Annotated in this window: 63 protein-coding genes and 1 pseudogene (1 of these 64 only partly in view); 39 read left to right on the top strand and 25 right to left on the bottom strand. The window is 40.7% G+C overall.

From position 1 onward, the window contains the following. The 5 genes from G7B20_RS15420 to G7B20_RS15400 all read left to right on the top strand — a co-directional run. Positions 1-842, top strand: partial view of an AcvB/VirJ family lysyl-phosphatidylglycerol hydrolase gene (locus tag G7B20_RS15420; RefSeq protein WP_164112319.1) — the 3' portion only. 580 nt of this gene lie to the left of the window's left edge; the window shows 842 of its 1,422 coding nt (coding positions 581-1,422); its start codon lies off the left edge, out of view; its stop codon occupies positions 840-842. 5 nt (positions 843-847) lie between these two features. After that, on the top strand, positions 848-3,418 hold the full coding sequence (locus G7B20_RS15415; protein WP_164112318.1) for a phosphatidylglycerol lysyltransferase domain-containing protein: 2,571 nt from the start codon (positions 848-850) through the stop codon (positions 3,416-3,418). Between the two features lie 321 nt (positions 3,419-3,739). Beyond that, entirely contained in the window at positions 3,740-4,423 is a 684-nt protein-coding gene (locus G7B20_RS15410) for a DUF421 domain-containing protein (RefSeq protein WP_164112317.1), read from the top strand. Between the two features lie 134 nt (positions 4,424-4,557). Beyond that, complete coding sequence (locus tag G7B20_RS15405) at positions 4,558-5,190, top strand: ferritin-like domain-containing protein (RefSeq protein ID WP_164112316.1); 633 nt, start codon at positions 4,558-4,560, stop codon at positions 5,188-5,190. A 111-nt stretch (positions 5,191-5,301) separates the two neighbouring features. After that, positions 5,302-5,556, top strand: coding sequence for a hypothetical protein (locus G7B20_RS15400; protein ID WP_164112315.1), 255 nt, complete (start codon positions 5,302-5,304; stop codon positions 5,554-5,556). 1 nt (position 5,557) lies between these two features. Here G7B20_RS15400 and G7B20_RS15395 read toward each other — a convergent pair whose 3' ends face one another. Beyond that, entirely contained in the window at positions 5,558-6,694 is a 1,137-nt protein-coding gene (locus G7B20_RS15395) for a sensor histidine kinase (RefSeq protein ID WP_164112314.1), read from the bottom strand. Between the two features lie 136 nt (positions 6,695-6,830). Next, positions 6,831-7,280: a hypothetical protein gene (locus G7B20_RS15390; protein ID WP_164112313.1), complete on the bottom strand. Its 450-nt coding sequence runs from the start codon at positions 7,278-7,280 to the stop codon at positions 6,831-6,833. Positions 7,281-7,411: 131 nt separating this feature from the next. Here G7B20_RS15390 and G7B20_RS15385 point away from each other — a divergent pair, with 131 nt between their 5' ends. The 8 genes from G7B20_RS15385 (at position 7,412) to G7B20_RS15350 (ending at position 17,052) form a co-directional block, all read left to right on the top strand. Then, complete coding sequence (locus G7B20_RS15385) at positions 7,412-8,410, top strand: ligase-associated DNA damage response exonuclease (protein WP_164112312.1); 999 nt, start codon at positions 7,412-7,414, stop codon at positions 8,408-8,410. After that, positions 8,407-10,008: an ATP-dependent DNA ligase gene (locus G7B20_RS15380; protein WP_164112311.1), complete on the top strand. Its 1,602-nt coding sequence runs from the start codon at positions 8,407-8,409 to the stop codon at positions 10,006-10,008. The genes G7B20_RS15385 and G7B20_RS15380 overlap by 4 nt, the downstream gene beginning before the upstream one ends. Next, a complete protein-coding gene (locus G7B20_RS15375; RefSeq protein ID WP_164112310.1) occupies positions 9,992-12,439 on the top strand; it encodes a ligase-associated DNA damage response DEXH box helicase in 2,448 nt (815 codons plus the stop codon). The genes G7B20_RS15380 and G7B20_RS15375 overlap by 17 nt, the downstream gene beginning before the upstream one ends. Beyond that, positions 12,439-13,086 (top strand): ligase-associated DNA damage response endonuclease PdeM, encoded by a 648-nt coding sequence (gene pdeM / locus G7B20_RS15370; RefSeq protein WP_164112309.1) that lies wholly within the window; start codon positions 12,439-12,441, stop codon positions 13,084-13,086. The genes G7B20_RS15375 and pdeM overlap by 1 nt, the downstream gene beginning before the upstream one ends. Positions 13,087-13,130: 44 nt before the next feature. Beyond that, entirely contained in the window at positions 13,131-13,430 is a 300-nt protein-coding gene (locus G7B20_RS15365; RefSeq protein ID WP_164112308.1) for a hypothetical protein, read from the top strand. A gap of 11 nt (positions 13,431-13,441) precedes the next feature. Next, positions 13,442-13,987, top strand: coding sequence for a PRC-barrel domain-containing protein (locus tag G7B20_RS15360; RefSeq protein ID WP_164112307.1), 546 nt, complete (start codon positions 13,442-13,444; stop codon positions 13,985-13,987). A gap of 228 nt (positions 13,988-14,215) precedes the next feature. After that, a complete protein-coding gene (locus tag G7B20_RS15355; RefSeq protein ID WP_164112306.1) occupies positions 14,216-14,875 on the top strand; it encodes an SRPBCC family protein in 660 nt (219 codons plus the stop codon). Between the two features lie 11 nt (positions 14,876-14,886). Continuing rightward, positions 14,887-17,052, top strand: coding sequence for a mechanosensitive ion channel family protein (locus tag G7B20_RS15350; protein WP_164112305.1), 2,166 nt, complete (start codon positions 14,887-14,889; stop codon positions 17,050-17,052). 187 nt (positions 17,053-17,239) lie between these two features. On the opposite strand, the gene G7B20_RS15345 is transcribed toward G7B20_RS15350, so the two are convergent. The 4 genes from G7B20_RS15345 to G7B20_RS15330 form a co-directional block, all read right to left on the bottom strand. Next, positions 17,240-19,372 (bottom strand): ATP-binding protein, encoded by a 2,133-nt coding sequence (locus G7B20_RS15345; RefSeq protein ID WP_164112304.1) that lies wholly within the window; start codon positions 19,370-19,372, stop codon positions 17,240-17,242. A gap of 164 nt (positions 19,373-19,536) precedes the next feature. Beyond that, entirely contained in the window at positions 19,537-19,917 is a 381-nt protein-coding gene (locus G7B20_RS15340) for a hypothetical protein (RefSeq protein WP_164112303.1), read from the bottom strand. A gap of 224 nt (positions 19,918-20,141) precedes the next feature. Then, positions 20,142-20,303 (bottom strand): hypothetical protein, encoded by a 162-nt coding sequence (locus G7B20_RS15335; protein ID WP_164112302.1) that lies wholly within the window; start codon positions 20,301-20,303, stop codon positions 20,142-20,144. A 21-nt stretch (positions 20,304-20,324) separates the two neighbouring features. Continuing rightward, positions 20,325-20,924, bottom strand: a complete 600-nt coding sequence (locus G7B20_RS15330; protein WP_164112301.1) for a hypothetical protein — start codon at positions 20,922-20,924, stop codon at positions 20,325-20,327. A 186-nt stretch (positions 20,925-21,110) separates the two neighbouring features. On the opposite strand from G7B20_RS15330, the gene ligD reads away from it, so the two are divergent. Beyond that, complete coding sequence (gene ligD / locus G7B20_RS15325; protein WP_164112300.1) at positions 21,111-23,537, top strand: DNA ligase D; 2,427 nt, start codon at positions 21,111-21,113, stop codon at positions 23,535-23,537. Here the strand turns inward: ligD and G7B20_RS15320 are convergent. Beyond that, the gene (locus tag G7B20_RS15320; RefSeq protein WP_164112299.1) at positions 23,529-24,284 is read right to left on the bottom strand and encodes a Ku protein; all 756 of its coding nucleotides are present in this window, start codon (positions 24,282-24,284) and stop codon (positions 23,529-23,531) included. The genes ligD and G7B20_RS15320 overlap by 9 nt on opposite strands. Before the next feature lie 91 nt (positions 24,285-24,375). Continuing rightward, positions 24,376-24,882 carry an RNA polymerase sigma factor gene (locus G7B20_RS15315; protein WP_164112298.1) on the bottom strand — a complete coding sequence of 169 codons (507 nt, stop codon included), beginning with the start codon at positions 24,880-24,882 and terminating at the stop codon, positions 24,376-24,378. A 276-nt stretch (positions 24,883-25,158) separates the two neighbouring features. Here G7B20_RS15315 and G7B20_RS15310 point away from each other — a divergent pair, with 276 nt between their 5' ends. The 10 genes from G7B20_RS15310 (at position 25,159) to G7B20_RS15265 (ending at position 31,308) form a co-directional block, all read left to right on the top strand. Beyond that, complete coding sequence (locus G7B20_RS15310) at positions 25,159-25,656, top strand: hypothetical protein (RefSeq protein ID WP_164112297.1); 498 nt, start codon at positions 25,159-25,161, stop codon at positions 25,654-25,656. A 37-nt stretch (positions 25,657-25,693) separates the two neighbouring features. Next, positions 25,694-26,431, top strand: coding sequence for a DUF72 domain-containing protein (locus G7B20_RS15305; protein ID WP_240466023.1), 738 nt, complete (start codon positions 25,694-25,696; stop codon positions 26,429-26,431). Positions 26,432-26,477: 46 nt separating this feature from the next. Next, positions 26,478-26,840 carry a YidH family protein gene (locus tag G7B20_RS15300; protein ID WP_164112296.1) on the top strand — a complete coding sequence of 121 codons (363 nt, stop codon included), beginning with the start codon at positions 26,478-26,480 and terminating at the stop codon, positions 26,838-26,840. 179 nt (positions 26,841-27,019) lie between these two features. Beyond that, positions 27,020-29,161 (top strand): catalase, encoded by a 2,142-nt coding sequence (locus G7B20_RS15295; protein WP_164112295.1) that lies wholly within the window; start codon positions 27,020-27,022, stop codon positions 29,159-29,161. 58 nt (positions 29,162-29,219) lie between these two features. Next, positions 29,220-29,459 carry a hypothetical protein gene (locus tag G7B20_RS15290; RefSeq protein WP_164112294.1) on the top strand — a complete coding sequence of 80 codons (240 nt, stop codon included), beginning with the start codon at positions 29,220-29,222 and terminating at the stop codon, positions 29,457-29,459. A 115-nt stretch (positions 29,460-29,574) separates the two neighbouring features. Continuing rightward, positions 29,575-29,766, top strand: a complete 192-nt coding sequence (locus tag G7B20_RS15285) for a hypothetical protein (protein ID WP_164112293.1) — start codon at positions 29,575-29,577, stop codon at positions 29,764-29,766. Between the two features lie 14 nt (positions 29,767-29,780). Beyond that, positions 29,781-30,110 carry a hypothetical protein gene (locus G7B20_RS15280; protein ID WP_164112292.1) on the top strand — a complete coding sequence of 110 codons (330 nt, stop codon included), beginning with the start codon at positions 29,781-29,783 and terminating at the stop codon, positions 30,108-30,110. Between the two features lie 97 nt (positions 30,111-30,207). Continuing rightward, positions 30,208-30,393 (top strand): CsbD family protein, encoded by a 186-nt coding sequence (locus G7B20_RS15275; RefSeq protein WP_079640579.1) that lies wholly within the window; start codon positions 30,208-30,210, stop codon positions 30,391-30,393. A 155-nt stretch (positions 30,394-30,548) separates the two neighbouring features. Further along, positions 30,549-30,812, top strand: a complete 264-nt coding sequence (locus tag G7B20_RS15270; protein ID WP_164112291.1) for a hypothetical protein — start codon at positions 30,549-30,551, stop codon at positions 30,810-30,812. Positions 30,813-30,939: 127 nt separating this feature from the next. Beyond that, the gene (locus G7B20_RS15265) at positions 30,940-31,308 is read left to right on the top strand and encodes an SPW repeat protein (RefSeq protein ID WP_164112290.1); all 369 of its coding nucleotides are present in this window, start codon (positions 30,940-30,942) and stop codon (positions 31,306-31,308) included. Positions 31,309-31,343: 35 nt separating this feature from the next. Here G7B20_RS15265 and G7B20_RS15260 read toward each other — a convergent pair whose 3' ends face one another. Next, positions 31,344-32,255, bottom strand: a complete 912-nt coding sequence (locus G7B20_RS15260) for a diacylglycerol/lipid kinase family protein (protein WP_164112289.1) — start codon at positions 32,253-32,255, stop codon at positions 31,344-31,346. A gap of 113 nt (positions 32,256-32,368) precedes the next feature. Here G7B20_RS15260 and surE point away from each other — a divergent pair, with 113 nt between their 5' ends. Beyond that, on the top strand, positions 32,369-33,097 hold the full coding sequence (gene surE / locus G7B20_RS15255) for a 5'/3'-nucleotidase SurE (protein ID WP_164112288.1): 729 nt from the start codon (positions 32,369-32,371) through the stop codon (positions 33,095-33,097). On the opposite strand, the gene G7B20_RS15250 is transcribed toward surE, so the two are convergent. Next, positions 33,098-33,448, bottom strand: coding sequence for a bleomycin resistance protein (locus G7B20_RS15250; RefSeq protein WP_164112287.1), 351 nt, complete (start codon positions 33,446-33,448; stop codon positions 33,098-33,100). 286 nt (positions 33,449-33,734) lie between these two features. Here G7B20_RS15250 and G7B20_RS15245 point away from each other — a divergent pair, with 286 nt between their 5' ends. Beyond that, positions 33,735-34,451 (top strand): ferritin-like domain-containing protein, encoded by a 717-nt coding sequence (locus G7B20_RS15245; RefSeq protein WP_164112286.1) that lies wholly within the window; start codon positions 33,735-33,737, stop codon positions 34,449-34,451. Between the two features lie 21 nt (positions 34,452-34,472). After that, a complete protein-coding gene (locus G7B20_RS15240; protein ID WP_164112285.1) occupies positions 34,473-35,303 on the top strand; it encodes a ferritin-like domain-containing protein in 831 nt (276 codons plus the stop codon). Positions 35,304-35,364: 61 nt separating this feature from the next. On the opposite strand, the gene G7B20_RS15235 is transcribed toward G7B20_RS15240, so the two are convergent. After that, positions 35,365-36,180, bottom strand: coding sequence for an anti-sigma factor domain-containing protein (locus G7B20_RS15235; protein ID WP_240466022.1), 816 nt, complete (start codon positions 36,178-36,180; stop codon positions 35,365-35,367). Between the two features lie 2 nt (positions 36,181-36,182). Beyond that, positions 36,183-36,749, bottom strand: a complete 567-nt coding sequence (locus G7B20_RS15230) for an RNA polymerase sigma factor (RefSeq protein ID WP_164112284.1) — start codon at positions 36,747-36,749, stop codon at positions 36,183-36,185. Positions 36,750-36,871: 122 nt separating this feature from the next. Between G7B20_RS15230 and G7B20_RS15225 the strand changes: the two genes are divergently transcribed. The 7 genes from G7B20_RS15225 to idi all read left to right on the top strand — a co-directional run bounded on the left by G7B20_RS15225 (position 36,872) and on the right by idi (position 42,163). Further along, entirely contained in the window at positions 36,872-37,336 is a 465-nt protein-coding gene (locus tag G7B20_RS15225; protein ID WP_164112283.1) for an SRPBCC family protein, read from the top strand. A gap of 10 nt (positions 37,337-37,346) precedes the next feature. Further along, positions 37,347-38,024 carry a MarR family winged helix-turn-helix transcriptional regulator gene (locus G7B20_RS15220; protein WP_164112282.1) on the top strand — a complete coding sequence of 226 codons (678 nt, stop codon included), beginning with the start codon at positions 37,347-37,349 and terminating at the stop codon, positions 38,022-38,024. 123 nt (positions 38,025-38,147) lie between these two features. Beyond that, positions 38,148-39,638, top strand: a complete 1,491-nt coding sequence (locus G7B20_RS15215; RefSeq protein ID WP_164112281.1) for a phytoene desaturase family protein — start codon at positions 38,148-38,150, stop codon at positions 39,636-39,638. A 3-nt stretch (positions 39,639-39,641) separates the two neighbouring features. Next, the gene (locus G7B20_RS15210; protein WP_164112280.1) at positions 39,642-40,478 is read left to right on the top strand and encodes a phytoene/squalene synthase family protein; all 837 of its coding nucleotides are present in this window, start codon (positions 39,642-39,644) and stop codon (positions 40,476-40,478) included. Further along, complete coding sequence (locus tag G7B20_RS15205) at positions 40,475-40,927, top strand: sterol desaturase family protein (RefSeq protein ID WP_240466021.1); 453 nt, start codon at positions 40,475-40,477, stop codon at positions 40,925-40,927. Before G7B20_RS15210 ends, G7B20_RS15205 begins: the two co-directional genes overlap by 4 nt. 4 nt (positions 40,928-40,931) lie before the next feature. Beyond that, positions 40,932-41,630 (top strand): lycopene cyclase domain-containing protein, encoded by a 699-nt coding sequence (locus G7B20_RS15200; protein WP_164112279.1) that lies wholly within the window; start codon positions 40,932-40,934, stop codon positions 41,628-41,630. Positions 41,631-41,638: 8 nt separating this feature from the next. Then, positions 41,639-42,163, top strand: a complete 525-nt coding sequence (idi, locus tag G7B20_RS15195; protein ID WP_164112278.1) for an isopentenyl-diphosphate Delta-isomerase — start codon at positions 41,639-41,641, stop codon at positions 42,161-42,163. On the opposite strand, the gene G7B20_RS15190 is transcribed toward idi, so the two are convergent. Further along, on the bottom strand, positions 42,164-42,487 hold the full coding sequence (locus G7B20_RS15190) for a hypothetical protein (protein ID WP_164112277.1): 324 nt from the start codon (positions 42,485-42,487) through the stop codon (positions 42,164-42,166). A 143-nt stretch (positions 42,488-42,630) separates the two neighbouring features. Here G7B20_RS15190 and G7B20_RS15185 point away from each other — a divergent pair, with 143 nt between their 5' ends. Both G7B20_RS15185 and G7B20_RS15180 read left to right on the top strand, forming a co-directional pair. After that, positions 42,631-42,879 (top strand): hypothetical protein, encoded by a 249-nt coding sequence (locus tag G7B20_RS15185; protein ID WP_164112276.1) that lies wholly within the window; start codon positions 42,631-42,633, stop codon positions 42,877-42,879. A 106-nt stretch (positions 42,880-42,985) separates the two neighbouring features. Further along, entirely contained in the window at positions 42,986-43,348 is a 363-nt protein-coding gene (locus G7B20_RS15180) for a response regulator (RefSeq protein ID WP_164112275.1), read from the top strand. Between the two features lie 17 nt (positions 43,349-43,365). On the opposite strand, the gene G7B20_RS15175 is transcribed toward G7B20_RS15180, so the two are convergent. The 6 genes from G7B20_RS15175 to G7B20_RS15150 all read right to left on the bottom strand — a co-directional run bounded on the left by G7B20_RS15175 (position 43,366) and on the right by G7B20_RS15150 (position 50,170). After that, the gene (locus G7B20_RS15175) at positions 43,366-45,237 is read right to left on the bottom strand and encodes a PAS domain S-box protein (protein WP_164112274.1); all 1,872 of its coding nucleotides are present in this window, start codon (positions 45,235-45,237) and stop codon (positions 43,366-43,368) included. 281 nt (positions 45,238-45,518) lie between these two features. Next, positions 45,519-46,529 (bottom strand): ABC transporter permease subunit, encoded by a 1,011-nt coding sequence (locus G7B20_RS15170; RefSeq protein ID WP_164112273.1) that lies wholly within the window; start codon positions 46,527-46,529, stop codon positions 45,519-45,521. Next, complete coding sequence (locus G7B20_RS15165; RefSeq protein ID WP_164112272.1) at positions 46,474-47,490, bottom strand: ABC transporter ATP-binding protein; 1,017 nt, start codon at positions 47,488-47,490, stop codon at positions 46,474-46,476. The genes G7B20_RS15170 and G7B20_RS15165 overlap by 56 nt, the downstream gene beginning before the upstream one ends. Positions 47,491-47,522: 32 nt before the next feature. Continuing rightward, positions 47,523-48,386, bottom strand: a complete 864-nt coding sequence (locus tag G7B20_RS15160) for an NEW3 domain-containing protein (protein ID WP_164112271.1) — start codon at positions 48,384-48,386, stop codon at positions 47,523-47,525. A 342-nt stretch (positions 48,387-48,728) separates the two neighbouring features. After that, positions 48,729-49,535: a DNA alkylation repair protein gene (locus G7B20_RS15155; protein ID WP_164112270.1), complete on the bottom strand. Its 807-nt coding sequence runs from the start codon at positions 49,533-49,535 to the stop codon at positions 48,729-48,731. Then, positions 49,532-50,170 (bottom strand): peroxiredoxin-like family protein, encoded by a 639-nt coding sequence (locus G7B20_RS15150; protein ID WP_164112269.1) that lies wholly within the window; start codon positions 50,168-50,170, stop codon positions 49,532-49,534. Before G7B20_RS15150 ends, G7B20_RS15155 begins: the two co-directional genes overlap by 4 nt. Positions 50,171-50,325: 155 nt before the next feature. Here G7B20_RS15150 and G7B20_RS15145 point away from each other — a divergent pair, with 155 nt between their 5' ends. After that, positions 50,326-50,667: a winged helix-turn-helix transcriptional regulator gene (locus G7B20_RS15145; protein ID WP_164112268.1), complete on the top strand. Its 342-nt coding sequence runs from the start codon at positions 50,326-50,328 to the stop codon at positions 50,665-50,667. Between the two features lie 196 nt (positions 50,668-50,863). Here G7B20_RS15145 and G7B20_RS15140 read toward each other — a convergent pair whose 3' ends face one another. Next, complete coding sequence (locus G7B20_RS15140) at positions 50,864-51,091, bottom strand: hypothetical protein (RefSeq protein ID WP_164112267.1); 228 nt, start codon at positions 51,089-51,091, stop codon at positions 50,864-50,866. Positions 51,092-51,409: 318 nt separating this feature from the next. Here G7B20_RS15140 and G7B20_RS15135 point away from each other — a divergent pair, with 318 nt between their 5' ends. After that, entirely contained in the window at positions 51,410-52,471 is a 1,062-nt protein-coding gene (locus G7B20_RS15135; protein ID WP_164112266.1) for a sensor histidine kinase, read from the top strand. Positions 52,472-52,594: 123 nt separating this feature from the next. Here G7B20_RS15135 and G7B20_RS15130 read toward each other — a convergent pair whose 3' ends face one another. Beyond that, on the bottom strand, positions 52,595-53,185 hold the full coding sequence (locus G7B20_RS15130; RefSeq protein WP_164112265.1) for a L,D-transpeptidase: 591 nt from the start codon (positions 53,183-53,185) through the stop codon (positions 52,595-52,597). Between the two features lie 133 nt (positions 53,186-53,318). On the opposite strand from G7B20_RS15130, the gene G7B20_RS15125 reads away from it, so the two are divergent. Further along, positions 53,319-53,600: a hypothetical protein gene (locus G7B20_RS15125; protein WP_164112264.1), complete on the top strand. Its 282-nt coding sequence runs from the start codon at positions 53,319-53,321 to the stop codon at positions 53,598-53,600. A gap of 12 nt (positions 53,601-53,612) precedes the next feature. Here G7B20_RS15125 and G7B20_RS19525 read toward each other — a convergent pair whose 3' ends face one another. The 4 genes and pseudogenes from G7B20_RS19525 to G7B20_RS15110 form a co-directional block, all read right to left on the bottom strand. Continuing rightward, on the bottom strand, positions 53,613-54,461 hold the full coding sequence (locus tag G7B20_RS19525; RefSeq protein ID WP_240466027.1) for a nucleotide excision repair endonuclease: 849 nt from the start codon (positions 54,459-54,461) through the stop codon (positions 53,613-53,615). 87 nt (positions 54,462-54,548) lie between these two features. Continuing rightward, positions 54,549-54,920: pseudogene (locus G7B20_RS19520) on the bottom strand (PolC-type DNA polymerase III); the annotation flags it as partial. Positions 54,921-54,988: 68 nt separating this feature from the next. Continuing rightward, complete coding sequence (locus G7B20_RS15115) at positions 54,989-55,813, bottom strand: hypothetical protein (protein ID WP_164112262.1); 825 nt, start codon at positions 55,811-55,813, stop codon at positions 54,989-54,991. Positions 55,814-55,829: 16 nt separating this feature from the next. Beyond that, a complete protein-coding gene (locus tag G7B20_RS15110) occupies positions 55,830-55,979 on the bottom strand; it encodes a hypothetical protein (RefSeq protein WP_164112261.1) in 150 nt (49 codons plus the stop codon). Positions 55,980-56,028 lie beyond the last annotated feature (49 nt).

Raw genomic sequence — 56,028 nt, 5'->3', positions numbered from 1 at the left:
GTCCGTTTATCGTTTTGAATGGATTAAAGGATGAAACCTGTAACTACCAGTCTACTGCAGAGTTTCTCAAAGGTATCGGAAATACCAAGTTAGTAAGTTTGCCAAAGGTAGGTCATGGATTTTCTATAGCTGACCATTGGCTTCCTGATTATATAGTCGCCTATCAGGAGATTTTAAGAACTCAGCAAGCACTACCTAAAACGACATTAGCTTGGACAGGCGAATTAAAGACGCAAATGCCTATTCGAATAGTGAAAGCGGGAAATAGTTCCTGGAAGCAACTATTGTTTCTGATCTCAGGAGATGGTGGCTGGACAAGTTTCGATCAGGGGTTAGCGGATAGTTTTGCATCTAAAAATGTTAATGTTATCGGTCTGGATGCTCAAAAATATTTTTGGAATAAAAAGACGCCTGAAGAGACTGCAAAAGAAATAGATCATGTTTTGATACATTACCTGCAGCAATACCCGGATCTACGGATCACGCTGATGGGATATTCTTTTGGGGCCTGCGTTATCCCTTTCGTGGCGAAACGGCTGAGTCCTCTTGCTTTCAAGTCAGTTAACAATCTAGTTCTTTTAGCCCCCGACCAATATGGGGATTTTGAGATACATGTTGCCGATATGTTGAATTTAAATAAAGCGAAATCCGCTTACAATGTAGTTAGCGAAGTGAAAAGTCTAAAACACCTATTTAAGCTATTCATATTTGGCAGTGATGACGACCCCGGTCTGGTTCAGGTCTTTTCTCATGAGGGAGCGACAACCAAAATACTGCCAGGCGGACATCATTTCAATAATGACTTTAATGCTATTGTTAATCTCGCAACGCGTATAGACTAATGCTTATGTTCTCATATTTAAAAGCAAAGAAATACTACTTTAAGGAAATATTAGCATTCTTATTTTTGCTTTTGGGATACTATTTTCTTCGTCAGGAACGTGATGAAATTCAAAAATTACCTAGCATAATTGCAAATGCCAAAGGATTTTACTTGATTTTAGGCATAATAGTAACTTTTGTCTACATTTTGCTACAGGCTTTAATGTATATCAGTTCGTTTAAGGCAGTGCATCGCCATATCACAATCGGACAGGCATTACGGCTTTTTTTGAAGCGAAATCTGTTAAGTGTTTTTCTTCCAGGGGGAGGCGTTACGTCATTAATGTTCTTTAATGATGAACTTGTCCACAAAGGAGTGAGCAAAAGTAGGATCGGTTTTGCTTCGTATATCTATGCCATTGTGGGGTTTATATCTTTAGCCATTGTTGCCGTTCCGGTGATCGTTTATCTTGCTGTGGCGAGGGGTGGGATGGAAAACAGCTGGACAGCATTATCAGTCATTGCTGGTTGTCTACTATTGGTCTTTCTTATTAGTTACTCCTTTATCAAGCGCGGGCGGGTGTTTCGTGTTTTGTATAAACGGAGTCCGCAGATAGAAACATTATATCACGAGATAAGCTCGGGGGGATATTCTTTAAAAAGTATGTACTGGACTCTCTTCTGGTCTATTTGTATTGAGGTTACAGGGATACTTCATTTATACATAGCAATCTGTGCGCTCGGATTGGCCCCTTCATTAGAATTGTGTGTGGCCGGTTATACGATAGCGACGCTATTTTTTTCAGTTTCCCCATTCCTACGTGGCCTGGGCGCTGTTGAGGTCTCACTTATTTACGTATTACAACGGTACGGAGTGAGCGGGGCAGAAGCAATTTCGATCACGCTACTGTATCGTATCTTCGAATTTTGGATGCCATTACTCCTTGGGATCGGTGCCTTCTTTTTTGTCCAAGGCAATATCTTTATGCGCTTCTTACCCGGTTTACTTTTTTCTTTCTTAGGAATTGTAAATATGCTATCCGTAATGACACCGCCTTTGCAAGAGCGCTTACATCTTTTACGCGAATTTTTACCTTTAAATGTTATCCATTTTTCAAATATAGCAGTAATGATTACCGGAGCTTTGATTTTATGTTGTGCCGCATTTCTGTTTCGAGGTTTTAAAAATGCCTGGTGGATGGCTGTATTTCTCACCGTAATCTCGCTTTGCGGTAATATAGCAAAGGGTGTAGATTACGAAGAGGCATCTTTAGCCTTTTTTACATTAATAGTATTGTTGGCCACACACAAAAATTATTATATAAAAGGCGATGCAAGACTCCAAAACTTTGGGCTGTTGACGGCGGGCGTTATTTTCACTTCAGTTTTGATATATGGAGTTATAGGCTTTTATTTTTTGGATCGGAAAGAATTTGGGGTAGACTTTGATTTGAAATCTGCTACGGTTAGTACCCTGCGTAGTTTCCTATTGTTGGATCCTGTTCCCGAACCTATCACTAGGTTTGCAACCGGATTTATATATTCGATCAACTTGTTGGGCACTACATCTCTTGTGCTTCTCGTTTATGTTTTCATTAAGCCATATGTCTTTAAAAGTCATTCTGAAAAAGAGGAGCGACAAAAAGCTTACGATTTAGTACAGAAATATGGACGTAGTGCCGATGATTATTTTAAAAGTTACAATGATAAATTGTTCTTTTTCCCGGCCTCCGTTCCGGGTTTTGTCGCTTATAAATTTGCCGATGGCTATGCCGTGGCACTTGGTGAACCCGTTTGCCAAAATGATGATGCCACAGTGACTACCATAGTAAAGGAATTTGAAAAGTTTTGCTTTTCCAATGGCTTAAAGACTGCATACTATAAAATAGCAGCTGAAAGAATAGCTATCTTTCAAAGATTAGGAAAAAAGGCCTTGCCGATTGGCTTAGAAGCGATAGTGGATACGACGCAATTTACCCTGGAAGGAAAAGACCGTAAATCGCTGCGTAACACGATGAACACGTTAACCAAAAAGGGGTTTAAAGCCTGTGTGCATCAGCCTCCCATAAAAGATGGAATACTACAAAAGCTACAGTTTGTTTCGGATGATTGGCTATCAGTAACAGGACGTCACGAGCTTTTGTTCTCTTCTGGAGCATTCGATTGGGAAGAGTTAAAAAAACAACAGATAATCACCATCGAAAATGAAGATGAGATGATCGTCGGTTTCCTTAATATTATCCCCGATTATGTTCACGGAGAGGCTACTTACGACCTTATTCGACGAATAGAAGATGCCCCCTCCGGAGTGATGGATGCATTGATTATCGCCTTAATTCAAGAGGTGAAAAAGCAGAACTTGAGCTATCTTAACATGGGGATGGCTGCTATGTCCGGTATCGAAGATCCGAAGGGGTTTTCAGAGTGGGCGATAAAATTTGCTTATGAGAAGTTACCTCAGTTCAAGCATTATCAAGGGCTTTACGAGTTTAAAGACAAGTTTTCGCCAAAATGGAGTCCTAAATATATGATATATGAAAATCATTACGATCTAGCATCATTACCATTGGTGATCAATAAGATTACCAAACGGTAGTTTTATACGGGGGATAAGACAGCTCGACATTTTTCGCGTATTATTCGGTTGGTGGGATCACTGGCTCGTTACCATGGGGGTATATATTTCGTTTGTGAAGGGTTTTATAACAGGGGAGATGTAAGCTGCTGAAAAAACAAACGAATTGAAAAACGATTGTGAGGTAGAGTTGTTCTATGTCCGAAACAACACTTAAAAATCGACATTAGTTAGTGCGTTGAAATCTAACTAACAGGTTAGGTTAATAAGGAATTTAGTGTGTGTGAATGAAGGTGGTGTTTCAGTAATGAAACATCGCCTTCTCTTGTTTAATCAACTCGTATGATAAATTTAGAGGATATTATCGGCCGCGATTCAGAAGTGTTTTTTCTCATAGAAATCGCTATACGCACAGTGATCATGTTTGTGCTTATTCTTACCATACTTCGTTTGTCTGGCCGGCGCGGTGTTCGACAGTTAACTGTTTTTGAAGTTGCCATCATCATTAGTCTAGGCTCGGCAGCAGGTGATCCTATGTTTCAGGGTGATATCCCCATCGTACATGCTGTCATTGTCTTTATATGTGTGATCCTGGTATATAAATCGGTAACCTGGCTTGCGGTTCGATCTCAAAAAGTAACCTATCTGCTGGAGGGCAAGGTGTTGCCGGTGGTGAAAGACGGTGTGTTTGATACGAAGCATGAGAATGATAACGACTTTTCAAAAATGGAGTTTTTCTCTGAACTCCGAAATCTGAACGTCGAGCATCTTGGACAAGTGCGCGAAGGAGTGCTGGAGGTAGACGGTACACTGAGCATACTTTTTTATGCCGATGAAGAAGTGCGGTATGGATTACCGTTGTTCCCCTCGAGCTACAAGAAAGTTGATGTAACTCAAAATGAGGGGCCTTTTGCTTGTATGTATTGTGGCCTTGTAGTGCCTGCATTAAATAGTGCATTGCCAAAGTGCAGAAGTTGTGGAAAGGATGATTGGACCATAGCCATTAATACAAAGAGACACAGTTAATAGGGGAGACGACACGTGTTTGTACGTGATCTCAGGCAAATAATACGCTTTTTGATTGGACTTATCAACCGACACCAGACAACGTTGTTCAAGTATCGATCACCGGCTAATAAAGCCTTAAATTTTATCATATTATGGCAACAACAATGAAAACTTCAACAAAAACTTCCACCACAGGCGCTAAAGCAGAGGCAGGAGTAAAGGTGTCGTCTACCTCTAATAACCCGAAGAAAGAAACTGACAAGGGCGCTACAACCGCAAAGGTGAAAGCGAAGGCTGATGCAGCAAAGGATCTGCAAGATCTGTTTGAGGATGGTCTTAAGGATATTTTATGGGCTGAAAAGGCACTATTGAAAGCTCTTCCTAAGATGGAGAAAAATGCTACTTCAGCAAAATTGAAAAGGGCTATAACCCAGCATATCCAAGAGACCGAAGTACATGTGCAACGTCTTGAAGCGTGTTTTGAAAGTATCGGTAAGAAGGCGAAGACAGAGAAATGCGACGCCATGGAAGGTCTGATCGAGGAAGGGGAAAGCATTATGGGGGAGACCCAGTCTGGACCAGTACGTGACGCTGGAATTATCTCGGCCGCGCAAAAGGTAGAACATTACGAAATCGCTACATATGGTACGCTCGCCGCTTTTGCCAAAGTCTTAGAACATGAAGAGGCGCTCAAATTATTATTGCAAACCTTGAAAGAAGAGAAGAAATGTGACGAGCTATTGACGAGTATAGCGGATACTAACCTCAATTCGAAAGCAGAGTAGAGGCTAGCAGTGACAGGCTGCCCAACACGGAATAATATGTTCTTCTATATTTTATATACGGTAAATAATAGGCTCGATTCTAGGGCAGCCTATTTTAAATTTTGTGCAGCTATGGAACAGGCTGTTATCAATAGAAATATCAAAATAATTAAAAGCGTGGAGGCGCCCAATAAACTAACACATACGGAAGTGGTATTCGGCGAGTATAGCGATGATGAAGAGGTTTTGAAGGCCTTAAAGGAGTTGGAGTACAGGTATTCGGAGAGTCCCATCTATGAGAGGTTGCATGGACTCGAAGATCATCTTTCGATAAGTTTTAGACATAGGTATTCGCAGGAGGTCGTCAGGTACGCGACCGAAGATTGATTTACAATACCTTAGTTTTCACCTTATCCGGGAAGAAGAGACGAACCAGTGTGCCTTTTGCTTCTGTACTGGACACATTAATATTACCTCCGTAGCGTTCGATAATGCGTTTTGCCAGGCACAGGCCGATACCTGTACCTTGATGTTCTGTGGTGTTGCTGGCTCTACTAAAAATGCGGAATATTTTTGTCAATTCGGATTCTGGAATACCGATTCCATTGTCTTTTATGAAGTATGCCACGCCTTTGTCCGTTTGTTCGCTATAGATATCGATTTGAGCCTGATCAACATGAGACGTATATTTGACCGCATTGCCGATAATGTTTATAAAGATCTGATAAATGGCGCCGATATTGCCATAGATAGGCAAGAGATGACCTAGTCGGACGTTGCCTTGAAAAGAAGGATGCAATATCTTGATTTCTTGGCACCATGTTGGTATTTTGGCCGTCACACAATGTACTTCCTGAACGTTTGCAATAGAACGGGCTGCACTAAGTTGTACTGTTTGGTTGATGATATTTTCGACATTGTCGATCGCCTGTGAAATTACTTCAAACCATTGCAGATTATCCGGAGCTTGCTGATCCTTTCGGCGTCTGAGGTAACCTATGCCCATTTTTGCAATGGACAAAGGATTTTTTACATCATGCGAAAGAGTATATGTTAACGTTTCTAAATCACTATTGAATGATAATTGTTCTTTTTGGATCTGGAGTTGACTATTTGTCTCGACGCGTGTAGTCACATCTGTAGCTGTATGTAGTATAGCATAGGTATCTCCCGATTCATCCAGCAGTGCCTTATATTCGAAGTCGAAATAACGGAGGTGTTTGTCTGCCCCGTCGACAATAACTGCCGGAGTATCTGTAGCACGGTAGGTGATACCACTATGCCATACTTTTTCGAGTATGCTCTCAAAACCTTCTACGCGGAAGCTAGGAAACACTTCCCCAAATCTCTTGCCCAGAATATTTTTTGGGACACACCACATAGCCAGCATTGCTTCATTAACGAATACTATACGCAAGTCTGGATTGTCATAGATAGCACAGGCTAAAGGTGAGTGTTCTAGAACCTGTAGCAAATCCAGATCATATTGTAGCATAGTACGAAGATAAAGTGATAAGATGACCATATTTTACATAAATCATGCCACAATACATAAACTTTTAATTAATATTAGTATTAAAACATATTATAAATGAGTGTTATAACGCTTTGTTTTGCTATTCAGTTCGTTGACTGCAACATAGGCTTTTCGGCTCCGGCATTCAGCTACTTTTGCTGCGGATTACCTTTAGCGCCATGGCAGTTGCCATTCCGCCTAATACATACCAAGTTACCGTTAAGCATTCGGTCAGGAATGTTTTGGTCACAGGCCTTTCGTCCAGATTTAGCTTTTTACTAAGCGATAGGGTGCCTAGCCCTACTGTCAGTCCATGCAAAGCACCCGCTAGTAGTAGATTTTTCGATTTATATTCGCCGATCATCCGGTAGGACAATGTATTTGTGACCAGGTTGAATGTTGTTGTTGTATTTTCGATCACTTGTTCAGATGGCAACGTCAGACCTACAGACCTTATGGCTTTGGTGACACCTTCTTTACCGACCTCATCTATTTTTGGGGCGTTTTTTATTGTTTTCTTTGCCAGGCCGTGTATTGCATTTAACACGATGGCTCCGATGGCTCCCGCAATTAAGTTTTGTGTATTTGCATTCATGTCGTTATAATTTTTGATACATTTTTAAAACAGTTTTTTCGAACGAAAGTTCATTGTCTAATATTAGTTTTAAACAATAAGTCGGGTCGCTTGTTAGCATTAGGTATAGTTTAATAAATACCCGATAAAATATGTCCTTATTGACGGTCAACGAAAATGGCTTATATTGTAAACGAGGTGATTTTTATATCGACCCTTGGAGACCTGTAAAAACAGCATTGATCACGCATGGTCACAGTGATCATATGCGGTGGGGGATGCAGCATTATATCTGTCACCATGATACAGTACCGATTTTAAAGCTCAGGCTAGGTGGAGAACAATCGGTGCAAGGGGTAGATTATCAAGAGTGCTTCGAACTCAACGGAGTGACCGTATCTTTTCATCCGGCGGGTCATATCATAGGCTCGGCACAGATCCGATTGTTGTATGCAGATGAAGTGTGGGTGTTTACTGGCGATTACAAGCTTGAACACGATGGGGTTAGTGTACCCTTTGAACAGCTTGCTTGTGATCATTTTATTTCAGAATGTACATTTGGATTACCTATTTATCAGTTTCCCAACTCGCAAAAAGTGTACGCTGATATTAATTCATGGTGGAAATTAAATAGTGAAACTGGTTACAATACAGTGTTATATGGGTATTCACTGGGTAAAGCACAGAATATACTCGCACACCTGGATCAATCTTTGGGAGATATCTACTTGCATGGAGCAGTAGCAAATGTTAATGATGCCCTTTCGGATATCGGCTACAACTTCCCGGGGACGCGGCTGTCGTCCGCCATTGATCGGAGCAAGATGGAAGGAGCTTTAATTATAGCCCCGCCATCCGCTAATGGTAGTCCTTGGACAAGGAAGTTGAAGCCCTATCGTCAAGCCATGTGTAGTGGCTGGATGCAGTTACGTGGGTCTCGAAGACGCAGATCGATGGACAAAGGTTTCCCGCTATCTGATCATTGCGACTGGAATCAACTCAATCAAGCGGTAAAAAATACCGGAGCTTCTCATATTTATCTGACGCATGGTTACGAAGCCAGCTTTGCGCGTTGGGCGACTGAACATTATGGGATGCGTTCTTCGGTATTGCAGACTCTTTATAGTGATGACATGGAGGGAGAGGAATGAATTTTGTAACCCTATTCGAACGGATCGATTCTACGACGAAAACTTCTGAAAAGGTACTGGCTATCGTTGAATATCTGCAATCCGCAGCGGAGGCTGAAAAGCTTCTTGCCGTATCGGTGCTTATGGGGTATAAGCCTAAGCGGCCTGTAAAAACCACAGATCTGAGATTATGGATTGCCGAATCGACGAGCATCCCCTTATGGTTGTTGGAAGAATCGTACTATGTCGTGGGGGATCTTGCAGAAACCTTGGCCTTGGTATTACCTCAGGATAGACATACCATAGAATTTAAATTATTTTCCATCTTGCAAGATATTATCGCTATGGATGGGTATTTACCAGCTCAGCAACGTGCTATTTTAGAAAAATACTGGTCTGGCTTGACCGGAACAAGCCTGTTTTTGTTCAATAAATTGCTCACCGGTAATTTCCGTGTGGGGGTGTCCAGAAAGCTGGTTATCAGAGCGCTGTCTAATTATCTAGCTATGGAGGAAGCTGTTGTTGAGCATCGGATGATGGGCCGTTGGGATCCTTTTCAGGAGAGTTTTACCACCTTATTCCATCAGGAAATTTTAAAAGATAAACATTTTTTGCCTTACCCGTTTTTTTTGGCTTATCCTGTAGAACTTTCATTTTTCGATAGTGCCGTTATCAGCGACTGGATCATCGAACCCAAGCTGGATGGTATCCGTGGACAGATAATCATTCGTCAGGACGAGGTTTTTATTTGGAGTCGCGGGGAAGATTTAATGACTGACAAGTTTGTTGAATTTCAGGAACTCCAGTGCATTCTGCCTAATGGTACTGTACTCGACGGTGAAATAATCCCTTGGAAGGATGGCCGACCATTGGATTTTCAGAGGATGCAGACGCGTATAGGTCGGAAGAATATTACTAAACGTAGCCTCGATGAAGTACCGTTAGTAATGGTCTGTTACGATATTTTGGAATGGAAGGGAAAGGATCTCCGTGGTAAGCCTCTTATGGTAAGACGAAAACTGTTAGCGGAAATCCTTTCTAGATATCCTGTATATAATATATTAAGACTGTCTGAGATCAAGCACTTTACTAGCTGGGACGAAGCTGCGTCTTTTCGAGCGGATGCCCGGCAGCACAACGCGGAAGGGCTGATGCTTAAACATAAAGAAAGTGTTTATGAGGTGGGCCGCAAACGGGGTAATTGGTGGAAATGGAAGACAGACCCTATGTCGGTTGATGGTGTGTTGATCTATGCCCAATCCGGGCACGGCAGAAGAGCCAATCTGTATACCGACTATACATTTGCTGTTTGGGATGAAGGTACATTGGTTCCTTTTGCAAAGGCATATTCAGGATTAACGGATAAAGAGTTGCTTCAGATCGATTATTGGATAAAGCGTAATACCATCGAAAAATTTGGACCTGTACGTCGTGTCAAACCGGAATTGGTATTCGAATTAGCCTTTGAGGGAATAAACTTGAGCACCCGTCACAAGTCTGGTATTGCCCTCCGTTTTCCACGTATTTTAAGGTGGAGGCAGGATAAAACTGCCCAAGAGGCAAATACCAAGCAAGATCTATTAACTTTGATACAGTCTTTACATGAATCCACTAGCTGAAGTATGGTTTTTTAATCAAGGCTGGCAACCTCATGGTTTTCAAAAAGAGACCTGGGCTGCCGTTGCCCGTGGCAAATCGGGATTATTGAATGCGCCAACCGGATTTGGGAAGACCTTTGCATTATGGTTTGGTATATTGCAGCACTATTATGGAGATGATCGGTTCCTGAAGAAGAAGGCGAAATTTAAAACCAATAAATTACATGCGCTATGGATCACCCCGTTACGCGCACTATCAAAAGAAATCTATAAGGCAACATCGGCGGTGAGCGCCGATCTTGATCTGGATTACAAAGTTGAACTGCGTACCGGCGATACCTCAACTTTGAATCGTCAGAAACAGCGTAAATCCCCACCTCATGCGTTAATCACGACTCCCGAAAGTGTACATCTCATTTTAGCTTCCAAAGGAGCGGCAGACTATTTCAAACATGTCGAGTTTATTGTGGTGGACGAATGGCACGAACTATTGGGGAGTAAGCGGGGGGTACTCGTAGAATTAGCTTTGAGCCGTCTCAAAGCTATCAATCCCCGACTCAAGATCTGGGGGGTATCGGCTACTATAGGAAATCTCCAAGAAGCACAGGAAATACTTTTGGGAAAGCAGCATAAGGGAGTGATGGTGCGTGCTGCTATAAAAAAGAATATTTCCATTGAAACAGTCTTGCCCGACAGTTTGGAAAAATTCCCTTGGGCAGGTCATCTTGGTATAAAGCTTTTGGACAAAGTCGTCAATATTGTCAATCGGTATGGTACCACCTTGATATTTACCAATACCCGCTCACAGTCTGAGATCTGGTACCAGCATATTATCACACACTATCCTGAATTTGCAGGTGTGTTGGCTATCCACCACGGCTCACTGAGTGATGAGATTAGACAATGGGTCGAACAAGCATTACATGAAGGAAGATTGAAAGCGGTAGTTTGTACCAGTAGTCTGGATCTAGGTGTTGATTTTCGACCCGTCGATTGCGTTATACAGATCGGCTCGCCCAAAGGAATAGCCCGTTTTTTGCAACGTGCTGGACGGTCAGGGCATCGACCTTTTGAGACTTCGTACATTTACTATGTGCCGACCAATTCTTTAGAGATTATAGAAGGCGATTCTTTAAAGTATGCAGTAGCAAACCATATTGTAGAGCAGCGTATTCCTTACGTTCGCAGTTTTGATGTACTGCTACAATACCTCACTACTTTGGCTGTAGGCGACGGCTTTGATGCAGAGATGATTTATAACGAACTGAAGCTTACACACTGTTACGCGGAAATCAGTAAGGAAGAGTTTGGCCAGTGTATGGCTATGCTTATTCATGGCGGTAGGTCCTTGTCGGCCTATCCCGATTTTCATCGACTCGTATTGGATGCTGGGCTGTATAAGGTCGAAAGCCGTAAATTAGCGATGCGACACCGGTTAAGTGTGGGGGCTATTGTTTCCGATCTGATGCTACGTGTGAAGTTTATGTCAGGTAAGTATCTTGGTAGTATTGAAGAGTCCTTTATCTCCAGATTGAAGCCAGGTGATGTATTTTGGTTTTCCGGTCGTCAGTTGGAGCTTATCCACGTTCGTAATATAGAAGCAATCGTAAAGCCGAGCACCCGCAAGACCGGAGTAGTACCTTCTTGGATGGGAGGGCGTTTTTCGATATCAGCGAATTTGGGGATTGCGATTCGACACAGCTTTAGCCATATTCACAAAAAATCCGGAAAGAGTTCGGAGATTAAATTTTTAACTCCCTTATTTAAGGAACAGGAGCAACGTTCCGGCCTACCACAGGAAGACGAACTTTTGATAGAATACATCCATACCAAATACGGCTATCATCTTTTTGTATATCCATTTGATGGCAAACTGGTTCACGAAGGACTCGCACAGGTATTGGCTTATCGACTGGGAAAGATACAGCCGACGACCTTTAGTATCGCTAGCAATGAGTACGGCTTTGAATTATTGTCGGCTACACCATTTTCTATAGATCTCGACTTGATGACCCAATTGTTGTCGCCGAAAGACCTTCACCAGGATATTACATCGGGCATCAATGTACAAGAGATGGCTCGTCGACGTTTTAGGGACATCGCAGGAATTGCTGGATTGGTATTTCAAGGGTATCCGGGCAAGCAGATGAAAAGTAAACACTTACAGGCAAACGCAGGCCTGTTTTTTTCGGTATTTGAGGACTACGATCCACACAATTTACTATTACGTCAAGCCTATGACGAGGTCTTTGATTTTCAGCTAGAAGAAGGAAGGATGCAGCGTGCTTTTGAGCGTATAAGCACCCACAAGATTATTTTAACCTTTCCGGATAAGTTAACTCCCTTTGCATTCCCTATATTTTCAGAATCCTTTCGCGAGCGATATAGCAATGAAGACTGGCAAAGTCGGTTGGATCGTTTGAAATTGCAATTGACAGGGAGGTTAGAGTAATGACAAAACAAATAGATTGGCAGGGCATCAATATGCTTTTATTCGCGCAGAAAGTCCTATACATACCCGAGCACCAGACACTTGTACTTTCGGACTGGCATCTGGGCAAGCTAGGACATTTCAGGCAGGAAGGTTTTTTTGTTCCCCCTATGCAGTTGCAAGAGGAATTCGATCGTCTCACGCGTATACTAGAGCATCTTACAGTGCAGCGCGTTGTTTTCTTAGGAGATCTCTTTCATTCTACCTGGAATAGAGAGTGGGACGAATTCGTGGTCTATTTACAACAATTTAAGGAGATAGCTTTTGTTCTTACCAAGGGCAATCACGATATTCTTCCCGAAGCACTATTACATCAGCTTCCCCTTCAAGTGGTAGATTACCTCCGGCTTGGGGATCACTTTATTCTATCGCACGAACCCTTGACCGACATTCCTATAAAGACATTGAATATCGTGGGCCATCTTCATCCGGGTATACAGATACAGGGTCGAGGGAGACAGTTATTTCGTTTGCCCTGTTTCGCTCTGCAGGATAATGTATTTATACTTCCCGCATTTGGTCGTTGGACCGGGTTATACATCCTAAAAGACACCGCTTACAGTCGATTATTTGCTGTTGTCGGTAATGGCGTTATAGAGATCTTTTGAACTTTTATCAATGGTACGTGTTCATTCAACAAAAAAAGATTGATATGGCACATTTAGAAGTAAAAAGAAAAAAGCCTACGTCTTGGTGGATATGGTTATTGCTAATACTGGTCCTGCTGGTTTTATTAATTATGTGGATAAGGGGAGATAATCCCTATCCGTCTACGGATAAAATGTCTATAGACACCAGCGCTAATCTAGCCTCTGATCAAACGGAAGCTATAACTACTACTGAACCAGACTGGGACAGAATAGACTTTAATGCTCCGGAGATTAAAGCCCCTGAGGTTAATGTACAGATTGTGGTATTTCAGGGCGCACACCGATATAATAAGGTAATTTAATATATATGATTATGGCACGAGAGGAAAATAAATATAATCGCCTTACGGAATTGACTGGTAGTGATTACGAAGTTGTGGATGGTGAACCTGATATTAGAGGTTGGGATGTTCAAGATACACAAGGCAGAAAGATCGGCGAGGTCATTGAATTGCTTTTTGATCCCTCATCATGCCGCGTTCATTACATCGTAATAGATGTAGACTATGAAAATTTTGCTGCGGGACTTGAAAAACAGATCCTGATACCGATAAGGATTACAGAGTTTCGTGAGGAGAGCAATACGGCATCGGACAATATTTCGGCAAGCATAATGGATGACTCGGATCATCCTGAAAATATTCCACTACACGATGGGACTAAATCATTCTGTGAGCAAGGCATCGTAATAATTCCTATTACTTTAAGGCAAATCATGGATCTACCATCGTATGATTCGGATCGGATAAATTCGAGTATGGAGTTGGCCGTACATAAAGTTTTAGAAAGTTCATTTAAAGAGTATACCGAAGGCGATGAATGGCAAAGAGGCGGGCGTGTGGGGCCTAGACACGATTAATAAAGTTTTATGCCACATTCTAATATTAGACGAAATAATAGTTCAGGATGGTATCTATGGTCAATCCTTTCCATTGTTGCACTATTGGTCCTAGTTATGTGGGTCAGAGGATGCCGCAGCACTTCCAAAGAAAGAACTGATATTGTAGAGATTAAAGCTGATTATCCAGTAATGAGGGACGGATAATTGGGGGATGAAATAACCTTTAAGAATTAAATCCGGTTTGTTATGGAAATTAGAAGTTTAGTCAAATCAAGAAATGAAAGTTTACAGGATGAGTTATTCCGACTATTGGCATTATATGCTGGCCAGCGATTGTTGCGGGGTAGTAATAAGCGTGCGCCATCCCTTTGGCGATTAGCATCTGGAGGCCTATTGCTTTATATCGCAGCCACAGGTAAAGTGCCTTTTTTGTCGACTCTACGTCGATTAAATACGAATCATGGGCAGGTTAACTTTAAAGAACAGCTCATCATCCAACGCACCCCTGAGCAGGTCTTTTCATTTTTTCACGATCTCAGGAATCTAAAGCAATTGTTGCCTTGGCTGAAAGGCGCCAAGGCGCTCGATATAGAAAAGACACATTGGGAGATACTCGGAAAATCTTTTATAAGCGAACTGTTTGTCGTTAAGGAAAAGGAAAATGAGTTCTTAGGATGGTCAGCTCGTCAAGATGCATTTATATACCACACTGCGCGTATTGAGCTGCGTGAGGGCGTGGCGCCGCAGGTCACAGTAATGGATTTTGTGTTTAGTTATACTCCTCCTGGAGGAAAACTGGGAGATTTGGCTTTTAGCGGGATGCGGCGTATGGTTGGGGGAGAGGTGAATCGTTTTTTAAGGGATGTTAGCAATTTGCTTAATTCAGGTATGGACTTTAATGTATAAATGTATATCGAATGAAGAAGTTTCTGGTTTGTTTCGTTCTGAATCTGTTTATGGTGTATTGTGGAGCACAGATTATTGATTCCACTATAGATAGCTCAAATTTTGTAAAAGAAGAATTGTCCGGAACGGAGGTCCAGCAATGGCAAGGACTGCTAAATCAATGGTCTGGAGAAGTGGACAGCGTGAAGCGTAGACTATCCTGGACAAAGAACCTATCGGATACTTTATTTATAGACAGTGCACTGCACTTTCTATCTGACATGCAGAGACCCCTAAAAGATTTAGGGCAGATGCTGCACGAAGCTCGTTTGAAGGAGGAAATCATACGGAAGAAGCAGAATTCCAATGATACGATAGGATTGGTTGAATTAGCAATCAGTGATTCTCTTAAAGTACAGATCCCCAATTTGTCCGATTCACTTCTCCGTATGGAGACACGATTGGAACGACTGCATCAAGAGGTGGAATATCTTCAAGAATCTACCCTCAGACGGAGAGAGGAGCTGCTAGCGATGCAAGTAGTAAATAAAAGTCGTTCCTCCGGACAGCACATTTTGAAGACGATGGAAAAAAATTGGATTAAGGACGGGGCTTCATTAACCTATTTTGATATGCCTTCCTGGAGTAACCGCCTATTTGTCCTATTAATAAGCTTCTTTTACTTTTACTGGATATTTAAAATAGGAAGAAGAGCCCCTGAGAATCCAGAAGAATTGCCCATCCATAAGAATGATCCCATATGGATACCCATCCTAAAATCGTTGATTTTATTTTTGATATTACTACCCTTTACGAACTTGATGCTGCCAGTTGTTGTATTGGAAGTTAGTTATCTCCTTATATTTATCTTTCTATGTCTGATTCTTTACCAGGAGCTCTCCGTTTTAAAGAAGAGAATCTTACTCTTTACGTTTGTGTATTACGCTGCAATAGTGTTTAGCAATCTAATGTTGTCCGAATCCGATTGGACCAAAGTAAGTGCCGGTATTGCAAATTTAGCTGGAATTTATTTATTGTGGAGTTTTGGGAAACGTACAGATCTGGATAATCCTATCGGCTATCTGCACAAATACGCACGCATTGCGATCGCTTTAGGTCATTTTCTAGCCATCATATTACTCTTGGCGGGTTATTTAAATATAGCTCGCATGTGGAGTTTGGTAGCAGGTATTGGATTGTTACAAGGACTATCATTGCAGGCTTTTAGAGACATGTTGCTCCATGATCTGCAAAAGCAGTACGACTTATCAGGTAGGGAATCCTGGTTTAGACGATTTGACGCACGTCAAATGCGTGCTACAGCTGATCGCATCATTCGCTTCTGCTGTGCACTCTTAGTCGTATTGGTCTTGCTCAATGGGTTACATCTCACCCGCGAAGCATCAGTTATATTTGATAAGCTTTTTAACAGTGCACATAAATTGGGGAATATTACTTTTTCCTATGGTAATTTATTGCTGGCTGTTGTAGTCATCGTAGTAGCTAATTGGCTGCAAAAGACGCTTAAGAAGATAGTTGATATCCCGAATGGAAAAGAGCAGCACAGCAAAAAGATGGCTCTTTTTCCAATTTTTAGGCTGTTGATCGTGGTGGTTGGCTTTTTAATCGGAATAAGCATTCTAGGACTGGGCATTGATAAGTTGACTGTCATTATTGGCGCGCTGAGTGTAGGGATAGGATTGGGACTTCAAAATATCATCAACAACTTTGTATCGGGTATTATACTTGTGTTTGAAAAGCCTTTCAAAATTGGAGATTATGTAGAGCTGGCGGATAAAAAAGGTCAGGTCTTGGAAATAGGTATTCGTTCGAGTACGCTTTTGACGGATCAAGGAGCTCGTGTCATTATCCCAAATGGGGATTTACTTTCCGGCAGGTTGGTCAATTGGACATTTTCCGACTCCGATATACGTGTGAATATGCAGTTATCCGTAGAAAAAGGGATCGAATTGGAAGAATGGAAAAGATGGCTGAGAGAAGTTATAACTTCTTTTGACGAAGTGGATAAAAATATACCGATCAAAATTTGGACGCAATCGATGACCGCGGATAATTATCAGCTGTCGTTACAGGTCGGTGTAAGCAATGTTGGATTAATTGACCAGTTCAAAAGTCAATTTCTGGAATCTATCCAAAAAGAGATGGACGCCCGAGGTGTCAAAATAGCCTCTTCATAATCTATTTCTCTTTTTGTTATGAAGCTCGCCTCTATTTTTGAAACGCATAATGAAATAAAAAACTGCAATTATAAATACAATGCCAAGTAAAATGGATAAAAACATAACTTTTCTGATTTAACGATGTATCCATTGAACATGCGAGATCGAGAATAGTTGAGCGTCGTGTGTATGTATATCCTATTTCTTACTTAATAGGGAAGTTTATGGTCACCGAGGTCCCTTCATTCAAAGCACTCTCTATCACTAGCGAACCACCCAGCATCTTTACCAATTGGTTCACCAATGTAAGCCCTATACCCGCGCCGGCGTATGCTGATGCATTCTTACCTTTATAAAACGCATTTTTTACCATACTTAATTCATCGGATGGTATACCTATACCATTATCAATTATTCGATATACTACTGTTTCGTCTTGTTGGTCGCTCGATATTCTAATTACAGGAGCTTCGCCTCCGCTAAATTTAACAGAGTTATCTATAATATTGGAAAAAATCTGTTTTAACGTACTTTTTTCACCATAGATAGGGGTTAACTCACTGACTTCTAGCTTACAATTTAGATTGTTATTGATCCTTTTGCTGTCCTCGAACAATTTAATTATCATCGGATGTATAGCGATCTGTTCTTTTTTGATGGAAGTATGTTTGGATCGCATAAAAGCGACCGTTTTATTGATTAGACTTTCCATGCTTTCCAAGCCTGCTTGTATATTTGAAATGCATTCATTTTGAACTTCTCTCGATATATCAGGTTTTCTTAGCAATAATTGCGTACTTAGTTTGGCAACCGATAAAGGGTTTTTAAGATCGTGAGAGAGGGTGTATGTGATCATTTCCAGTTCATTATTCGTAGTGATCAACATCTGGTTGATTAGTGCTTCTTCCTTGGCTGCTAAGAGCACCGTTTTCGTAATCATTTTGTCAAGACTCCGGATAAAAGAGAGATCTCCTTCATCCCAAAATGGTGCGGTATCCACTATTTCTGTTTCTTTTAGGTGAAAGCCCCATTTACTTTTCACCTGGTTATCGCCATCCAGAGGTTCGCATATTTCCATCAGCGCAGTTTTGCTTTCATTTCTAAACCATAGTATGACGTGCTCTTGGTCATTGGCAACCTTTAGGGCAGCAACTCCGGCGATAGGTAGTGGCGCAGTAAAAAGATGTTTTCGTTTAAGTCTGAAATTGTTGTCTTTAAAAATCTTTTTATCGAGTTGTTTTATCAGATCGATAGTTTGATTGATTTGTATGTTAGAAGGGGTGCTACCGTATTTACGGATCACGCCATAATGATAAATAGCTACACCATCTGCTTTTGCTAGTTTTGATATACGCTCGATATGTTGTACTAAACAATAATTCAGCGATCGGCCATCCGTAACATGATCATCAAATTCCTTTTTTGTCTCCTTAATAATCTTATCAAATTCAATTCCTTTCTTCTGCAAAATCTCGTCGTGTCGTATCGAGGCATTTTGTACCAATAGTTGACAAAGCATCCTCTTTTGATAATCTATTTGCTTAGGACTTCGATGGAGACACACTACGATTCCCCATAGGCTTTTGTTTATTATTATAGGGATGGTGAAAGTCGATTTTGCAGCAGTTAAATTAGAGAATCTAGGTTGTTGGGGTAGCGGCAAGTATTCAAGGGGAATAGTCTGCACAGCCTCCTGACAAAAGATTATTTGCTGACGTCTCTGCATGTTAGGGATATACATCAGTTCGTTCTTTAAAAAGAACTCATATAGTTCCTGTGAGATAAAGCTCTTCGCAAATAGTTTCTCTAGGTATGCAAACTCTTTATCTGTCGTCGCTATTATCCGGCTTGTACGATCTTCAAAAATCTGCGCCACGAGTACGTTATCGGATTCTGTTATATGTTGTATATTTTCCAATAGTTGACACCATATGGAGGACTGTGTGTCCGTATCAACCGTTGTGAAGTCATTCATTTCAGAAGAAAATATAATTTCGGATACCTTTTCTTCTATCCAGATGAATAACTGTTCCGCTGTTTTATGCACATGCAGATAGTAAGCCGTTATATCATCTTTTATAACAAAAGTTCTTCCACTAGGGCTGATTTTGGAAGGGTCACTTAATAGCGAAGACAGCTCGTGTAAAGACGAAAATCGGTGTTGAAGAAAAGCTTCGAGTTCACTACCTATCACATGATTTACATCTATTCCAATAGGCAATAAGTTTTCACTAACAGCTATTATTTTTTTTGTAATATCAGCTATTATAAACTGCCCATGCGCTTTCACCGCAATTGGATGTAAAGAATTTGAACTCATCGAGTTTTTTTCAGTCATGTGATAGATGTGTAGTTTGGATGTAAGGTAGACCTATTTTATGGCAATACCAAATAGATCTCCCTTGTCATTTTTTTTGTAGGGCGCTAGTTCAACCTCGAATCAAAGCGAAAAAAATAATCTAAGAATTAGGAAGGTTAGAAATGATGAGCCCTATTCAGCGATTATTGATTGGTGTCCAAGGAGTCACCATCCTCTTTGAGCGTGTGTAAGCTGGCATCCTTTTGGTCGCCTTCATAAGGCGTTGCGATGTCCTCATCTTCTATTTCTTTATTATCTGCATCATTTTCTGGAGGCACACCTCGTTCTTCCTGCAGTGGATCAGCATCGACAAGATCCGAATCACGTAAACTTTTAGATGGATTATCCCGATATACATCATCGGCACCACCTATAACCGGATCCTTATTAGTATCTTGACTATCGTCCACATATTCCTCGTCGTCATTCGCAGATGGATAGTCCTCATCGCGCTTTACGGGTATTACACTGAATACGATGAGCCCTAGGCTATATCTCGTAATTGATGTATCTATATTTCTCATCGTTTATGGTTTTAATCCTGTCAATATTCCCACTAACGCTCAAGAGGGATAAAGGTTGTGTTTTTAAATGAAAATTGTTTTAAACGTTTTCTGGTTGTTACTGTTCTATGAGCAAACAATCTATTTGAAGCCATGGTATTATAGCATTGGCTACTATCGTTGTTCTTGTTATCCATAGCTGGATTAATAGTAGGTGGTGTTTCTTTAAAGAAACACCACTTTTTTTAATCTTCATGATTATCAACTTTGTTGGGATTGGGGGGCAGGGGATTGGTATCTTTCTCAGGACGCTTACCGGTATCGCTTTCTACTTCCGTTTTGGTGTTACGATCTTTGTACTCCTTTTCCTTCTCCTGCTGTACTTTGGTGGTTTTTTGCTTTTTCATATTGAAATTGTTTAATATATATTAATGGGTATTTCCTAAACCTTCAATCAAGGCCTTCCATTGGGGAAACGAAGCCCCCATCTTGGCACCTAGGCCTACCATAAAATTCCTGAAATTGTCCATCAATGAACTGTTGTCTGTATTGATCACTTCATTCCGCCCTGCGTAGTGCAAAAAGATGTGTTTGTTCTTTTGTTCAATCAGAATCGAAGAGGTAGCCAAGCGCTTAAAGAAATGTGCTGTGTCGGTATTTTCACTGGTAGGATCGTGGCTAGGCCTCAATGTAATACAGATCTTACGGTTATTAGGAGTAGATTCTTCATGGATGGACTCTACGCGTACCCAGTCATATCCCTCGGAAGACGGGAGCCCTGGTCCGGGTATATCTATTTGTATGTAATCGCCTTGTTGTACCAGACGATCGAGTTCCAGTCCGTATTCATCTTTTATTTTAAAGGTGGCAGATGGTGTTCCTGTGGTATCGTCCCAATGGTTGACATCCAATAGCCTGATCTTTGCCTTTTCAAAAAGCTGATTGGCTTCGGTGGCAGTGGAAAAATCTACGCTTTTAAAATAATCAAAGGCCTTGCCTTCGATCTGTTCTGGAATTTGTTCAGCCATAATTGTTTTGATTTTGTGTACGTAAGGGTTTAACAGTTCGATCTGCATCCGGTTGTGGTATAAAATACCCGATTTGGATATAAAGTACCCACTACACTAGGGATAAATACCTGTCTGTAGTCTACCCCTCAAGGGTATTAAAAACCTTCCGGACGGTCGATTGTTCAGCTGCTATACAATATGGATATGGCCAAGCTAACGACATACAACAAGAAGCGTGACTTCGACAATACCGATGAACCCAAGGGAACATCTTCGTCAAAAAAAAGTAGCAATGCGCGTAAACTGCGATTTGTGGTCCAGCGGCACCACGCATCACGGCTACACTACGATTTTCGACTTGAACTCGATGGCGTATTAAAGAGCTGGGCAGTACCCAAAGGCCCGTCCTTGTATCCCAAAGACAAACGATTGGCCATGCAGGTCGAAGACCATCCTATAGATTATGCTTCATTTGAAGGGAGCATACCCAAAGGGAATTACGGAGCAGGTACAGTTCATATTTTTGATTCGGGTTATTACGAGTTTTTGGAGGCGAGGGATGAAGGTGATTTTTTGAAGAATTGGCACAAGGGATCGTTGAAATTCAAACTGTTTGGACATATTTTACGAGGAGAATTTGCATTGGTACAGATGAAAGGCGATGAAGGGAAGGCTTGGCTGCTGATCAAGCATCAGGATCGATATGCAACAGATAGTCCGTACAACAGTGAGGACCAGATAGCAGATAGCGTCAAAGAGGCCGGTATCGCTTTCAAGGAACAGCCTCCTCCAAAACCGATGCTTACTAAGCTCGTCGATAAGCTCCCTGCCGGAGATGATTGGGTGTATGAAAAGAAATATGACGGTTTCCGGATAATAGCCGTGCGATCTCCAAACGGAGTATATCTTTATTCGCGTAGCGAAAAAAACATGAATCATTTATTTCCTTCTATCGTTCAGGAGCTAGCAGCGTTGGATAAGGAAGTATGCCTAGATGGCGAACTAGTGATAGAAGACAAGCAGGGACATCCTTATTTTCAACTTATCGCTAGTGGTGAACCCATTCCGAGCGCGTTGCAGCTCCGCTATTATGTATTTGATCTCCTGAGTTTGGAAAAAGAAGTGCTTACCGAATACACCTTGGCGCAACGTAAAGAACTACTGCTACTATTGTTTAAGCGCTTGAAGGGCCGCAAGCTGATTCAGCCTGTTGAGGAATTGAAAGGCGATACAGATACCTTACGGCAAAAAGCGGAACAGCAAAACTGGGAAGGGATTATTGCCAAAGAAAAAGAAAGCCGCTATCTCGAGGGGGTACGTAGCGGGCAGTGGGTAAAGTACAAATTAAGATATAGTCAAGAGGCCATTATCTGTGGCTATACCGAACCACAAGGTAGTAGATCGCATTTTGGAGCACTGGTGTTAGGTATGTATAAAGATAATGTGTTGACGTATATCGGCAATTGTGGGACGGGGTTTGATGACGCGTCATTGGAGAATATCTACAAGCGGATGAAGGATATAACAACCGATAAAAAGCCTTTTGCAAAAGGGGTAAAGGTGGCAAAAGAGAAGGAAGTGACCTGGTTGAAACCCGAGCTTATCGGCGAGATCTATTATTCCGAATGGACAGCAGATAGGCATTTACGGCATCCTGTTTTTAAGATGTTACGCACCGATAAGAAACCTCAGGAAATCGAATCCGAAGAATTATTACATATGGAAAATAAAGACGAAAGTATTACAATTGGCAGCAAAACAGTACAGCTTACCAATCTGGATAAGGTATACTGGCCACAGGACAATTATATTAAAGGACAGATGATCGCTTATTACGAAGAGATGGCAGACTATATATTACCGTATCTGAAGGATAAACCGATTTCTTTACATCGCTTTCCCAACGGTATCGATGCCGACAGTTTTTTTCAAAAAGATGTCGACCCGGATAAAATACCGGATTGGATAAACACAGTACCTATCCATGCCGAGAGTACAGGAAAGGAGATTGATTATATCGTCTGCAATGACAAGGCGACCTTATTGTACATAGCCAATCTAGGTTCTATTGAAATAAACCCGTGGCTCGCTACTTACAAGAAGCCAGAAAACCCAGATTTCGCAGTACTGGATTTAGATCCCAATGGCGCCGATTTTGAAGAGGTAATCCGCGTAGCACTGCTGGCGAAGGAGTATTTGGACAAGATGGGGGCGTCATCCTTTATAAAGACATCGGGATCCACAGGTTTACACATTTATCTAAATGTTGCTAAAAAGTATGATTACGATATTGTACGCGATTTTATTCAGCTATTGGCCGAGATGCTGCACGAGCGATGCGCGGATACAACCAGTATTGTACGCGATCCTAAAAAACGAAAAGGAATGATCTATCTTGACTTTCTGCAGAATAGAAGAGGGCAGACCATTGCTGCTCCGTATTCTTTAAGACCCAAGGAAGGAGCCACTGTCAGTGCACCACTCACTTGGGATGAAGTGCGACCAGGCCTAGATATCAAAACTTTTAATATCAAGAGCATGTTAAAGCGCGTGAAGGAAGTCAAGGATCCTTGGGCAGACATCTGGACCAAGCCCGTTGACATTAAAAAATCCTTGAAACGATTAAGCTAGACTGGCTTTAAGTTTTTCCAATAAGTCGGTTGACTTGGTGTGTTCGACATTGATTTTACGGATAGACGTATGCTTGCCTTTGGCCTTCTGTTTGATGATTTTAAGCAGCTCTGCGGTGTATTCATTTTTATAAGAAGAGATATCAAAGGCCTGCGAGTGTTGCTTTATCAATTGTAGGGCCATATCCATTTCTTCCTTTTTCATTTTTGTATCGGCGGGGAGCCGTAGTTCGTCAGGACTACGGATCTCTTCTTCAAAACGCAACTTGTTCAGCAATAATAGATTGCCGTGAGGCCTGACCAGAGCCAGATTTTCAACACTACGCATCACAAAAGAGCCCAATCCCGCTGTTTTACTTTTCTCGAGTGCTTTAAGCAGCAGCTGATAGGCTTTTTCGCCACCCTTTGCCGGCTCTAAATAATAGGGGGTTTCGAAATATATACTATCTATTTCTTCTATTTTGACAAAGGAATGCAAGTTTATCATTTTATTCTTCTCAGGACTGGCTTCCTCAAAGTCATTATCTTCCAACACGATATATTTGTCTTTTAGTAGATATCCTTTGACGATATTGTCCCAACTCACTTCCTTACCGGTATTTTCATTGACCCGTTTGTACTTGATATTGGATTGATCCTTGCGATCTAGCATATCCAGGTCTAGACTGCTGCTCTGCGTGGCGCTGTAGATCTTTATAGGGATATTGACCAAGCCAAAGCCGATCGCTCCTGTCCATATTGCTCTCATAATAAATCTCCTTCTTATTCTTCCTCATTAAACAAGTAAAAGGCGGATTAGTTTACCCTATCCGCCTCATCTCCTAAATCTTAATGCACCACTACATGTAGTGCGAAAACTGTTTTTGTAGACTTTTCCGTATCAAGAAGATGCGGGACTTGATCGTGCCTTCCGGCAGACCGTATAGTTCCGACAGTTCTTTGTATTTATACCCCTGCACGTGATATTCAAACATTTCTTTATGTTCTGTGGGTAGTTGTTTCAGTGCCTGTTCTACATCCTTTAGTACTAAGCTCTTTTCTACCGTATTCTCGGTAAATGGTTCATGGCAGCCTAGATCCTGTAGTTGCGACACCTTTTGATGTTCATAAAGGTGCCTATGTTTGCGATTCCGATAATGATTGATGTAGATGTTTTTCATAATAACAAACAACCAGGATATCACCCGTGGATTATGAAAAAACTGATCTACGTATTTTAATGCACGCATTAGTGTCTCCTGTACTAAGTCTTGAATGTCCTCAGGATCATTGGTAAACTTGTAGGCGAGACTTTTTAATACCGAACGGTATTCAACAAGCTGTAGGTTCAAATCTTTGTTTTCCATGTTGAAGTTATTTTAGATGTACCAAGCCTGTTACAAAAAATATGCGAGAAGCTTTAATTTTCACCAATTCAGGTATTCGTCGCCCGAGAAAGGATATATATACGTAAATCTGGTAAAAAATACGTTGGCCATTTAACTTATTTGGGCGTATAGCAGGTGTTTAACAGTGCAAATGCTGTTGTAAGTACGGTTTGTCCTCGAATGACAAGATAATGTTGAACAAATCACTTCGATAATTGTTACTTGTGAAAGTATATTAATGTAAATGAGTTGGTTATGAATATCGAGGTTTGGGCATTGTTGTTTTTATTTATTATTCCGATGCCGCGTTCAGAGGCGCAAAGTGATCCACGGGAATATGATGTACTCCGTACGATTGTATTTATGCGCACGGAGGGGTTGGGCATGATTGATCTTCTGCATTCCCACAGTCATAATAAAGAAATAAAAGCGCTATGTCTCCGCATGAAATCGTACTATACAGAGACCCAAGCGGGAGCTGTGGAATTGTGTAAGGGTAAAGATTTGCAGCTTTCCGAGAAGGATGTAGATGTACTGTTGGATCGGTTGAAAAAAGGTTTTGAGAACTACAACGTGGAGAGAGAAAGTGATTATCTGCAGTTGTTTGAAGAGCATATCAACAAAAGCATACAGCTCTATGCCGAGCTGGTCCAGGAACAGCGTTGGGAAGATATAACACATTTCTCCTTTACGGCACTCCCGGAGCTCTTTAACATGCAACAAGAGATCCGCAAAATAAAGAAGCGATTTTAAATAGGGATGCAATAATTAATACAAGGTAAGGGAGATCATGAGAGAAATGATTAGATGGAAGATAGGTTGCTCTGGATTTTACTATAAGAGTTGGAAGGAAACTTTTTATCCGTCTACACTACCGCAGCGAGAATGGTTTGATTATTATTGTCAACATTTTGATACGGTGGAATTGAACGTGACTTTTTATAGGTTTCCTAAATTATCATTTCTCCAGAATTGGTACAAGAAAAGTCCCGATCATTTCAGATTTACAGTCAAAGCTCCACGCTTAATTACCCATTATAAGAAATTTTCGGATAGTTCAACGCTATTGACAGAATTCTACAATGTAGTTCAGCAGGGATTGCAAGAGAAATTGCAATTTATACTATTTCAGCTTCCTCCGAGCGTGACTTATTCGCCGCAAATGCTAGCGCTCATTATTCGATCATTAGATACCAATTTCTTAAATGTACTGGAATTCAGACATCCCAGCTGGTGGAATACAGATGTTTATACGACACTGGGTGCTTCTAATATCATATTTTGCAGCATGAGCCATCCGAGTCTGCCATCAGATGTTATTGTCAATACATCTTGGATATATTATCGCATGCATGGAGACACTAAGTTGTATGGATCAGATTATTCTGAAAGGCAGTTGAAAAAACTTGCTACAGATATCGAAGCCAATGGTCAGGTTAAGGAGGCCTATATCTATTTCAATAACGATATGGAGGGCCACGCAGTGCAGAATGCGAAAGCACTGAAGCAGATTACCTCTACTAGATAATATCAAAAAAACGTTAATTCTTAATTTACATAACCCGTAAAAGCGTATGAATGCTAATGATCATCTTGCAAACGAGCGAACATTTTTATCTTGGATAAGGACTAGTCTTGGGATTATGGGCTTTGGTTTTGTGGTCGTAAAGTTTTCGTTATTTATGACCCAGATCACGACGATGTTAAATCCTCAGGCAAATGCCACCGAATCACATGGTTACTCAGGGATAGTCGGAACAAGTATTGTTGTTATTGGTTCTATAACAGCGCTTTTAGCCTATTTAAAATATCGTAGGATTGGTAAGCAAATAGAAGCTGGTGAGTATAAACCAGGCTCGTCTATCATCAGTATCGTAGCGATTTTGATGGTTACAATAGGCTTTATTTTGAGTTGGTATTTAATAGATAGCTTTTAAGCAGCGGTCTTCTCCAAAAAGCGATAGCAAAAAGGACTGTTTATCTTTTACAGACAAGCACCGTAATCAGTCGTATTAATACGGTAGAGGGGGAGGATAACTACCCCTTTTTTATTCGAATACAACCTTTCCTGCGCTCGCCTGTACATAAGGCAGTTACCATATAAACTACATCTGCTATGAAACAAAACGACGAGAAGGTTTCGGACTCAAAAGAAGTTAAGACCTCCCAAGACAGCAATAAAGATGGAGCATTAACTACCAATCAGGGGTTGCATATCAAAGATGATTTCAATACGCTCCGCGCTGGTAGTAGAGGTCCAAGTCTGCTTGAGGATTTCCTATTTAGAGAGAAGATTTTTCATTTCGATCACGAACGTATTCCTGAAAGGGTGGTCCATGCTAGGGGAGCGGGAGCACACGGTGTTTTTAAACTGCATACGCCTATCCCAGAGTTTACACAGGCCGGATTCCTCACCGACGCCAATAAAGAAACAGAAGTATTTGTGCGTTTTTCCACTGTGGTAGGATCCCGCGGATCTACTGATCTGGCTAGGGATGTCAGAGGTTTCGCAATCAAATTCTATACAGATGAAGGGATTTTTGACTTGGTTGGGAATAACATGCCTGTATTTTTCATTCAGGATGCTATCAATTTTCCGGATCTAGTACACTCGCTAAAACCCGAGCAACGAAATGAGATTCCGCAAGCTGCCTCGGCACATAATACCTTCTGGGATTTTGCTTCTCTCATGCCCGAGACGGCGCACATGGTCATGTGGCTTATGTCAGATCGGGCTATTCCACGCAGTTACCGGATGATGCAGGGCTTTGGCGTAAACACTTTTAAATTAATTAACGCACAGAAGGAATCCGTATTTGTTAAATTTCATTTCAGACCTCAGCTAGGAGTACATTCAGTCGTATGGGATGAAGCGCAGAAGATAAGTGGCAAGAATCCTGATTTTCACCGCGAGGATCTATGGGATGCTATTGAAGCTGGAAATTACCCGACATGGGATTTCGGAGTTCAGGTTATTACAGCAGAACAAGAAGCAGCATTAGAATTCGATATATTGGACGCAACGAAGGTTATTCCCGAAGAAATGATCCCTATCCAATACATCGCTACGCTGGAATTAAACAAAAATCCGGATAATTTCTTTGCAGAAACAGAACAAGCCGCTTTCCATCCTGGACATTTGGTACCTGGAATAGATTTTTCAGACGATCCCTTGTTGCAAGGACGATTATTTTCATACTTAGATACACAGCTGAGCCGCTTGGGCTCGCCAAACTTCCACGAATTGCCCATCAATAGACCCAAAAATACCATTCAAAATTTTAGGCGTGACGGGATGATGCGGCATGAGGTACCACAAGAGGCAGCCAATTACAATCCGCACTCTACGCCGGGAAGTGGTTGCCCTTATCTATCCGCCATGATGCAGGGAGAGACCACCTTTGAAAGCGATACGGCTATTACGGGAGGTGACAAAGTGCGAAGACGAAGTGAAACCTTTGCCGATCACTTTACACAAGCTCGGATGTTTTATCACAGTCAGACCGATATTGGTAAAAAGCATATTCAGGATGCTTTTAGTTTTGAACTGGGTAAGGTAACGCGAGAAGAAGTTCGGCAAAGATATATGGGTATTTTGGTCGTGATCGATACCAACCTTGCACAGATAGTTGCGGATCGGTTGGGAGTCTTAGTGCCACAGGGTTTATCGGATGAGACCTTACAGACTGCAGCCCAGATTTTCGAGAATTACCCCATATTGCCCAATTACGATGAAGAAAACGTATTTCCTTCGCTCAGCGTAGAGTATCATTGTACTTATAATTCTATCAAGACGCGTAAAGTAGCAGCCCTCGCTGCGGAAGGTTTTGACTTTGACGAATTTCAACAGGTAAAAATGCGTTTAGAAAAGGAGGGAGCCGAGCTGTTTCTGATAGCAAGCAAATTTGGTGAGCTACAGGCTGAGGCAGGTCAAACTGTAAAAGTAGATTACACTTTTTTAACCATGGATTCGGTATTGTTTGATGCGATCTATATCGTAGGTGGCAAGGAAAGTAGGTCCCGTCTATACCTTAACATCGCAGCTCAGGGCTATATTGATGATGCTTTTAAACATAATAAGGCTATTGCCTTTGGGCATCGAAGTACAGAAGAGTATGATCCGATGTACATGACCTTGGCCGACGGGGATACAGGCGTGATTTTATTAGAGGAAGAAGGCGATATCGACACCTTTATACAGTCTATTGCTATGCATCGCAATTGGAACCGAGAACTCCGCCAAGATCAAATGTTGTAAGCCTACCCATCGAAAAATCATATGCTATCAATTTTTTAAACTTCAAAATATAATGACTATGGAAAATTTAGAAAACAAAAACTTAAAAGAAGGGGAGATGACTAAGGAGATTGAGAATCAAACCGCAAAGATCCCTTCCAAGGTATACTTGTGTACAGCTGTAACAGCTATGGCTGCTTCATTGGCTCTTAAATGTATGGGGCATAAGCACACTTCACTATTTGTTGGTCAATGGGTTGCTCCATTTCTATTGTTTGGCATTTACAACAAAATTGTAAAAACACAGGGACACGATTAATCAAATCAATACTATTGCCAATTGAATACTATATCAGTTGGCAATAGTATAAATGATAAATACCCACTACTAATTGAATAAACTGTTATTTACCAAACTTTAAGATGATACACTTATGAAAAAGATAGAATTCCTGACTATAATACTGTTTGCTTTTAGCTTAAGCGCTTGCACAAATAGAAACGATTCAAACGGCAGCGATACTCAAGAACGTGAACCCGTAAATCAATATAATGCTCCTACAGACACATCAGATAGTGCAACAGATAGCATTATCCCGCCAACGCCAGCCCCTATCGATAATTAATAGGTTCAATAATTATGGCTAATACAGAAGAAAGTAAATATCTATTCGAAATATTCCTGCCTTTAATGGACCAAGGTGGTCTTAAATTTCCAGAAGAATATTTCAGTGAACTGCGTGACACCTTATTCAAAAAATTTGATGGAGTCACCATACATCAGCGGTCACCTTCTACAGGTATGTGGAGTAATCCCGATAAAGGCTATGAGGAAGATAAATTAATTATATATGAAGTGATGGCCTCGGATAGGGAAGACGCCTTCTGGCGCAATCTCAGAGAAGAGTTACGGGAAAAATTTAAGCAAAAAGAGCTTCTTATTCGCTGTTCAAAGATTTTATTGATTTAATTATTCTTAAAAATAAAAAATTTATGAACGTTTTTATAAGACAGCTGTTCTAAAGATAACAACAATTAAAATTTACATTAATAAAAGGAGAAACATTATGAGCGAATTAACTTGGAAAGGACGTTGGAACGAACTTAAAGGAAAAGTCAAACAAAAGTATGCGGATCTCACAGATGATGATCTATTGTACGCTGAAGGTAAAGAGGACGAATTATTGGGAAGACTGCAGAAAAAAACCGGTAAGACCAAAGATGAGGTAGAAAGTTGGTTGAACGATTTATAATGGTTCTTATTGGTTGCAAAAGTCTATTAACAGTATAAGCAGTATACCAATCAGTGGTGCTTCCTAGGAAGCACCACTTTTATTACAAATAATATGCTGTGCTCGCAAACAGTATATTAATCATATGTTTTTTAAAAGGGTAAAAAGTTATGGGGATGGAATTCAAAAAAGTGACGCACGTGCTTTTGAATAAACTAAAGCAAAAAGGCTATAACGCCCTGACATCTAATAACGAGCTTTCGGATCGGCAGATCTATTGGTACCCCGAAGAGGTCGATAATGTAAACCAATATATTGATAAACTAACAAATAGGGGATACCGAGCACCCTTAAATCAACCAATGATTTTATGGATACAAGATGCAATAGATAACCTTAGAGATTATGAACTGGCCGGGGTAGTATTTATAACGGATTAGAGGTTAAAATACTTATTTAGCTGTATTAACTACGCGTTTCATCTTGTTTATTAGCTCATTACGTAAATAATGCCGATTTTTGGTATGTAAAGTAAGTTGCCAAATATTTAATCTTGAAACTGTACTTATGAAGAAGCTAATCTCACCTATACTACATGTGTACATTGACTACACTGTTGTCTTAATTCTTTTAGCAGGCCCGTCCTTATTTATCTATACAGACGGTATTACGGCCAAGTGTGTTAGCCTATTCGTTGCTATATTGTTGGCCCTAGTGAATTTTTTTACGGTGTATGAAGGTGGTATTATCCGTGCGGTACATTTGAAACTACATTTATTGATAGATAAGGTCGTAGGTGTTTTTTTGATCATCTCACCCTGGCTTATTGGCTTTAGTGGACAGACCTTTCTCTTTCATGTTTTTATAGGTATTATATTGCTAGGCTCTGGAATATTGACCAGCCTCAGCACCGATTCCGAGTTTTCCCACAGCTAGAATTTTAGACCTATTTTTGGCCAGTTACTTGTTAATTACCCGGTTGCCGGTGTCAGGAATTCCAATACATTTTCACGCACCTCTATCGTGATAGGGCCTTGCAAGGTAAGCATTAGTTCATCATCTATATGCATATAGGTACCGGTGTAATCAATACTCACGGCGTTAGTTTTAAAGGTTTTAAAGGGAAATGCAGACGTTTTACCTTTCATTATTTTCTTGATATAAGCTGCAAAATCTTCACGTTGATCTTCTTCCACAAGGACTACGTCTAGTAGACCATCGTTCATAGCAGCTTGTGGTGCTAACAGGAGATTAGGACCAATAGAGGGGATGTTCATTATCTCCAATAGTATACATCTGCCTTCGTGTATACCTTTATCTGTTTTCAACCAGTAGTTTTCGGCAGGACTGTCTAAGATGAGTGTATGCAAGGTCTCAAACGCCAGATTTAATTCATCTTTCGCTTTCTCCGTATCGCTTTCCAGGATATTGTCCATCTGTTGGATCAGATGAGGAAACACACCAAAACCTGCACCTTCAAGGAAAAAATCCGTACCGCTTGCATTTTGCAAGACCCCTACGTCAAATGGTTGTCTTATACTCTTTTTCCATTTTTTTATATGGCTTTTATATTTTACTGTGCTATCTATCCCTAGGGCAAAGGCTAGATTATTCGCTGTTCCCATAGGTAGTACTGCCAAAGGAATTTTCTTTTCCAGAAGACTCCTCTTTACAAGTTCTTTGGCCACTCTTCTTACGGTGCCGTCACCGCCTGCAACAATAGCGAAGTCCGCGCGATCCAATTGTTGCGTCCATGTATCATCTTTCTTTACCGAATAATATATACATCCAAATCCTTCCTTTTCAATAGAGCGGATGAGATCTGATTTCAGATGTTCCTCGTCTCCCGCTCCAGGGTTATGTAATAAGATTGATTGCTCCATTTAAAAGGGTTTTTGAATGAACGTTTGAGCCTGCTATTTGTTCTTTACTATATCAAATATTTATAGAAAGCAAATATTCATTGTTCCTTCGCGAACATATACTTTAAAAAACTATGAGAATATTAATCACTAACGACGATGGCATATATAGCCCCGGGATAGCTGCCCTAGCCAAAGTCGCTATGAAGTTTGGGAACGTAAAGATAGTAGCCCCCGATATTGAACAGTCTTCTATGGGACATGCTGTTACACACTCACGCCCGTTGAGCTATAAGAAATCGCCCATAGAGTTTAAAGATATAGAGGCTTACCGGGTCAATGGTACTCCTGCCGATTGTGTAGCCATGGGCATGCATCTGTGGAGCGATGTGGATGTGGTACTTTCCGGTATCAATATGGGGCCAAACCTGGGTAATTCGATGTGGCATTCAGGCACATTGGCTGCTGCCAAGCAAGCCGTCTTGTTCGGCATAAAAGGCATTGCCCTCAGTACGCCCGTCGGGAACACTGAGCCTGACTTTGAAGCATTGGAAGCTTACGTAGACCAAACCCTCAATTTGTTATTACCACCTATCGAATTAGCATTATATAACGTTAATTTTCCTGCTACGCCTACCGGCATTTCCTGGACCCGACAATCGGTACGCCTGTACGATGGTACCATCATACCGGGCACTGATCCACTAGGGCGCAAACATTATTGGTTTACCGTGAAGCCGTTAGAACCCGCAGAGGAGGGTACGGATCGTTGGGCGGTAGAGAATAATCTTGTATCGATTACGCCGTTGCGCCTCGATCTGACGGATGAAACAACCTTGAAAGAAAAACTAGCCCATAGTTAATCAAAAGCTTTGTCCAAACGTCAGTAGGTTATGATCGGGATCGAGCAAGGAAAACTCCCATTGTCCCCATGGCTTTTTCTGCAATGGAGCATTCGGGTGAATTAGAATTTTATTTTCCAAAAGATTACTGTAGAGTGTGTGTATTTCCGTAGTCCGGATATACACCATTCCGTAGTTATCTAGGGGATTAAGCTCCTTAAACTTAAAGAAGTGAATTTCTATATCATCTTTACCTACCATGAGATAGTCGCTATAGTCACCGAGCTCTTCAAAGGCTAGATTATCGAGATAAAACCTTTTCGTCGCTGTTTTGTCCCGCATCGGTAGTTTTGGATGTATTCCTGTCAGCATATGATACTTTAGTTAAATTATTAAATTTTTCTATCCTCAACATCTAATCATTAAATATTGCGATTCTGTCGCTATAGAGACCTCATTCAAATCTAATAAAAAGCAAACAAATCCGACCAACTAAATGATTGTCTTGTTGATAAGTTCTACAATTCAATATTCTCATGAAGACGAATATGTATCTCCATTCTATTGTTTAAAAAAATGTAAAAAATAAAAATCCAAGTAGGAGGAGACTTCGTATATGAGGAGGAAAGACATTTATAAACAATAAAAAGAAAGAGTTATGAACAAGACAATCTCAAATGAATGCCTGAAAGAGGAAATCATTCCCAGAACAGGCGAATCGCTTCAGCGAAGAAATTTTCTTAAGCTAGCAGGAGCAGGGGTAGCTAGTATGGCTTTAATGGGGGTTTACAGTTGCAAACGGGATAATGATACTCCAGACATGAGTGGAAATGGATCTTACATGGGTAGTGGAGATATAGCTATACTCAATTATGCATATGCCTTAGAGCAATTGGAGGCAGCCTTTTATATTGAAGTAGCAAACAAACCATATAATGGGATTTCCGATTGGGAGAAAACGCTGTTTACGGATATTCGAAATCATGAAGTGGCCCATCGTGAGTTTTTCAAAGCAGCATTAGGTAAAGGTGCAATAGCTAATTTAGAATTTAATTTTTCGGGAGTAAATTTCTCATCTAGGGATAGTGTATTGGCAACAGCCAAAGCGTTTGAAGATTTAGGTGTTGCCGCTTACAATGGGGCAGGATGGCTCATTAAAAATGAAGCCTATTTATTATTGGCGGGTAAGATCGTATCAGTAGAAGCAAGACACGCGGCATTGGTAAGGGATCTTATCGATAATGGTACGTTTGCAAATCAAGAAGTAGTCGATAGTAATGGGTTGGACGTCGCGAAGAGTCCTACCGTGGTATTACAGGCAGCGGCACCGTTTATAAAAACAAAGATAGACGCAAAGGATCTTCCTACTTATTAGTCACATTAAAATTTAGTAATCATGAATTTGTTCAACATATTTGATCAAGTAACACAGGTTGACCCTGAGTTCAACGAGCGTGTGAGCCCACGTAGAGCGGCTATCCGTAATATGATGTCCTTTGGTAAGAAGGTTGGTATTGCCGCGATGCCTTTCGTATTAAATGATTTATTCAAGCGTGCGTATGGGCAGACGCCAACGGATGTAAATGGCGTGCTAAATTATGCGTTAACCTTGGAATATTTAGAAGCTGAATATTATACATTAGGCGCTGCTGCATCCAATCTCGTTCCTACGGGCAAGCCTATGGGTGCGATCACAACCATCCGTGATCATGAAATTGCCCATGTTAACTTTTTGAAGCAGGTTCTAGGGAGTAATGCCGTATCTAAACCCACTTTTGATTTTACTGCTGGAGGTACATTTGCGAATGTGTTTTCAAATTATGATACCTTTCTTGCCTTGGCGCAGGCTTTCGAAGATACCGGCGTACGAGCTTACAAGGGACAGGCCGGTATATTAAAAGGCAATAAAGTGGTGCTTACCGCTGCATTGCAGATTCATTCCGTGGAGGCTAGACACGCATCGCATATCCGGCAGATGCGTCGGGCTAGAGGAGGTGCTGCATCGATGCAAAAACCATGGATCACCGGGGCAAATGACTCGGGAATAGGAGCTGTTGTGGATGCTGTCTATGCGGGTGAAGACAATAAGCTACAGGCAGGGGTCGATATCACGGGGTTAAATGGAATTATGGGTAAGTTGTCACTTGATTCGGCTACACAATCTTTTGACGAACCATTAGCTGCGACTGCCGTATTAGATATCGCGAAGTTATTTATAAAAAGTTAGTCTAGTTGTAGTTTTTTTTATCCTTTAAAACCATCTCTATGAGATGGTTTTTTATTATATGCTATATATTACCGATGACATACATTTCGGTCAATGTAGGTGTCGGATTACCACCTTCTTTTTCCAGTGTTATTGCAAAAGCTTGGGCTTGCTCGATATTGCGCATGCGTACCAGTGCTTCAACATTTTGAATAGGTATCACCCCCGCATCTACAGGTACACCGTCAACTATGGCCCAGAGTTGGTACTGTTTGCCCCTTGGCGCTTTAGGTAGGGATGCTGCCGATAGGTATAGTGTAGATTCTTGACTATCCCATAGTACGAGTGCTTTCAGGGAGGGACGCGATTCTACACCGTTTAAAGTAATGGTCTTCATCGTGGGACGACTTATCAAAGCCCATTGTTTTTCAGATTCAACAAGTTTTTGTTCAGTCTCTTGTTGTATGCTCGCCATTTCATCCAGTTTGATGTCCATTTGGCTATTCTGTTGATAGAAATAGATATTACCCATGACACTAAGAGCTAATACAACAGAGGCAGCTACGAAATAGCTTTTAGGGAATGTACTTCCTTGCTTTTCGGAGAGCATTGTTTCCACTGGAACAACATTCTGTCTATCAAAAGAGTCGTCTACCCGAATCGTACTATCTTCCGATTCCTGTATTTTATTCCATATAGATTGTTTTAAATGGGGCTCGGGCTCTATTGCTTGTGTTGTCGCTAGGTCTTCTAATAGCACTTGAGCCTCTTGGATAGCATGCTCGACCTCGGGATGCTTTAGGCGTATGCATTCCAAGACGCTTACCTCTTCTTCAGAAGCAAGGCCCATCACATACGATTCAATGATCCCTGACGATATGTACTCTTTTATATCCACAATTACCTGTACTCCTTTAAAACAAACTTTAATTGCATTAATGCCGCTCTTACTCGAGTCTTTACCGTACCCAAAGGTATCTCAAGCTCTTCTGCTATCTCCTGTTGTGTATAACCTTCGTAATAGGCCATTTTAATAAGTATCCGCCATTCAGGTTTTAATTTATCAATCACCGAACTGATCCCAATATGGCCTAGCTGCTCTTCCAGATCGGTCTTCGCAAAACTAAGTTTTTCTTCACTATTTACGATATCTTGGAGCGATTGGTTTTTTTGATCGTTGCGGATACGCTTAGATTTAATATAATCTATACCTGCGTTGCGAGCTATATTTAACATCCAGGTATACAATCTTCCTTTTTCTCGGTCAAATTGGTAGCCATGAGTCCATATCTTGACAAAGGTGTCCTGTAGCACTTCGTCTGCATAAATCTTGTCTGTGACTACCCGTAATACAACACCATAGAGCGCCCCAGCATAATTGTCATAAAGATAATGAAATGCACGCTGATCCTTCTTTTTCAAAAGGTCAATCAGATCATCTTCAGACAAGTAATTTATTGGACTCAAGGTTTATTGTTTTAACAAAGCTAATAAAAAGAATTGGGAATAAGACATCTATTACGGGTGCGTATTAAATTATTATAGTATATATTTGTACTTGTTTTTGATGGTTTAGTTTTTTTCTACACATGGAATATCTGTTATTTAGAGAGCAACAATTATCCTGCGATGTTGATACGGCTTGGGATTTTTTTTCCAATCCCCATAATTTAACAAATATTACTCCTGGAAACATGCAATTTGAGGTATTATCCAGAGACCTTCAAAAGACGATCTACGAAGGGATGTATATTGATTATAGAGTGGTTCCGATATTCGGAGTGCCTATGCGTTGGAGAACGCTTATCACTCATGTGGATACAAAAAGGAGTTTTGTAGATTTTCAAGAAAGAGGGCCGTATAAAAAATGGGAGCATACGCATCAATTCATTCCCAATAGTGATGGTGTCCTTATGAAAGACAGCGTACGCTATATATTGCCTATGGGTATTTTAGGTCGACTGGTTCATTCGTTATTTGTAAAAAAGAAGTTGAAAGAGATATTTGATTACCGATATCAGGTTTTAGAAGAAGTGTTCAACGGCCGACAATAAGTTTATTAGTATGAATTATAGTTTAATGAAAGATGTTATCGGACTTTTAGAAGAGTTCGAGGAGGGGGCAGTAGAAGGCGGCTATCCCCAAAATATACAAGGTTTTGAACGTTGGATTTCGGATAAGTCCCCTAGCAATGATTTGGAAATAGAACCTCTTTGGATTGGTAAGGAGAAAGGGAGAAGTGCAGAAAGCGTTATCAGTACGATGCTCGTACATATGAACCGTTATGCTAAGAGCTATTCAAAATCAGCGATTGCAGGTTCTGCTTTTTCAACTCAGGAAGAGTTTATTTATTTGATAAACTTGCAAGCTTTCGGTGCGATGAGTAAAATGGAGCTTATAAAGCGAAATATACATGAGAAACCTGTAGGCATGCAGACTATCAATCGTCTGATCAATTTAGGCTTGGTGAGTCAACGGGAATCTAGTACCGACAAACGCAGTAAGGTCGTGATGATTACAGAAGAAGGCATTAAGATATTGAATGATCAGATGGGCCGTATCAGACGAGCCACAAGTATTGTGACAGGCAACTTAACAAATAGAGAGAAAATGGATTTGATTAAGCTTCTAAATAAGCTTAATGACTTCCATCATGCATTATATATGCAAAGCTTAGATAATGATTCATTACTTGATGTCGCCTACCAAACCTATAAAGAAGCACAAATTAAGCCAGCCTAGTGTGCGTGCTGACACTCATCATAAAAGTTCATAAATAAACTATTTAAGTTTATTTATGAACTTTTATTAGCATAATATGATTAATAAAGTATATTTGTATACTAATTTAATCATTTCAATACTATGCTTCCAATATTTCGATTTCCTAAAGTTGCCATTATCGGATCAGGTTTTTCCGGGTTATCAGCAGCCTGTTACCTTTCATCGTTTGGTTATCAGGTAGACGTATTTGAAAAGAATAATTCTTTTGGAGGTCGGGCCCGCCAGTTTAATACGGACGGTGGCTTCCGTTTTGATATGGGGCCGAGCTGGTATTGGATGCCCGATGTGATAGAATCTTTTTTTGCAGATTTTGGATTTTCCACGGCCGACTTTTATGATCTAAAACCCTTAAATCCTCAGTTCGAAATAGTATTTGATGGCGAGAGTATAGACGTCCCGGCAGATATGCAGCAGCTTCGGGCTCTTTTTGAGTCGATTGAATGTGGGGCCGGTAAGCAGTTTGATCGATTCATGGAAGATGCGCAGGAGAAATACGAAATCGCCATGTCCGATTTCATCTATACACCTTCACAATCTTGGATGGAGTTTCTTACACCCCGGATGCTAGCGGCATCTACCCGGTTAAATCTATTGACTTCCTTTCGTACCTATGTCCGTAAATACTTCAAAGATCCGCGCCTGCTAGCATTGATGGAGTTTCCTGTTATTTTTTTGGGAGCTTCTCCCAAAGATATACCCGCTATGTACAGTTTGATGAGTTACGGTGGCTATGGTTTGGGTACTTGGTATCCTCAGGGAGGTTTTAAGTCTGTTGTAGATGCGATGGTTTATATAGCAGAGCAGAAGGGTGTCAAATTTCATCTAGATACTGCAGTAGAGAATATACAGATTAATGATAGTCGGGCTATATCTTTAAATACATCCCAGGGTGGTATTGAAACTTTCGATTATTTAGTTGGTAGTTCTGACTACAAGCACACCGAAAGCCTCTTACCACAAGATTACCGTAATTACAGCGAGCAGTATTGGTCGAAAAAAACACTTGCTCCGTCATGCCTGATTTACTATCTGGGATTCGATGTCAAAATCCCAAATTTGAAACACCACACCCTGTTTTTTGAGCACGATATGGATGCACATCTCAGCACCGTATATGACACAAAGGAGTGGCCTGAAAGTCCTTTGTTTTATGCCTGTTGTCCCTCAAAGACAGATGCAGAAGTCGCCCCTTTAGGCAGCGAAAACCTGTTTTTACTTTTGCCCCTAGCGGTGGGCCTAGAGGATCCTGAAAATATCCGGGAACAGTATCTGGAGATGATGTTATCCCGGCTGGAAAAACACACAGGAGCTATCGGTTTAAAACAGCACCTCGTATATAAGCGGAGTTATTGTGTCAGTGATTTCCAAAAAGACTATAACGCATTCAACGGCAATGCTTATGGACTTGCTAATACACTAAAACAGACCGCTGTTTTAAAGCCAAGCATCCGTAATAAGAAAGTGAAAAATATTTTTTATACCGGTCAATTGACTGTACCAGGTCCCGGCGTACCACCTTCTATTATTTCAGGGAAGATTGTAGCCCGTGAGATCCAAAAGCAAAACCTATAAATTATGAAGAAAATTTTTGACGACTTATCTTCTCAGGTGAGCAAGATAACTACCGAAAGATATAGCACTAGCTTTTCTTTAGGCATATTAGCACTGGATGCTTCTATACGACCAGCGATTTATGCGATATACGGTTATGTGCGTTTAGCCGATGAGATCGTAGATAGTTTTCATGGCTACGATAAGAAGCTGCTCTTGCAACGGTTGATAACAGATACGGATTACGCGCTCAAAGAGAAGATTTCACTCAATCCGATTTTGAATGCTTTTCAAGCCTCTGTGCATCATTACAGCATAGATAGGGCTCTCGTCGACCGATTCTTGGCCAGCATGGCTATGGATCTAGAGCCCATGTCTTACAATGATCAACGTTATAAAGATTACATAGTAGGGTCAGCAGAAGTGGTAGGTCTTATGTGTCTTCAGGTTTTTGTAAAGGGAAATCAACAACATTATGAGGAGCTGATGCCGTATGCGATGAGACTTGGGGCTGCATTTCAAAAGATAAATTTCCTACGTGATATGCGCGACGATTATTTCACTTTGGGACGAATCTACTTTCCCAATTTAGAGATGGATAAATTTGATGATTGTGTAAAAGCAAGCATTGAATCCGATATCAAGAATGATTTTGCGGTAGCTTTGGTAGGTATAAAAAAATTGCCTTCCTGTGCTCGGTTTGGGGTCTATCTGGCTTATAGATATTATTGGTCCCTCTTTAATAAGATCCACAAAATGTCTGCTTCTGATATAATGTCCAAGCGAGTGCGTATTCCTAATGGTTATAAATTGTCTATCATGATGGAAAGCTATTTTAAATATAAAGCGGCGGTCTTATGATGTATTTAGCAGTTGTCATTGGTGTCTTTATACTTATGGAAGGATTTACATGGTGCGTACACAAGTATGTCATGCATGGCTTTTTATGGTGCTGGCACAAGGATCACCATAATCCCGAGCACGATAAAAAATTGGAACGAAACGATTACTTTTTTGTCGTCTTCGCGATACCCGCCATTTGGTTGCTTTATATAGGCAGCAGGTCTGAGTTCGGTCTCCTGTTTTTTATTGGCTTAGGTATTGCAATTTACGGTATGGCCTATTTTTTTGTACATGATATTTTTATTCACCAGCGTTTAAAAATTTTTAAACACACCGATAGTCCCTACCTCAAGGCCATTCGCAGGGCTCATAAGCAGCATCATAAACACCGCACCAAAGAACAAGGGGAGTGCTTTGGTTTTCTATGGGTTCCCCTTTATTATTTCAGAATGTATTTTAAAAAATAGGTATATGGAAAGATTCACCTACCTGGCAGTAGAGTTTTTTGCTATTATTATCTGCTTCTTCTTCTCATTTCATCCCAAAATCAGATTTAGCCGTTATTTTTGGACATATCTGAAGGCCAGCATAGTGGTCGCCTTACCCTTTTTAATTTGGGACGCCTGGTTTACAGATAGAGGGGTCTGGTGGTTTAATGATAGGTATATAGTGGGATTTAGAGTATTCGATTTGCCCATAGAAGAGATCCTGTTTTTCATCACTATTCCATTCAGCTGTGTATTTACTTATTTTTGCCTTACCAAGTTTTTTAATCTCCGCTGGTCCGATCGCATTACCTCTATTTTCGTCATTTCAGCGGCATTCGTGCTGGTAGTCTTGACTATTCTATCGATAGGCAAGATCTATCCATTTCTGACTTGTCTGGTTACCACACTATCTATAGTGTATTTACATTATATTGCTCGTTTCCGATTTTTTTCACAAGCGACCACTGTGTACGGTATATTATTGATTGGCTTCTTTTTGGTCAATGGTGTGCTTACAGGTACGGGCTTAGAAGAAGCTGTTGTAAATTATAACTCCGATGATTTTTGGAACTTTCGTATCGGTACAGTACCTGTAGAGGATGCTGTATACGGTTATACAATGATATTATGGAATGTGTACTTTTTCCATAGGTTCAAGAACGATGATAAAGAAATAGAATAAAAATACTTATGGAAAGAAATACCGTATTACTCGTTAATGAACGTGATGAGGAACTCATAGAAATGGATAAGCTCGATGCACATCGCCAAGGCTTGTTACACCGTGCGTTTTCCATTTTTGTTTTTAACAGTATGGGGCAGTTGTTGTTGCAGCAGCGTGCACCGCACAAATACCATGGAGGTAGTTTATGGACCAATACCTGTTGTTCGCACCCACAGTTGGGAGAGCGGGTTGTCGACAGTGCTTTAGAGAGACTAGCGTTTGAAATGGGATTTTCCACAGATCTAGAACAGATCTATTCTTTTATTTACCATTCCCCAGTTGAAAATGGTTTAGTAGAGCACGAGCTTGATCATGTGCTGGTTGGTTTTAGTGATACAATACCACGGCCCAATCCAGATGAGGTAAATGACTTCAAATGGATGGATACCGACGAAATCGAGATTTGGATGCAAAGCCGACCTCAGGATTTCACCGTCTGGTTTAAAGAGGCATTTCCTGTTTTGATGAAAACTTTGACAAAAGAACTCTAATTATTCATCATCGATTATAAGCCCACCGATTACAGTATCTCCTTTAATAGATCGCAGGTAGCCTTCATACGCGATGTTTAATCCTTTATATACTGCGTCTTGGTACTCATCTCCCGATCCATAAGTACCGAGGACAATCTTATTATCATAATCTTCACCTATTATCGCAAGTATACAATGATTGCTATTTGGTAAGAATAGGCCTACACCAAGGGTGTGTTCGCCATATTTTACAAACCAGGTTTCCTCCAATTGCTCTTCTACAGTTTTGGGAATGGAATTAACCTTTTCTAAATCCTCTAATTCAATGCTATCAAAGTTCATACGTTATGTTTTTGTTATGTACTCCAAGGACGTTTGAGATCGAACTTGGTTCATCACCGGATAGATTAATTTTTAAGTACAACCAGAACTTTATGGTTCAGTAACTGTTATATAGCTATTGAACCATTTTAAACGTTGTAATTATGATAGGATTTGTAAAACTACGCATCTCCATATTGCAGGAACTTAAAGCTATGGGGTTTAACATTCTTCGTTCTTCCTCTCAGACAGACGACCTTAACCCGAATTGGATTCCCGGAAGAGTTAGTCAGGAAGTATTGTATTCCGGATCTTCGAAGGTCTTACTCATCGATCAGGTGCTGCGTAGTCACAGTGATAGAGATTTGACAGGCCAGGTCTTCTATGTGTATGCTGAGGAGATATCTTCCTGAACAAGGCAGATCCTGGAGTGAGGATGTAGAAAACTTGGTACAAATCAAATAGGATTTATTAGATATATTTAGCTATTTTAGTAAAGCAATAGCTGCAACTCTACCTATGAATAATAAAACCGTGATGCTCTTCGACGACGATGCCCAGATTTTGGACGTATGTACTATGGTGCTTGAATTTTCAGGGTACGAGGTTATTACCTCTGCTACCGTAGAAAATATTGTCGAACAAGTGGTGGCCGCCGGACCAGACGTAATTCTGATGGACAATTGGATTCCTGACATAGGAGGGGTGCGTGCTACTCAACTCATAAAGCAGGATGAAAATATAAGACATATACCTGTGATCTACATCTCCGCAAATAGTAATGTTGAAGACTTGGCCCGAGAAGCAGGAGCTGAACGTTATTTGGCCAAGCCATTCGATATAGAACAATTAGAAAGAGCCGTACAAGAGTCTATACAGTAGTTTAGGTCCATATCGGTTTAAGTTATTTGTTCGATATCAAAATAGAATCTCGATCCATGTCCCTCCTTACTCTCGAGATGAATACTGCTTCCGTGGCTTTTGAGGATTTCGGCAACCAGGTATAATCCGATGCCGAATCCCGATATCGTGTGGGTGTTAGCTCGGTCTATCCGTGCGAATTTTTTGAACAGTTTCTTTTGATCTTCGCTTCGTATTCCTATACCTTGATCTATAACCGATACAGTCACCATTTCAGCATTCGGCTTGCATTCTATTGTTATACTACCTCCAGCCGGCGAGTACTTGATCGCGTTACTTAAGAGGTTTACAAGCACTTGCTCAAGCTTACTCGGATCTGCCAATACCTTTAGCCCTTCACAGCTCTCTATGGTTATAGTATGCTTGGTGGTTACGACTTTGGTATCTTCTACCACTTCGTATACCAGTTTGCCTAGATCCAGCTCTTCTTTGCGGATATCGATCTTTCCTTCCTCGATTTTGGAGAGGCTCAGATAGTCTTGGACCATTAATATAATTTTCTTGGCTAGTGCCTCGATCTTTAATCCGATATTCCAGGCCTTATTATTTTCATCATTCTTAAATCCTTTTAACAGGACCTGCGTGTACAGTAGGATCGAGGTAAGTGGTGTTTTGATCTCGTGGCTGACCATGGTCACGAAGTCATGCTTGCGCTTTTCTTCCTGTTTTTTTTCAGTAATATCACGGGCTATTTTTGAAATACCAATAATATTACCATCCATATCTTTTATGGGGGAGATAGTAAGTGATACATCTATCAATCGCCCAGATTTTGTTAAGCGTTTCGTTTCAAAGAATTCCATGCGCCCTCCCGATCGTAATGTAGCAAGTATAGCCGCCTCTTCCTCTTTTTTATCATCGGGTACGATCGCATATATAGATGTACCTATCATCTCTTGCGCGCTAAAACCAAATATACGTTCTGCTGCTTCATTCCAGGAGTTTATGGTTCCGTTCAGTGTTTTTCCTACAATCGCGTCGTTAGAAGAACGTATTATCGCTACCAACAGCTCATCATTTTCGTGCGCGGCTACCATTTCAGTTACGTCAAGTACCGTTCCTATTACTCTTGGGAAGCCCGCTTCGACAGGATGAATGCTTCCTTGCACACGTACAATACGCGGAGAACCGTCTTGTTTATGGATATTTTGTGTGGAGTCAAAATATCCTTCCTTACCATCCTCCGATAGCTCTATTTTGTTTTTTTTAAGGGACTTGTAATCATTTGGAAAGAGCTGGCTTAAAAATGTGGTCTCGTCGATTACAGCATTTATTTCTAATCCCAGTATTTTACGACCTTCATCCGATAGATAGATATCATTGCTGTTGGCATCCCAATACCAGGTACCCATTTTTGTAGCCTCTATGGCCAGTCTCAGCTTGGTTTCATTTTCTTCCAATTGTTGGAGTAGGGTATTTCTAGATCGTTCTTCCCTTACACTAGCGGTGACATCTCTTGTAAAGCAGCAAGAATGAATAAACTGCCCATCCTTGATAACTCCATTTGCACTTATTAAGACGTGTTTTATCGATCCGTCTTTGCACTTTAAGTCTGCTGGATAGTCTTTGACCGTTTCGCTACTCTTTAGACTGACTAGGATATCCAATATTCTGTTCTTGTCCCCGTAGTAGTCCAGGATGGATGAGCCTATATATTCCTCTTTACTATATCCCATTAAATCCAATTCGGCAGCATTTGCCCATAGGATGATACCATTGTCATCGATCCAATGTATAGGTAAGGTTGCTTTTTCTAAACTATCACTTAATTCCGTAACCTTTTCTTTCCATCGATTATTCTCTGCTCGGAGCTTTTCTATTTCGCTTTTCAGCGAATGTGCGTTTTTCATAGTATAAATAGGTATCTGCTAAAGCTAGCACATGAATATAAGAAATATCACGATCTATACCAACTCTACTATGCAATTACTTTCTGGGGACACCTTTGCATCGTTAATTATTATTTGGTACATATATCGATTTCCGGTTTAGCGGGCAGGTTTTTACGCGTTTGATAACGTTATATTCACGAGGGGAGAAAAAAAATGTTAAAGGCAACAGGTAGATATCCTTATAATTTGACTTTTTAACAATGGCACCGTTTATATTGTAGTGCCATTGCATAATCATCTTAGGATCGAATCTCTCTTCGCATGAAAAGAGCATAGGATACGGCGAATAGAAGTAACGTAAATGCGATCAGACCGCTCAATTGAGGCCATACCAGCATTAAACTATTTCTTAGCGATATACTACTTGGTATAGCTCCGACCATTTGTTCCATAGATACTGGGCCCAAACTTCTGACCATCGGCATTAGAAGAGTCGTAGAAGCATCCACATAGAGTTGACTTGGAGATACCCGAAGAATATTTAGGATTACCTCATTATAATAAGCTATTTTATCTGCAGAAAGATAATTTGGATCTGGAATAAAAGCTTTTATCGCAATATTGATAACCACTTGAAAAAATACCGTGAAGAATAGCCATATACCTATTGCTGTCAATGCCGAGGTGGCAGGTTGCCTGAAGCGAATGGATAACAGGACTGCAATACTAAGCCAAAAACCTACGTATAGCACAGTCATCCCGTTAAAAGCTAGTATACGGACGACTTCCTGCCATTCGATAGGGATACCACTGATGCACATAGCATAACCCACAATTAGAAAAGTCAGTGCGAAGAATAGTATAGCGACAATCATTAAGGGGGCTAGAAATTTGGCTAAGATAAGATTGTCTCTATACAGCGGCTGAGCCATTAGACGTATTAATGATCCATTATTGTTTTCCGAGTTGACTGCATCGAATCCCAGGCTAATGCCTAATATAGGTGCAAGGAAGCTGAGGAATATATGAAATGCAGGAATGGACTCATCTGTCAATGTCAATAGCTTGAGGTAGAAAAATGAAGTACTGCTGTTATCTGTGGCTACAAATGCAGATTTAATATTGCTTAATGAGGAATACATTGATGCGATAAATGTCAATACAATCAATGTTAACAATATGATGAATCTCCAGCTTCTGATATGCTCGGCTACTTCTTTGCGCAACAAGACACGCAGGGGAGATCGGACTTCGTTACCCCCGTTGTTTTCTGAAAAACGTCTTTTTAAAGACTCCTTTAGATTTTTCATTACTAACACTTAGATTTTTTTCGTTTTTGAAATATTCGAGATAGATTTCATCCAATCCATAAGTTTTCTGTTGGACACCGACTAAATCATATCCCTTTTGAACTACATATCGCACCATCTCAGCGGTCTGGTCATGGGTAGACATTATTTCCAGTTCGTTTCCGTGTACAATTACCTCCTGCACACCATATAGAGCTTGCATGTCCTTTTCCAATTGACCTGATATAAGGCGGTCGCTTGGGAATCGTAGGACGGTGAGGTATCCGTTTTTATTAAATAATTGTTTTGATAAGCTGGGGATATCGCCATTTGCCAACAGCTTACCATCAACAAATATTCCAACACGATCGCAGATCTGCTGTACATGATGGAGGTGGTGCGAGGATAGAAGCACGGTCAACTGTTGTTCTTCGTTCAGTTTTTTGATGAGAGCAAGAAAGTCCTTCACACCGCTCGGATCAATACCGAGCGTAGGTTCGTCCAGGATAATCACTTCAGGCTTTTTGATCAACACATCAGCGAGTCCTAAGCGCTGCTTCATGCCTCTGGAAAATGTAGCAGTTTTTTGGTGCATATTGTTTTTCAGTCCAACGATATCCAGCAATTCGATAGCCTTTATTTCGGCTTCATTTTCAGAAAGACCGTTTAGCCTACCGATAAAAGAAAGATTCTCGAGCGCAGTCATATGTCCATAAAATCCTAAGTTATCGGGTAAGTATCCGACTTTCTGTTTTACGGCAATAGGGTTACGTGTAGCATCATGCCCACATACATGCGCTTGTCCCGATGTAGGTTCGCTAAGCCCCAGCAGCATAAGGATTGTTGTCGTCTTGCCAGCTCCATTTGGCCCCAAAAGGCCATATATTTCACCCTTATTTATATCAAGGGAAAGGGTGTCTACAGCAATTTTATTTTTATAATGCTTGGATAACCCTCTTAGCTTTATAATAGGATTATTCATATCTGTTCGATTTTCAATTGTTTTTAACCAGCTTACCGCCTACCGTATTTTCGAATCAATATATAAATAAAGCCAATAGCCAGAATGATCAATAACATGCCTAGCCAACCCGTCAGGAGCGAAGTTTTGATCTCCATCCGGTATGTCAAAGAAGATTCGAGGTTACTGTTTTTAGCCGATACATTGACCATATAATCACCGGCTATGGTCTTGTCTGGAACTTTAATGTTGACTTTTACATCCTTTGTCTTACCAGGTTCGAGTTTGTCTATTTTATCTATTTCGAAGCTCGATTCCCATTTCGAAGGCAATTGTGTCGTCAGTTCAATATTTTCCAAGGGCATGGATCCTGTGTTTTTTATCGTAAGGAATAACTCTTTCTTACTTCCAGTTGTCGTATTACCACTTAGCACCTGGTTTTGCGTAGAGATTTCCATTTTATATGTGCCTTTTATAACAGATTCTAGCTTGACCACCGCGGTATCACCTTGATTTATAGCTCTAACTGGGATGATATGTTTTTTTATATCCGCAGTATACGATGGTGTTATTTCTATACTAATCTCTTTACTGGTATTTGGCTCTACGTTGACTGACGTTACCTGCATACCTTCGGTTTTGTAGGCAACAGACCATCCTGGCGGCAAGTTAGATTGTAGCTCATATATCTTTTCCTGTCCACTTGGGTTAGTGATAGAGCCATTATATCGGAATACCTCTGTAGAAGGGGCCTCCAAATTGATCAATCTCACTTTAAAATTTGAACTTAATGCATTTTTGGCTTCCTGAGCCGCTACATTTTGAACTGCGAGTGATGCAGAGATACATGCGAGAATTAAAGTTTTTGATAAGATTCTCGACTTCAGATGTTCGGTAAAAATGAATCCTTTAAACATGATGTAATAACTAACAATTATATATTAATAGCTTTTAGAAAATGTCTTGAATAAAATTGTACCTTTTTAGGTCTAGAATCCAAAAATAGCTTTTGTAGATATTTGCGTCAAGTATAATTTTAAAAAACTAGCTCCTCTTACTTTTTATAATAAATATTTTTGCCCCGTCCTGTAGCGGCTCAAATCAAAATAAAATAGGCATTTTGTGTTTTGTTTTAAATCCAACGGCGACTAACGACGTATTGAAGTGACTTATCCCCCCTATAAATAAATTCGCAGTTGCTTGGCGGTTGTCAATTTTAAAGGTATTTCTCGGTGCTATCCCGTTTGGAATAGCGCCATTTACTGCTTATTTATAGTTCGCAGCGCTTTTTTTATAATATATTTTGTTTCATTTGTCCCGGTTTCCTCTTCCCATTGCATGCAAAGTTGCCGTACAAACTCAGGCTGTGTTTTACTTGCGTCATTGAGCCAATTACCTACGCTATCTTGTACGTATTTTGATGTATCTGATTTTAAGGGTCCTAATATGGATAGGCCTAATTCGGGATTTTGTTTTAATTCTTCAATATGTTCACACCATACACCACGTGGTCTCGTTGCTTCGGTGGTAAATCTTCTTATATTTTCATCCTGATGTGATGTCCATTCGGAAAGTATCTTAATACTTTGGGTTAGGTTTTGAGAGATTTTAGCCCTTACTGTTAGCCAACAAATTTCCCTTACTCCAAAATGCTTATCGGCCGAAAAAGGTCGAATTTGTTGGAGTGTTTCTGTAATATTCAGTTTATCATTTTTGCCAATGGTATAGGTCGCCCAACAGCGAACCAAATCAGCTTTGTGGTGCGATAATACAGTTAAGAAATCACTATCATCGTATCGGACTGTTAGCTCAAAAATTCCTGTTCTGATAGCTTCATTTACTGTATTTACAGTTTGCTTTTTCAGTTGGTCAATTTTGTTGAGAATAGGTTTTAAATAATCTGTCCTTTGATTTTCTGAGAGTAAATTTTTCAATAATAGCCTTTGGTCAACAGCTAACCACTCTATGAGGTTAGCTGTTTCAATTTTTCCACAGTTAAGCTGTGTCAATATTTCTGCTGGAATATCCTTGGTGCTTCTAGCTCCTTTTCTTCTTACTTCGTTCATAATTGTGCTATCAGTTCTTCTATATTTACCCTGTTCATATAGTCGCTGTCCACAAATTTATAGTTAACGTTGCCATTTGTATCTATTACAAAAACCGCAGGAAAAGGTAATTCGTTATTATCATTCTCGTTATATGCTGCCAGTTCTATACCCAAACTGCTATATGCTGGAATTACATAGTTTTGAAGTTCAAACGCAATACCAAGCTGTTTAGCCAAGGCATTGTTTTTGTCTGTCAATAATTCAAAATCTAAATTGTGATTGCTTTTAAGTTCTTCGCTATAGTCAGGCGTTTGAGGCGAAATAGCAACAAGCGTTGCATTTCTATCTGTAATCTGTTTCAGGTTGTCCTGCAAGGCTCTTAATTCAAGATTGCAATAAGGGCACCAGTTGCCCCGAAAAAAAGCTATTATCACTTTTCCGTTTTCTAAAAGTTCTTTTAGCGCTATTTTCTTATCATTCGTATTTGGCAGACTAAAATCAGGAAATTTATCGCCTAGATGGAAACTGCCATCTTCAATATTTCTACCTTTCAAATCTTGAATAGATTTACCGAATACTTCTAAAATTTCCGTTGGGAGTTGATTCGCTAAATTTTCATTTAGTTCGTTAATCTGTTGTTCCAGTTTTTTCATATCTAATTTTATATTTTTGCAAAGTTTTGAAAGAAAAATCAGAACCACAATACCGCATATTATTGTCCCAATGGGATAAAAAAGTCAATTTTATGAAAGCGCCCACCATAATATTGGGGAAGCTCTCATAATCCAATAAAAAAATAATGCCACTGATGAAAACAAAGGAACGAGCGATAGAAGAAAAAATATGTCCATTGGAATTTGCTGTAAACGCTATCAGCGGAAAATGGAAAATTCCAATCGTATGGCGTATTAATGAGGGTGAAAAACGTCCAAGTGAAATGTTAAGAGGTATTGCCAAAGTGGATAGACGCGTTTTAAATCAGCATTTAAAAGAACTGGAACAGGACGGAATTTTAAGCAAGAAAATCTTTAATGAGCTTCCACCTCGTGTTGAATATTCACTTACAGCACTTGGTGAAAAATTAGTAGATGTACTTTGGGAATTAAATGATTGGGGTAAAGAGCTATTGATTGCTAAAGATCACTATTAGGGGGCTTCAACTTTTTCTAGTTTTGTAGCTTTATTTTGGCCACGCATCTCCATTCAATTAATCTTTAATTCTTCTCCATTGGGTTAATGTGTGGTTTTAATCGACTGCTACGCAAATAAATCCTACACTATTCTCCAGTTCGATTATTCATGGAGACTCACCATAATCTGCTCTTAATTACCCTGTTATTTTACACTTACACCAAGCGTCCCAAAGCAACAGCTCTGCCGCGTGCCGTCAATTGAATGTTGCAATACGGATCATACGAATTGGGTTGATCCTTTTCTTCGGATGTATAAATGTAACACATAGCAAAGAGCGACTTTAGCGCTTGGTGGAATCCAGCTATAGATTCTAATTCCCATATTGATTTTTTAAGGTAAATCCGTTGGAGGATTTCCATTTGCAAATTTGAAGTTTCCATAGGTATATGTTTTCAACAAATGGGCTTCAAGAAAATAGCGAGTTATGATTTAGTGCTATTCTGATTTATTACCACCGATAGGGTGCCTGTTATCCAGATGAGAGTACTAATATAACGATAAAAGAGGAGTTTTGTTTCATTTAAGTTGTAGAGCGTGTTATAGCTTTGCACAATTGAACTAAAATCTCCATTTAATGTTCTATACCAGAACAAATATCCTTTTTAGATATATATTCCCAGGAAGGGGGCTCTGTATAAACTATTGAATGAAGTTAGAATTTAATGTATGGTTGAGGCTGTAAAAAATGGGGAGAAAATATGGAATTAAATAGGGACCAAGACATCCTTCGCAACACTATAGATAGCTCTTTGGATATGATTCAAGTGTTCAGGGCTGTACGTAATGATAATGATGAAATAGTGGATTTCATATGGGTGTTAAATAATAAAACTTCAGAAAAAAAGTATGGTGATGTTATTGGCAAAAGCCTACTTACTTTAAATCCTGGAGTGGTAGAAACGGGCATTTTTGAAACTTTCAAAAAGGTGGTGGAAACAGGTCTGCCTGACGAGAGTATTCGTCACTATGTCCATGAACAATTTAACGGGTGGTTTCAACAGTCATCAGTCAAACAGGGAGATGGAGTAGCGACCACCACACGAGATATCACTGCATACAAAAAAGGCATAGAAATGAGAATATCTGCTGCGCGTGCTGCTGAAAGAAGGATTCGTAAATTAGAAGCAGAGCAGCAACGCGAGATTTTCAGGGTATCGCTGAGCACTTTGGAAGAAGAAAGGAAGCAGATTTCTGAGCGACTTCACAACGGTATCGGCCAAATCCTTTATGGAATTAAAATCAGTATGTCGACGCTTAATTACGATTTAAATGAAAGTGAATTCAAAGAAGCAAAAGCATATACGGACAAGCTCTTAAAGGAGGTTATTGAGGAGACACGTCGAATTTCCAATGAACTTACGCCCCTCAACTTCGAACAGTTCGGACTTAAAAGTGCGATTGAAGACATTTGTGTAGAATTTTCAGGTAGCACCAAATTCAATTGTGAAATTAAAGGCCCGTACAAAAAAATAGAGAAATATTTACAGCTTGCGGTATATCGCACGGTTCAGGAATTAATGACCAATGTTGTACGGCATGCCTATGCATCACATTGTAAAATCAATATTGAAGTTAGTCCCGAAGAGATTTTAATCGCCATACGCGATGATGGACGTGGAATAAATATTTCGCAAATGGAGAAGGGCAGCATTGGATTAGCAAGCATCCTCAGCAAGATCAAACTATTAAATGGGAATGTTCACATTAGTTCACCGCCTAGCGGTGGGACTGTCGTGAATGTTACGATTCCAAGAAGTTAAAATATAAGTTTCTAAACAGAGTGATAGGCTAATTTTCTCCCTAAGAATCGTCTTTTCATCCTTTTTGATTGGACAAAAATACTGCGTCCTTGTGTGTAACGACTCAAGGACGCAGCACGATTTTTATTGTACATTTTTTAAGGAAATATGCTTCTCTAGTTTTACCGATTCCATTTTTGTGGAGTCATTCAATACCCCTTTGAACCAATCGTCAGACTTTTCTGTTCCCGATTTTTGCATAAGTAATTTACCTAGTTCTATTACATCGCTATTGGCCATCCGGACCGAACCGTGCGATTCGGCATTACCCAGAGATTGGATGTCTTTTGTGCCATGAATAGTATACGGCATTTGGTATACGATACGTGCCCGACCCATAGGGTTACCTTCCTCTCCCGGTTTTTTATAGTTTTCGGATTTTGCCCATTCGCTTTCTGGTGGAGTCCAGTCCGGGTTCCAGTCAATCTGATGAATCTGAAAATCACCCTCAGGAGTAGGATGTCCATCTTTTCCCACTGCTATAGGATATTTTTTAAGGGTATCGGTACCTTCCAGTACATAAAGTTGTCGCTGCGAGATGCTAATTAGAACATGCGTGCTGTCCTTTTCCGCTTGTTTTTCCTGTTTGTCATCGTTTTTAGAAGGTCTTTCCCCGCATGAAGTACTAAACAGTACGGCCGTGATAATAGATAATTTGCTAATCGTTTTAATCATAGTACAAGATCATTGTTCCCACTCATTGTTACAAAAAGCAAACCAAAATTGTATTACCTGTTTATAGAATTATGAGAAATTTTCAACTTTATTAAGCTTCGACCGTTGTATATTAAAACACTTAATTATAATAATGATTGGATTTGTAAAACTAAGTATTCCCATATTACACGAACTCCGAGATTTGGGCTTCAATATCCTGCGGTCGGCGTCAGAAGTTGGACATCCAGATCCAAGCTGGGTACCAGACCGCGTAAATTTGGATATTTATATAGATCCTTACAATAATAAAATGTATCATAACAGGATGCCTTTCTTAAAGAAACACGTATTATTTATAGAGGATGCAATAATCAATAATGATCACGAAAATTTAAAAGGACACGTGTTTTATGTTTATAAGGATAAAGAGTGACAGACGCGCACTTTACGCCAAATTCATCACCTTCCTTGGATACCTCTCCGCATAGTTGATGATCAACTGTACCATATAGTGATTTCCGGCATAGCGGGTCAGGTTGTCACGTACATCATCGATGTCGCTGAGCTGACACCCGCTATCGATGTAGCCCATGCCGTAGAAATTGCCTTTTTCAATAAATACACAGCTTTTCTCATTGCCATCGCGCCCCTTATCAAATAGCGCAAATGTAGGGCGGCAACGTTGCAGTTCCTCGAGAGCCGACTCCACCAGCGCATTATGTTCATCTACAGGAGGTAGGTGCGCCACGATGGCCGTCTGTGCGATATCCTGACGGGAGAGCTTCGTATTGGTGAACGAACATAGGCGCGTATCTATACCGTACCTATCCACCAGTCCCGAGAGCAACTTCACAGCATCATATTCGCGGTTCACCATCATATAGCAGGTGTGGAATTTAGAGAGTTTACCTACGGCTAGGCGTCTGTAGCCTGCCATATCCTCGTACACAAACAGTCCAAACTTCGGTTCATACTTCTTCAGCGCACGATTATGTGCAGGCCATAACCTTTTTATCTCCGCACATTCGAGCAGGAGCGCCATGAGCTCCGTAGCACATATTTCCGAAGATATCGCATATATCTCCTTCATAAAGTTCTGCCTTTGCGGATTGATATTGTGTCCAGAGAAGTGCTGTCCCACCCGTTTCTTAATATTTAGCGCCTTGCCCACATAGATGACCTTACCTTTCAGGTCATGAAAGTAGTATACCCCTGGTCGTTCCGGCAATGCTTCAAACTGATCGGCGGGGAGATTAGGGGGGAGGCGTTGATCTTTCGATGACTTTTTAATCATTCCTGCGATTACTCCGTCTTCATCCCATTCCAGTAAGCGGCTGAATAGAATTGCCGTAGCCTCACAATCACCACCTGCACGGTGTCTGTTCAGGATAGGTATGTCCAGATCGTCGCAGAGGTAGCCGAGGCTGTAGGAGCGGTGGCCGGGCTTTATCTTGCGTGCCATGCGAACCGTGCAGAGCTTCTTTGCAGCCCATTTGATACCACATTCGGCCAGCTGATGTTTGATAAAAGAGTAATCAAAGTTCACATTATGCGCCACAAAGATCCGACCTTCCAGCATTTCAAACACACGCTTAGCAATATCACCAAAGACAGGTGCATGCCGAACCATCTCGTTGTCTATGCCTGTGAGGGCAAATATGGCAAGCGGAATATTCTTTTCCGGGTTGATCAGCGAATCGAAGGATTCAATCACTTCCTTACCATTGTGTATGCGGATCGCGATCTCCGTCATACGGCTACCTCGGGCATTCCCGCCCGTAGTTTCAATATCTACAATTGCGTATTCCAAATTCATCATTATTAAACACTTCTCGGATCAGGTTTCAGTGGCATCTTGCCACATCGGGTCACCTCGATGGCAGGGCATCCAAATTCGACGACCACCTTACCCTCGATCAGGTATAGGCCATTGCCCCGCAAGGGGTATTGGGCCAGCGAAGGAGGGAAGTGTACCGTAAAAAAAAAATCCCCCGCTGCATCGAGGAAAGTGCCGAATTTCATCAGCTTCTCGCTTTTCGTACGTACATACTTTTCGACCACAAAATCCCCCACCATACGGATCATTTTTCCTTCCTGCTTCATCAGATCCGCAGCCTTGGCGTCCCCTTTATAATCACTCCGAGCCAGATCAAATAGCGAACCCGACACCCCAAAACCGATCAGTTCTATTTCATCATAATAGTCCTCCAGTACCGAGCTTTGCAACTTCGGTAGTACCGGTTTACGGCTCGCCATTTCAAAGAGTAGTGGTACCGTTTCCGCCCGCTTATCCTTTGACAGCAGGAGATGCACTTCCCATAGCAGTTCCTTTTTGCCCAGTCCCATAAAGCGGAAAGCCCCCGTTCGGATAAGGATAATCAGCTGCTCCAGTTTGGCTCCCGTACGCAGTACAAAGTTTTCCAGACTCGTATATTCCCCATTGGCCATTCGTTCGGCCGGGATACGCAGCGCCAGCTTATCATTCAGATTCAGCAGCGCGTCAAATCCCAGAAAGATGTCATCCCCATAGATCGTTGCCGCAAATACCGACCTGTTCACACAAGGCAGGTTCACTCGGGCACCTGCACGCTTAGCTTCATTGACATACACCTTGCGGTTGTAGAAGCCCCCATAGTTGTTCAGCACCGCCACCATAAACTCCTTAGGGTAGTACGTCTTCAGAAACAGACTCTGATAGCTTTCCACCGCGAAGGAAGCCGAGTGCGCCTTGTTGAAAGAGTACCCTGCAAAGCTCTCCATCTGCCGCCATATCTCCCTGCTCGCACTTTCGGGGTAGCCCTGCTTGCGGCAATGTTCGAAAAATTTACTTTCGATTTCCAGCAGATGCTCCTTGCTGCGGT

This window comes from Sphingobacterium sp. xlx-96 (assembly GCF_011007365.1).
Classification (GTDB): domain Bacteria; phylum Bacteroidota; class Bacteroidia; order Sphingobacteriales; family Sphingobacteriaceae; genus Sphingobacterium; species Sphingobacterium luzhongxinii.
Note: the sequence above shows the minus strand (reverse complement) of the source record. Positions and strands in the feature narration are given on the sequence as shown.

What these genes read in the sequence shown, in the direction of transcription:
- G7B20_RS15415 (WP_164112318.1), top strand. Translation starts at nt 848, where the DNA reads ATGTTCTCATATTTAAAAGCAAAGAAATACTACTTTAAGGAAATATTA.
- G7B20_RS15410 (WP_164112317.1), top strand. Translation starts at nt 3,740, where the DNA reads ATGATAAATTTAGAGGATATTATCGGCCGCGATTCAGAAGTGTTTTTT.
- G7B20_RS15405 (WP_164112316.1), top strand. Translation starts at nt 4,558, where the DNA reads ATGGCAACAACAATGAAAACTTCAACAAAAACTTCCACCACAGGCGCT.
- G7B20_RS15400 (WP_164112315.1), top strand. Translation starts at nt 5,302, where the DNA reads ATGGAACAGGCTGTTATCAATAGAAATATCAAAATAATTAAAAGCGTG.
- G7B20_RS15395 (WP_164112314.1), bottom strand. Translation starts at nt 6,694, where the DNA reads ATGGTCATCTTATCACTTTATCTTCGTACTATGCTACAATATGATCTG.
- G7B20_RS15390 (WP_164112313.1), bottom strand. Translation starts at nt 7,280, where the DNA reads ATGAATGCAAATACACAAAACTTAATTGCGGGAGCCATCGGAGCCATC.
- G7B20_RS15385 (WP_164112312.1), top strand. Translation starts at nt 7,412, where the DNA reads ATGTCCTTATTGACGGTCAACGAAAATGGCTTATATTGTAAACGAGGT.
- G7B20_RS15380 (WP_164112311.1), top strand. Translation starts at nt 8,407, where the DNA reads ATGAATTTTGTAACCCTATTCGAACGGATCGATTCTACGACGAAAACT.
- G7B20_RS15375 (WP_164112310.1), top strand. Translation starts at nt 9,992, where the DNA reads ATGAATCCACTAGCTGAAGTATGGTTTTTTAATCAAGGCTGGCAACCT.
- pdeM (WP_164112309.1), top strand. Translation starts at nt 12,439, where the DNA reads ATGACAAAACAAATAGATTGGCAGGGCATCAATATGCTTTTATTCGCG.
- G7B20_RS15365 (WP_164112308.1), top strand. Translation starts at nt 13,131, where the DNA reads ATGGCACATTTAGAAGTAAAAAGAAAAAAGCCTACGTCTTGGTGGATA.
- G7B20_RS15360 (WP_164112307.1), top strand. Translation starts at nt 13,442, where the DNA reads ATGGCACGAGAGGAAAATAAATATAATCGCCTTACGGAATTGACTGGT.
- G7B20_RS15355 (WP_164112306.1), top strand. Translation starts at nt 14,216, where the DNA reads ATGGAAATTAGAAGTTTAGTCAAATCAAGAAATGAAAGTTTACAGGAT.
- G7B20_RS15350 (WP_164112305.1), top strand. Translation starts at nt 14,887, where the DNA reads ATGAAGAAGTTTCTGGTTTGTTTCGTTCTGAATCTGTTTATGGTGTAT.
- G7B20_RS15345 (WP_164112304.1), bottom strand. Translation starts at nt 19,372, where the DNA reads ATGACTGAAAAAAACTCGATGAGTTCAAATTCTTTACATCCAATTGCG.
- G7B20_RS15340 (WP_164112303.1), bottom strand. Translation starts at nt 19,917, where the DNA reads ATGAGAAATATAGATACATCAATTACGAGATATAGCCTAGGGCTCATC.
- G7B20_RS15335 (WP_164112302.1), bottom strand. Translation starts at nt 20,303, where the DNA reads ATGAAAAAGCAAAAAACCACCAAAGTACAGCAGGAGAAGGAAAAGGAG.
- G7B20_RS15330 (WP_164112301.1), bottom strand. Translation starts at nt 20,924, where the DNA reads ATGGCTGAACAAATTCCAGAACAGATCGAAGGCAAGGCCTTTGATTAT.
- ligD (WP_164112300.1), top strand. Translation starts at nt 21,111, where the DNA reads ATGGCCAAGCTAACGACATACAACAAGAAGCGTGACTTCGACAATACC.
- G7B20_RS15320 (WP_164112299.1), bottom strand. Translation starts at nt 24,284, where the DNA reads ATGAGAGCAATATGGACAGGAGCGATCGGCTTTGGCTTGGTCAATATC.
- G7B20_RS15315 (WP_164112298.1), bottom strand. Translation starts at nt 24,882, where the DNA reads ATGGAAAACAAAGATTTGAACCTACAGCTTGTTGAATACCGTTCGGTA.
- G7B20_RS15310 (WP_164112297.1), top strand. Translation starts at nt 25,159, where the DNA reads ATGAATATCGAGGTTTGGGCATTGTTGTTTTTATTTATTATTCCGATG.
- G7B20_RS15305 (WP_240466023.1), top strand. Translation starts at nt 25,694, where the DNA reads ATGAGAGAAATGATTAGATGGAAGATAGGTTGCTCTGGATTTTACTAT.
- G7B20_RS15300 (WP_164112296.1), top strand. Translation starts at nt 26,478, where the DNA reads ATGAATGCTAATGATCATCTTGCAAACGAGCGAACATTTTTATCTTGG.
- G7B20_RS15295 (WP_164112295.1), top strand. Translation starts at nt 27,020, where the DNA reads ATGAAACAAAACGACGAGAAGGTTTCGGACTCAAAAGAAGTTAAGACC.
- G7B20_RS15290 (WP_164112294.1), top strand. Translation starts at nt 29,220, where the DNA reads ATGGAAAATTTAGAAAACAAAAACTTAAAAGAAGGGGAGATGACTAAG.
- G7B20_RS15285 (WP_164112293.1), top strand. Translation starts at nt 29,575, where the DNA reads ATGAAAAAGATAGAATTCCTGACTATAATACTGTTTGCTTTTAGCTTA.
- G7B20_RS15280 (WP_164112292.1), top strand. Translation starts at nt 29,781, where the DNA reads ATGGCTAATACAGAAGAAAGTAAATATCTATTCGAAATATTCCTGCCT.
- G7B20_RS15275 (WP_079640579.1), top strand. Translation starts at nt 30,208, where the DNA reads ATGAGCGAATTAACTTGGAAAGGACGTTGGAACGAACTTAAAGGAAAA.
- G7B20_RS15270 (WP_164112291.1), top strand. Translation starts at nt 30,549, where the DNA reads ATGGAATTCAAAAAAGTGACGCACGTGCTTTTGAATAAACTAAAGCAA.
- G7B20_RS15265 (WP_164112290.1), top strand. Translation starts at nt 30,940, where the DNA reads ATGAAGAAGCTAATCTCACCTATACTACATGTGTACATTGACTACACT.
- G7B20_RS15260 (WP_164112289.1), bottom strand. Translation starts at nt 32,255, where the DNA reads ATGGAGCAATCAATCTTATTACATAACCCTGGAGCGGGAGACGAGGAA.
- surE (WP_164112288.1), top strand. Translation starts at nt 32,369, where the DNA reads ATGAGAATATTAATCACTAACGACGATGGCATATATAGCCCCGGGATA.
- G7B20_RS15250 (WP_164112287.1), bottom strand. Translation starts at nt 33,448, where the DNA reads ATGCTGACAGGAATACATCCAAAACTACCGATGCGGGACAAAACAGCG.
- G7B20_RS15245 (WP_164112286.1), top strand. Translation starts at nt 33,735, where the DNA reads ATGAACAAGACAATCTCAAATGAATGCCTGAAAGAGGAAATCATTCCC.
- G7B20_RS15240 (WP_164112285.1), top strand. Translation starts at nt 34,473, where the DNA reads ATGAATTTGTTCAACATATTTGATCAAGTAACACAGGTTGACCCTGAG.
- G7B20_RS15225 (WP_164112283.1), top strand. Translation starts at nt 36,872, where the DNA reads ATGGAATATCTGTTATTTAGAGAGCAACAATTATCCTGCGATGTTGAT.
- G7B20_RS15220 (WP_164112282.1), top strand. Translation starts at nt 37,347, where the DNA reads ATGAATTATAGTTTAATGAAAGATGTTATCGGACTTTTAGAAGAGTTC.
- G7B20_RS15215 (WP_164112281.1), top strand. Translation starts at nt 38,148, where the DNA reads ATGCTTCCAATATTTCGATTTCCTAAAGTTGCCATTATCGGATCAGGT.
- G7B20_RS15210 (WP_164112280.1), top strand. Translation starts at nt 39,642, where the DNA reads ATGAAGAAAATTTTTGACGACTTATCTTCTCAGGTGAGCAAGATAACT.
- G7B20_RS15205 (WP_240466021.1), top strand. Translation starts at nt 40,475, where the DNA reads ATGATGTATTTAGCAGTTGTCATTGGTGTCTTTATACTTATGGAAGGA.
- G7B20_RS15200 (WP_164112279.1), top strand. Translation starts at nt 40,932, where the DNA reads ATGGAAAGATTCACCTACCTGGCAGTAGAGTTTTTTGCTATTATTATC.
- idi (WP_164112278.1), top strand. Translation starts at nt 41,639, where the DNA reads ATGGAAAGAAATACCGTATTACTCGTTAATGAACGTGATGAGGAACTC.
- G7B20_RS15190 (WP_164112277.1), bottom strand. Translation starts at nt 42,487, where the DNA reads ATGAACTTTGATAGCATTGAATTAGAGGATTTAGAAAAGGTTAATTCC.
- G7B20_RS15185 (WP_164112276.1), top strand. Translation starts at nt 42,631, where the DNA reads ATGATAGGATTTGTAAAACTACGCATCTCCATATTGCAGGAACTTAAA.
- G7B20_RS15180 (WP_164112275.1), top strand. Translation starts at nt 42,986, where the DNA reads ATGAATAATAAAACCGTGATGCTCTTCGACGACGATGCCCAGATTTTG.
- G7B20_RS15175 (WP_164112274.1), bottom strand. Translation starts at nt 45,237, where the DNA reads ATGAAAAACGCACATTCGCTGAAAAGCGAAATAGAAAAGCTCCGAGCA.
- G7B20_RS15170 (WP_164112273.1), bottom strand. Translation starts at nt 46,529, where the DNA reads ATGAAAAATCTAAAGGAGTCTTTAAAAAGACGTTTTTCAGAAAACAAC.
- G7B20_RS15165 (WP_164112272.1), bottom strand. Translation starts at nt 47,490, where the DNA reads ATGAATAATCCTATTATAAAGCTAAGAGGGTTATCCAAGCATTATAAA.
- G7B20_RS15160 (WP_164112271.1), bottom strand. Translation starts at nt 48,386, where the DNA reads ATGTTTAAAGGATTCATTTTTACCGAACATCTGAAGTCGAGAATCTTA.
- G7B20_RS15155 (WP_164112270.1), bottom strand. Translation starts at nt 49,535, where the DNA reads ATGAACGAAGTAAGAAGAAAAGGAGCTAGAAGCACCAAGGATATTCCA.
- G7B20_RS15150 (WP_164112269.1), bottom strand. Translation starts at nt 50,170, where the DNA reads ATGAAAAAACTGGAACAACAGATTAACGAACTAAATGAAAATTTAGCG.
- G7B20_RS15145 (WP_164112268.1), top strand. Translation starts at nt 50,326, where the DNA reads ATGAAAACAAAGGAACGAGCGATAGAAGAAAAAATATGTCCATTGGAA.
- G7B20_RS15140 (WP_164112267.1), bottom strand. Translation starts at nt 51,091, where the DNA reads ATGGAAACTTCAAATTTGCAAATGGAAATCCTCCAACGGATTTACCTT.
- G7B20_RS15135 (WP_164112266.1), top strand. Translation starts at nt 51,410, where the DNA reads ATGGAATTAAATAGGGACCAAGACATCCTTCGCAACACTATAGATAGC.
- G7B20_RS15130 (WP_164112265.1), bottom strand. Translation starts at nt 53,185, where the DNA reads ATGATTAAAACGATTAGCAAATTATCTATTATCACGGCCGTACTGTTT.
- G7B20_RS15125 (WP_164112264.1), top strand. Translation starts at nt 53,319, where the DNA reads ATGATTGGATTTGTAAAACTAAGTATTCCCATATTACACGAACTCCGA.
- G7B20_RS19525 (WP_240466027.1), bottom strand. Translation starts at nt 54,461, where the DNA reads ATGATTAAAAAGTCATCGAAAGATCAACGCCTCCCCCCTAATCTCCCC.